Raw genomic sequence first — 55133 nt, 5'->3', positions numbered from 1 at the left:
CGCGGCCGCGCCGTGGTGGTCAAGCGCCTCAAGCCGATCCTGGTGGAAGCGGTGGCCCGCGGCTACCTGATCGGTTCCGGCTGGAAGGACTACCAGGCCACCGGCGCCGTCTGCGGCATCAAGCTGCCCGCCGGCCTGCAGCAGGCCAGCCAACTGCCCGAGCCGATCTTCACGCCGGCCGCCAAGGCCGAGTTCGGCATGCACGACGAAAACGTCGATTTTGCCCACGTGGTCAAGGAAGTCGGCCAGGAAATGGCCGAGCGCATCCGCGACGTCACGCTCAAGCTGTATGCCGAGGCGGCCAAATTCGCCGCCACCAAGGGCATCATCATCGCCGACACCAAGTTCGAGTTCGGCCTGGACGACGACGGCACGCTGTACCTGATGGACGAAGTGCTGACGCCGGATTCCTCGCGCTTCTGGCCGGCCGACGGTTACCGCGTGGGCATCAGCCCGCCTTCCTTCGACAAGCAGTTCGTGCGCGACTGGCTCGAGACCCAGACCTGGGACAAGACCCCGCCCGCGCCGCGCCTGCCGCAGGACGTGCTGGAAAAGACCGCCGCCAAGTACCGCGAAGCGCTCGACCGCCTGGTCGCCTGACGCGCGCGCCGCGCCCCGAGAGCCGCCCGTGAACCGGGCGGTTTTTTTTGTCCGCGTCGGCCGGACGGTCAGGGAAATCCCTGCTTTTCCGTAAAAATTATTGCGTATTGTTACGCTATACTCGCCGGCAACCTGCATCCGGAGGCCGGCGGCGTGCTCGCGCGGCCTCCTTTCCGCCAACTTGCCGGACGCGGCCCGCAGCCGCCGCCTGGGCGCATCGCCCACCGGACGAAGAAAGGAGCTGCGCATGATCATGATGTTGCCTTTCCTGACCGGATTGGTCGCCGTGTGGTTCGGTCTGCTGGGCAAGCGCCGTCCCTGCGTCGCCTTCTGGCTGATCACCCTGGGCGTGTTCGCCGCCTGGTGCCAGTTCCACATGACCAGCCCGCTGGCGCTGTCGCTGTAGGCCCGCCGACATGATCTTTTCCCGCAATCCCGCGCGCGGCTCGCGCGTGCTCAATGCCCTGGCCCTGCTGGGCGTGACGACGATCCTGGGACTGGCCTTCGCCTGGCAATTCGCCTACGACGAGCCGCCTTGCCCGCTCTGCCTGCTGCAACGCGTGGCCTTCATGCTGGCCGGGGTGGGGTTGCTGCTGAACCTGCGGCTGGGCCCGTCACCCATGCACTACGCCATGACGATTGCCGCCTCGCTCGGCGGCATGGTGGCGGCGGGCCGCCAGGTGCTGCTGCACATCGCGCCGGGCGACCCGGGCTATGGCACGCCGTTCCTGGGCCTGCACTTCTACACCTGGGCTTTTATCGCCTTCAGCGTCCTGATCGTGTTCTGCGTGCTGATGCTGTCGGTGGATCGCAAATGGGGCGACAACATGCTCAAGCGGCCGGTGTCGGCGCTGGGCGTAATCATCATGGCCCTGTTTTTCATCATGGTGCTCGCCAACCTGGGCAGCACCACGCTGCAATGCGGTTTCGGGCCCTGCCCGGACAATCCCACCGGCTATCTCTGGCTGGGTTCGGGCAATACGCCCTAGGGGTGGCGCCGGCGCCGGGTAAAATACCGGGTTTCGCGGCACGGCCGCGGCCTTTCAACGACTCGACACCGGTTATGACAGCCAAGACTTTCGCAGCGGCGCAGGCCACCCCCGTGGTGGGCGTGATTATGGGTTCCTCCAGCGATTGGGAGGTCATGAAGCACGCCGTCACCATGCTCGAAGACTTCGGCGTGCCGTACGAGGCGCGCGTGATTTCCGCGCACCGCATGCCGCAGGACATGGCCGAGTACGGCGCCGCCGCGTTTGATCGCGGCCTGCGCGGCATCATCGCCGGCGCCGGCGGCGCGGCCCACCTGCCGGGCATGATGGCGGCCCTGACCGAAGTGCCGGTGTTCGGCGTGCCGGTGCCGTCCAAGTACCTGCGCGGCGAGGATTCGCTGCTGTCCATCGTGCAGATGCCCAAGGGCGTGCCGGTGGCCACCTTCGCCATCGGCGAGGCCGGCGCCGCCAACGCCGCGCTGCACCTGATCGCCACGCTGGCGGGCACCGACGCCGGCCTGCACAAGAAGCTGGTGGCATTCCGCGCGCGCCAGACGCAGGCCGCGCGCGACATGAAGGTTCCGCCCGAGGCCTGATCCCCATGACGCAATCGACTGCTTTCACCATTGCCCCGGGCGGCTGGCTCGGCCTGCTGGGCGGCGGCCAACTGGGCCGCATGTTCTGTCACGCGGCGCAAAGCCTGGGCTACAAGGTCGCGGTGCTGGACCCGGCCGCCGAATGCCCGGCGGGCATGGTGGCGGACCTGCACATCCAGGCCGCCTATGACGACGAAGACGGCCTCGCGCGCCTGGCGCAGACCTGTCAGGCCGTCACCACCGAATTCGAGAACGTGCCGGCCGACAGCCTGCGCGCGCTGGCGACCCGCTGTCGCGTCAGCCCGGCCGCCGACGCGGTCGCCATCGTGCAGGACCGCATCGCCGAGAAGGCCTTCATCGCCAGCCAGGGCATCCCGGTCGCGCCGCACGCCGCCATCCGCAGCGAGGCCGACCTGCGCGCCGCGCCCGACAGCCTGTTCCCCGGCATCCTCAAGGTCGCGCGCCTGGGTTACGACGGCAAGGGCCAGGCCCGCATCGATTCGCGCGAGGCCGCGCTGGCCGCGTTCGCCGAGTTCGGCGGCGTGGCCTGCGTGCTGGAAGCGCTGATGCCGCTGGACTACGAAATCTCGGTCGTGCTCGCGCGCGGTTTCGACGGTTCCAGCGTGGTGTTCCCGGTGGCGCGCAATGTGCACCGCGACGGCATCCTGGCCGTGTCGACGGCGGCGCCGGTCAAGCTCGACGCCGCCCACGCCGAACGCCAGGCGCAGGCCACCGCGGCCGCGCAGGCCATCGCGCAGGGCCTGGGCTACCACGGCGTGCTGTGCGTGGAATTCTTTGTGCTCCGGGACGGCAGCCTGATCGTCAACGAGATCGCGCCGCGTCCGCACAACAGCGGCCACTACACCATGGACGCCTGCCTCACCAGCCAGTTCGAGCAGCAGGCGCGCGCCATGGCCAGCCTGCCTCTGGGCGGCACCGACCTGCTGGCGCCCGCCGTGATGCTGAACCTGCTGGGCGACATCTGGTATCCGTCGGCCTCCGGCGACGCGCAGCGCGAGCCCGACTGGGCCGCCGCGCTGGCGGTGCCCACGGCCAAGCTGCACCTGTACGGCAAGCGCGAGGCGCGCCGCGGGCGCAAGATGGGCCACGTCACCATCGTCGCGCCGACGCTGCAGCAGGCCCAGGCCGACGCGGCGCGTGTCGCCGCCGCGCTGGGCATGCAGGCGCCCGAGTAACGCCATGTCCGCTTCGCCCGACTCCGCCAGCGCCGCGGACATCGCCGACGCCGCCCGGCGCCTGCTGGCCGGCGAGCTGGTCGCGTTCCCGACCGAGACCGTCTACGGCCTGGGCGCGGACGCCGAGAACCCGCAGGCCGTGGGCAGGATCTACGCCGCCAAGGGCCGGCCGTCGAACCACCCGGTGATCGTGCACATCGCGCCGCAGGGCGACCTGTCGTACTGGGCGGCCGAGGTGCCGCCCGAGGCGCGTCTGCTGATCGACGCCTTCTGGCCCGGTCCGCTGACGCTGATCCTCAAGCGCGCGCCGCACATCGCCGACACCGTCAGCGGCGGCCAGGACAGCATCGGCATCCGCTGCCCCTCGCATCCGGTGGCGCAGGCGCTGCTGGCGGCGTTCGCGGCCGGCAAGCCGAACGGGCAGGGCGGCGTGGCCGCGCCGTCGGCCAACAAGTTCGGCCAGGTATCTCCCACCCGCGCCGACCACGTGCGCCACGAATTTCCCGACGAGGTCGCGGCCGGCATGCCGGTGCTGGAAGGCGGCGCCGCCGAGGTCGGCATCGAATCGACCATCCTGGACCTGTCGCGGCTGGACCGCGGCGCCGGCCCGGTGCTGCTGCGCCCCGGCCACATCAGCGCCGCGCAGATCGAGGCCGTGCTGGGCGTGCAGGTGTTCGCGCCCGACGCCGCCGCGCCGCGCGCCTCGGGCACGCTGAAGGCGCACTATGCGCCGCGCACGGCGCTGGAACTGGCGTCCGACGCGCGCCTGCAAGCCGCGCTGCAAGGCCGCGGCCTGCCGCCGGGCAAGGTCGTGGTGGTGGCGTACACGCCGCCGCCGGCGGCCGTCGATGCGCGCATCCAGTGGCAACAGGTGCCGGCCGATCCGGCGCGCTACGCCCAGGCGCTGTACGCGTTGTTGCGCGACCTGGACGGCCAAGGCTTCGCGCGCATCATCGTGCAGGCGCCGCCGGACAGCGAGGCGTGGCACGCGGTCAACGACCGCATCGGCCGCGCCGCCGCCGCGTTCACGCTCGACACCACGGACTTGTAGGAGGGGGGGCGGCCGCTCAGGCCGCCAGGAATTCCCCGATCCTGGCCACCGCCTGGCGCATTGGCGCCAGGAATTCCCCCGTCAATCGCTCCAGCGGCACCCGCGCCGCCTTGACGCTGACGTTGACGGCGCCGCAGGCCTTGCCGCTGGCCGAGCGCACCGGCACCGAGATGGCGCGCACATTCAATTCGAGTTCCTGGTCGACCACCGCGTAGTCCTGCTCGCGGATACGCGCCAGCTCGGCCCGCAGCCGCGCTTCGGTGGTGATGGTGAACTCGGTGTAGGGCTGCAGTTCGATGGCGGCGAAGTAGCGCGCCAGCGCCGGCTCGGACAACTGCGCCAGCAGCACCCGGCCGATCGAGGTGCAATAGGCCGGCAGCCTGCTGCCCAGCCCCATCGAGGTGGCCAGCAGCCGGTTCACTTCCGAGCGCGCCAGGTAGAGCATTTCGTGCCCTTCCATGATGGCCAGCGCGCAGGTCTCGTTGACGCTGGCGCTCAGTTCCTCCAGCACCGGCTGCGCCAGCGAGACGAATGGCGTGGACGAGAAGTAGGCATAGCCCAGCCCCAGGATGCGCGGCGTCAGGATGTACTGGCGGCCATGCTGTTCGGCGATGCCCAACAGGATCAGCGTGTGCAGGCAGCGCTGCACCACCGCGCGCGGCAGGCCGGCGCGGCGCGCCAGTTCGGCCGCGGTCTGCGGATGGCGGCGGGTGCCGAAGGCGCGGATCACGTGCAGGCCGCGCGCCAGCGTCAGCATGTAGTCGGGATCGCCGCGCAACTGATCAGGGTGATCCTCGGGAGCGAGGGGCGCGGCGTAGCCGGGCGGGGGAAGGTGGGGCAGCATCAGCCTGCGCGCAGCGGCGCGCCGGTGCGTGCCTGTAGCGCTGTCAATGTCATGCCGTCGATCATATCCCGGACCCACAGGCCGTCGGGCGTCACGTCGATCACGGCCAGGTCGGTGTAGATGCGGTCGACCACGCCGGCGCCGGTCAGCGGATAGGCGCAGCGCTCGACGATCTTGGGCGAGCCGTCCTTGCTGTTGTGCTCCATCAGGATGTAGACGCTGCGCGCGCCCACCGCCAGGTCCATGGCGCCGCCCACGGCCGGCGCCTCGCCGGGCTTGTTGAGCGACCAGTTGGCCAGGTCGCCGTTGGCCGCGACCTGCATGCCGCCCATGACGCAGATGTCCAGGTGGCCGCCGCGCATCATGGCGAAGGAGTCGGCGTGGTGGAAGTAGGCGCCGCCTTCGAGCAGCGTCACCGGCTGCTTGCCGGCGTTGATGAGGTCCAGGTCGATGTCGTCCTCGGCCGGCGGCGGGCCCATGCCGAGAATGCCGTTTTCGCTGTGCAGCACGATCTCGCGGCCGGCGGGCAGGTGCGCGGCCACCAGCACCGGCATGCCGATGCCCAGGTTGACGTAGCTGCCGTCGGGAATGTCTTGCGCCAGGCGCCGCGCCATGGCTTCGCGGGTCAGGGGAGTGGGCATGGGGAATCCTTCAACTGGAGAACGCGGAGTGCGCCACCTGGGTGACGCGCTTGACGAAGATGCCCGGCGTCACCACGGCCTCGGGCGACAGCTCGCCCAACGCCACCTTGGCGCGCACCTGCACGATGGTGGTTTTCGCGGCCATGCACATGATGGGGCCGAAGTTGCGGGCGCTCTTGCGGTAGGTGAGATTGCCCCAGCGGTCGGCCAGGTCGGCCTTGACCAGCGCGAAGTCGCCGTGCAATGGGGTTTCGAAGACATGGCCGCGGCCGTCGATGACGCGGGTTTCCTTGCCGGCGGCCAGTTCGGTGCCATAGGCCGTGGGGGTGAAGAAGCCGCCCAGGCCGGCGCCGGCGGCGCGCAGCCGTTCGGCGATGGTGCCCTGCGGCACGCATTCCAGTTCGATGGCGCCGCGCCGGTACAGGTCGTCGAAGACCCACGAATGCGAGGCCTTGGGAAACGAGCAGATCACCTTGCGCACGCGGCCGGCCTTGATCAGCGCGGCCAGGCCGGTCTCGTGGTTGCCGGCGTTGTTGCTGACCACGGTGAGTTCGCGCGCGCCCTGGTCGATCAGGGCGTGCAGCAGTTCGGTGGGCATGCCGGCGCCGCCGAAGCCGCTGACCAGCACGGTGGCGCCGTCGTGGATGTCGGCCACGGCGGCGGCGGGGGTGTCGATGAACTTGTCGATCATGGTTGCCTTCGTATCAGGCGGGGCGCGGGTTGCCGGCGCGCCCCGCGGCCATCAGTCCACGGTGATGCGGGCCTGCTTGATGATTCCCGCATAGCGCGCCGAGTCCTGCTTCATCAGTTCGGCGAACTGCGCCGAGGTGCCGCTGGCCGGCAGGAAGCCGGCGTCCAGGAATTTCTGGCGCACGTCCGGCTCCTGCACGATCTCGCTGATCTCGCGCGCCATGCGTTCGATGATCGGCTTGGGCGTGTTGGCCGGCGCCATCAGGCCGGCCCAGGAGCCGGTGACGAAGCCCGGCATGCCGGCCTCTTCCATGGTGGGAATCGACGGCTCTGTGGGCCAGCGCTGCTTGCCGGTGAAGCCGAGCGCCTTCAGGCGGTTCTGCTTGACGTACTGCATCGGCACCAGGATGGGATCGAACACCATCGACACCCGGCCGCCCAGCAGGTCGGTGAGGATCGGCGCGCTGCCCTTGTAGGCGACGTGCGTCATGGTGATCTTGTTGCGCAGCGCGAAATCGGCGCCGGTCAGGTGCGCGCTGGAGCCGTTGCCGCTGGAGGCATAGGTGAGCTTGTCGGGGTGCTTGCGGGCGTATTCCACCAGCTCTGCCACGCTGTTCACGGGCAGGTCCTGCGCCACGAACAGGAACAGCGGCAGGTCGGCCATCTGTGCCACGGGAACCAGGTCGTCCGGCTTGTAGCCCAGTTTGTAGAGATGGAAGTTGATGATGTAGGCCGGCAGGATCGACAGGAAGGTGTAGCCGTCCGGGGCGGCCTTGGCCGCGATCGCCGAGCCCACGCTGCTGTTGGCGCCGGGGCGGTTTTCGACAATGATGGTCTGCTTCAGGCGCGGCCCGAGCTTTTCGACCACGATGCGCGTGACGATGTCGGTGGAGCCGCCCGGCGTGTAGGGCACGATGACCTTGATGGGTTTGCTGGGCCAGTCGTCCGCGTGCGCGGGGCCGGCGACCAGCCCGCCCGCGGCGAGCGCGGCGTACAAGAGGGTCTTGAGGACATGGCGGCGGTGTTCCGCCGCGAAGCTGGGGGGCTGCGGTTTCCTTGCGGGTGCCATGGATTTGTCTCCTCCATGATTCGGCCGAATGCTGGCGCGCGTCCCGGGTTTTTATAGTGGCGCGGCCGGCTTTTTCTGAGGGATGGTGATCGCGTTGCCTGTCAGCCAGGACGCGAAAAAAGTATGGCACGCAGGGTCCAGCGATCCGCCCCGCGGGCCCGTCAATAAAGTTCGATCACCGGACTTGGAGGGCATTTCGCCAACGACTTGCTACTCGGGTTTCCACTAGGCCTCCGCGCGTTGTTCACGCCGTGGACATCGCGTAATCTGGCGGCCGGCCCGCAAAGCATGGGCTTGGTTTCAGCCGCGACGGGCCTACAGGACGGCGCGGGGCATCTAATTCAGGAGAAGCAATAATGAAGCGGTTGATTTCGTTTGCTGCCGGCGCGCTTGCCCTGGCGTGCGCATCCCAGGCGGCGGTGGCCGGCCCCACGCTGGATGCGGTCAAGAAGAAGGGGTACGTGCAGTGCGGCCTGACCGACGGCGTCTCGGGCTTCTCGGCCACCAACAGCAAGGGCGAATGGGAAGGCATGGACGTGGACATCTGCCGCGCCGTCGCCGCCGCCGTGTTCGGCGACCCGACCAAATTCAAGGGCACCGCGCTGTCGACCCAGCAACGCTTTACCGCGCTGCAATCGGGCGAAGTCGACGTGCTGCTGCGCACCGTCACGCTGACGCAGACCCGCGACACCTCGCTGGGCCTGTCGGCCGTGGCCGCCAGCTTCTATGACGGCCAGGGCATCCTGGTGAACAAGAAGCTGGGCGTGAAAAGCGCCAAGGAACTGAACGGCGCCACCGTCTGCGTGCAGCCGGGCACCACCACCGAACTGAACCTGGCCGACTGGTTCCGCGCCAACAACATCGAATTCAAGCCGGTCGTGATCGACAAGGTCACCGAAGTCGTGCGCGCCTTCGAGTCGGGCCGTTGCGATGCCTTCACCGACGATGCCTCGCAGTTGGCCGCCGTGCGCGCCACGCAGGTCGCCAAGCCGGACGACTACGAGATCCTGCCGGAACGCTTCTCCAAGGAGCCGCTCGGCCCCATGGTGCGCCAGGGCGACGAGAACTGGCTGGGCATCGTCCGGTGGACGCTGTTCGCGCTGCTGGAAGCCGAGGAATACGGCATCACGCAGAAGAACGTGGACGAGATGCTCAAGAGCAACAACCCCAACATCTCGCGCATCCTGGGCGTGACGCCGGGCGCCGGCAAGAACATGGGCCTGGATGAAAAGTGGGCCTACAACGCCATCAAGGCCGTGGGCAACTACAGCGAAGTGTTCGAGCGCAACGTCGGCAAGGACAGCAAGCTGGGCCTGCAACGCGGCACCAACGCGCTGTGGAGCAAGGGCGGCGCGATGTACCCGTGGCCGATCCGCTGATTGCGGTGACCTGAGCACGAACGGCCCGCCTTGCGCGGGCCGTTTTGTTTCCGGCATGCCGCATGCCCCGCGGCGCTGGGCATCGGATCGTTGAGCGATATGGGCGAACCGTTATGCGGTACGCTATGCGCTTTTCCACCGGACGCATCCCGCGCCATGACGCAGACCCGACCCGAGGATTCCCCCTTGTTCATCGCCGCGCTGGCGCGTGGCGTTTCCGTGCTGCGGGCCTTCAGCGAAGGCCGGCCGGCGATGACGCTGCCGGAGCTGGCCGAGGCCACCGGCCTGAGCAAGAGCTCGGTGCAGCGGTTCACCCATACGCTGTGGACGTTGGGCTACCTTCGCAAGGATCCGGCCAGCAAGAAGTTCTCGCTGGGGCCGTGGTCGCTCGAACTGGGCATGAAGTACGTGCAGACCAGCCCGCTGGTGCTGGGCGGCAACCCGTTCCTGCACACGCTCAATCGCAACTGCCAGGAAACGTGCAGCCTGGCCGAGCCCGATGGGTTGGACATGGTCTACGTGGCGCGCTTTGCGACCCATAAGGAAATGTTCGTCAACATGCCGGTGGGCATGCGCCTGCCGCTGTATTGCACGGCTGCCGGCCGCGCGGTGCTGGCGCGGCTGGATCCGGCGGTGGCGCGCGGCCTGCTGGAACGCTGCGACCGCAAGGCGTACACCGCGGCCACCCTCACCGAGCTGGATGCGCTGCTGGCCGAACTGGAGTTCGCGCGCCGCCATGGCTACGCGCGTTCCAACGGTGAGTTTTATCCAGGCGACATCACCGTCAGCGCGGCGGTGCTGGATGCCGGCGGCACGCCGCTGGGCGCGGTCAATGTCTCGGTGCCGTCGAGCCGCTGGTCGTTCGAGCAGGCGCAGGCCGTGTTCGGGCCGCAGGTGGTGGAGACGGCGCACGCCATCAGCGCCTCGCGCACCTTGGGGCGCTCGCATCCGTTTTATGAGCTCGAACCGCCGGGCGGCGCGTTGCGGGGCGCGCCCTTGGGCGACGACGAGGCCTGATCGGGGCCAGGCCCCACCGCGAACGCGGATGTTCGGGGCGATGAGGACGCGGCGACATGAGAGGCCGGTTCGGAGTGCTAGCGCGACGCGTCAAATTGAAGCATCGGTGACGCACCGCCGCAGGGCGTCGTCACGTCAATTCCGTACTATTTCAATCGGATATTAATTCACCAATCAAGGGAAACTCCCTAATTGGCGGGGTGATGGCACGCGCGTTAATCTATTTATGACACGATCGTATCGTATAGCGATTTGATCGAATCTAAATATTCACTCTGCCACAAGCTTGCCGCCTGTCGCCAAGGAGCCGCGCCGTGCCGTCGTCCGCCGAAGTCCGCTTTCATCCCGTGTCGGGATTCATGGGCCTGCCGCCGGCCCGCGCCGCCGGGAGCGGCGCCGCGCGCGCCTGTGTCGTGGGCATCCCGTTCGACTGCGGCACGCATCCGTTCCGGGTCGGTTCGCGGCAGGGGCCGGACGCGATCCGCGAACAGTCGCGCCTGCTGCGGCCGGTGGACATCTTCCGCCGCCACGGCATCGACAATCCGCCCGAGTTCCTGCGCGCCATCGACGTCGGCAACGTGGCCTGCCATCCCGGCGATCCCGACGCCTCGTATCCGCTGATCGAGGCGGGCATCGGCGCCATCCTCGATGCGGGCGCCATCCCGATCTCGATGGGAGGCGACGGCGCCGTGACGCTGCCGCAGTTGCGCGCCGTGGCCCAACGTCATCCTGACTTCGTGGTGCTGCATTTCGATTCGCACACCGACACCTACCCGATCCCCGGCTACAACACGGCCACCACCTTCACCCGCGCCGCCGAGGAAGGCCTGCTGGACGTGCGCCGCAGCTTCCACGTGGGCACGCGCGGCAGTTCGTTCATGCCGGGCGTCATCGAGTTCGGCCGCGAGGTCGGCTACACCATCGTGCCCTTCGACGAGTTCGACCAGGACCAGAAGGGCGCGCTCGACGCTATCAAGCAGCAGATCGGCGAGCGGCCGGTGTACCTGTGCTTCGACATGGACATCTTCGACCCGTCCTGCGCGCCCGGCGTCTGCACGCCGGAGTGGGGCGGCCTGTCGCCCAAGGAAGGGCTGGGCCTGTTGCGCCAACTGGCGGGCCTGAATTTCGTGGCGTTCGACGTGAACACCGTTTCGCCGCCGCAGGACGTGCAGGGCGCCACGGCGTTCCTGGCCGCCACCGTCATGCAGGAGTTCTGCGCGCTGGCGGCGGTGGCGGTACGGCAGTACCCGCAAGGACGCCCGGACTGAACCGGCGCATTGCGGCATCCATTTCATACAAGGGGAATTGCATGAAACTCAAATCCATCCTGCTCGGCCTGGCTTCGGCCGCGCTCCTGGCCCAGGCCGGCGCCAGCGTGGCGCGCACGCTCGACGAGGTGCGCGCCGACAAGACCTTGAACGTGGTCACCACCGCGTCCGCGCCGCCGCACGGTTTCAAGAACCCGAAGTCGAACCGGCTCGAAGGCATCATGGTGGACGTGGCCGCCGCGGTCGGCAAGCATCTGGGCGTGGCCGACAAGCTCACCGACGTGCCGTTCTCGGGCCTGATCCCGACGCTGACCTCGGGGCGCGCCGATCTGATGTCGGCGCCGTTGTTCATCACCGAGGAGCGGGCCCGCGCCATCGACTTCTCGGCGCCCGTGTACGAATGGGGCGAGGGCATCGTGGTCAGCGACAAGGCCACCCGCCGCTACGCCAAATTCGAGGACATGCAGGGCCAGAAGGTCGGCGTGCTGGTTGACTCGGTGCAGTTCAACATGATCAAGGACATGCCGGGCACCAAGGTATCGACCTACCAGGACTATTCCACGCTGCTGGCCGATGTGCGCGCCGGCCGCGTCGATCTGGGCATCGTCGATCCGCCCAGCATCATCTACCAGATCAAGACCAAGAACATCCCCGGCGTGAAGCTGGACACGGGCTACCAGCCGCAGCGCAAGTGGCAGGTGGGCATGGCGGTGCAGAAGGGCAATACGGCGCTGCTGGAGGCCGTCAACGCCGCGCTGGCCGAGATGAAGCGCAACGGCGAACTGGCCGCGATCGGGCAGAAGTGGGGCGTATCCGACCTGCTCAGCAAGTAATGCCGCCGCCGCGCGGATAAGCAGCACGAGTTAAGGAGCAAGCATTGGATCTCGCCACGTTGCGCATGTACCTGAGTCCCCTGGCCGAGGGCACGCTCTGGACCCTGGCGCTGTTTTTCTGTTCGGCTTTCCTGGCGGTGGCGCTGGGCCTGGTGGTGTGCCTGTGCCGCCTGTCGCGGCGGCCGCTGGTCAGCCGCGCGGCCCGCGTCTACATCGACATCATCCGCGGCACGCCGCTGCTGCTGCAACTGTTCTACATCTACTACGGCCTGCCGGAGCTGGGCGTGGTGATCAACGGCTTCGTGGCCGGCGTGCTGGGGCTGACGCTGAACTTCGGCGCCTACCTGGCCGAGCTGTTCCGCAGCGGCATCCAGTCGGTGGACGCGGGCCAGTACGAAGCGGCGCGGGCGCTGGGGTTGCGGCGCACGCAGCGGCTGCAGCGCATCGTGCTGCCGCAGGCGCTGCGCACCATATTCCCCGCGCTGGGCAACTACGCGCTGGTGCTGGTCAAGGAGACCTCGCTGGTGGCGGTGATCAGCGTGTATGAGTTGATGCGCGCCGGCGAGATGCTGGCGGGCGCCACCTTCCAGGCGCTGACGGTCTACACCATGGTGGGCGTCATTTATTTCGCCCTGTGCAGCGTGCTGGCCTACCTGTTCCGCCGCTCGGAAAAGCGCCTGACCGTGCCGGGCTACTGGAGCGGCGCTGGCGACAACCATGACATTTCCAAGGCCTGACGCGATGGACGGATTGAACGACTTGGCGCCGATCATCACGATGCGGGGCGTCTCCAAATGGTATGGCGACTTCAAGGTGCTGGACGGGCTGGACCTGGAGGTGCGGCCCGGTGAAAAGCTGATCCTGTGCGGCCCGTCCGGCTCAGGCAAGTCCACCACCATCCGGTTGCTGAACCGGCTGGAGGAACACCAGCAGGGCACGATCGTGGTCGACGGCATCGAGCTGAACGACGACGTCGGCAACATCGAACGCATCCGCGCCGAGGTGGGCATGGTGTTCCAGCACTTCAACCTGTTCCCGCACCTGACGGTGCTGGAAAACTGCACGCTGGCGCCGATGCTGGTCAAGGGCGTGGCGTCGGCGGAGGCGGAAAGCCGCGCCATGCAGTATCTGGAGCGCGTCAGGATCCCGCAGCACGCCGCCAAGTATCCGGGCCAACTGTCCGGCGGCCAGAAGCAGCGCGTGGCGATTGCCCGCGCGCTGTGCATGCAGCCCAAGATCATGCTGTTCGATGAGCCGACCTCGGCGCTCGATCCGGAGATGGTCAAGGAAGTGCTGGACACCATGGTGGCGCTGGCGCGCGACGGCATGACGATGGTCTGTGTGACCCACGAGATGGGCTTTGCGCGCGAGGTGGGCGACCGGGTGGTGTTCATGGACCAGGGCGCGATCGTCGAGACCGACACGCCGGACAACTTTTTCCGGGCGCCGCGTTCGGAGCGGGCGCAGGCCTTTCTGGGACAGATCCTGGCGTAGGCGCGGCCTTCTCCTGGCGGGACAGCGTTGGGGGCGGCGGCCTGAATTCCGGTTGCCGGAACCTGGGGAATGGTTCCATGCCGAGCCGCGCAAATGGCTCTACCCGGTTTGCGCTACGCTACCTATCATGCCAAATCGGGCCGGCGCGCCGCCGCCGGCCCAAGCCTACGTAAAACAACCAGGGAAACACGATGAACGGCGCTGATAGTCTTTGCGATACCCTTCTGGCCAATGATGTGGACGTCTGCTTTGCCAACCCGGGCACGTCCGAGATGCACTTCGTCGCGGCGCTGGATCGCAAACCGAAGATGCGCTGCGTGCTGGGCCTGTTCGAGGGCGTGGTGACGGGCGCGGCCGATGGCTACGCGCGCATGGCCGACAAGCCGGCCGCCACGCTGCTGCACCTGGGGCCGGGCCTGGGCAACGGCCTGGCCAACCTGCACAACGCCAAGCGCGCGCGCACGCCGATGGTCAACATCGTCGGCGACCATGCCACCTATCATGTTCAATACGACGCGCCGCTGACCAGCGACGTCGAAGGCGTGGCGCGTCCCATGTCGCACTGGGTCAAGCGCGGCATGTCGGCCGAATCGATGTCGGCCGACGCCGCCGAGGCCATTGCCGTGGCGCGCCGCCATCCGGGCAACATCGCCACCCTGATCCTGCCGGCCAACTCCGCCTGGACCGAGCTGCCGGCCGACACCGCCGTGGCCAAGGTGGTCGACGAGGCCGTGCCGCACACCACCATCGAGGCGGTGCGCGCCGCCGCCAAGGCGATCCGCTCCGGCGAAACCACCACGCTGCTGCTGGGCAGCACCGCGCTGCGCGAACGCGCGCTCAAGGCCGCCGGCCGCATCGCCCGCGCCACCGGCGTGCGGCTGATGTCCGAAACCTCCAACCGCCGCGTCGAGCGCGGCGGCGACCGCACGCCGGTCGACCGCCTGCCGTACCCGATCGACCTGGCGGTGGCCAAGCTCAAGGACGTGCGTCACCTGGTGCTGGTCGGCGCCAAGGCCCCGGTGGGCTTTTTCGCCTATCCCGGCAAGCCCAGCCTGCTGGCGCCTGAGGATTGCGAGAAGATCGTGCTGGCCACTGTCGAGCAGGACCTGGCGCACGCGCTGGAATGGCTGGCCGACGAACTCGGCATCGCCGCCGACGCGCCGCGCCTGGCGGCGCCCGCGCCGGCCTACGAGGTGCCGGCCAGCGGCAAGCTGACCGGCGCCGCCGTCAACATCCTGGTGGCGCACCACCTGCCCGACAACGCCATCGTCTGCGACGAGTCCATCACCCAGGGCCGCGAATTCCCGATCTACAGCGCCAGCAGCGCGCCGCATGACTGGCTGATGCTGACAGGCGGCGCCATCGGCATCGGCCTGCCGCTGGCGGCCGGCGCGGCGGTGGCCTGCCCGGACCGCAAGGTCATCACCCTGCAGGCGGACGGCAGCGGCATGTACACCTTGCAGGCGCTGTGGACGCAGGCGCGCGAGAACCTGGACTGCCTGACGGTGATCCTGGCCAACCGTTCCTACGCCACGCTGCATGGGGAGATGAAGAACGTGGGCGTGCAGGAGCCGGGCCGCAACGCGCGCCGCATGCTCGACCTGGAAGAGCCCTATCTGGACTGGACCCACCTGGCGCGCGGCATGGGCGTGGAGGCGGTCAGCGTCGATACCGTGGAAGGCTTCGCCCGCGCCTTGCAGGACGGCCTGAAGCGCCGCGGCCCGTTCCTGATCGAAGCGTTGATCTGACGCTTTTGCCCCGCGCGGCAAGGAGCAGGCGCGGGGCGGTCAGACGCCCAGGTAGCGCGTCAATTGTTCCGGCGCGGCGGCCAGCGCCGCGCTGTCGCCGTCCTGCACGATCAAGCCCTTTTCCATCACCAGGCAGCGGTCGGTGTGCGCCAGCACCGCGCGGTAGTTGCGGTCGACGATCAGCGTCGACATGCCGGTGGCGCGGATCTGCCGGATGATCTTCCAGATCTCGGCCACGATCAGCGGCGCCAGGCCTTCGGTGGCTTCGTCCAGGATCAGCAGGTCGGGGTTGGTCATCAACGCCCGGCCGATCGCCAGCATCTGCTGTTCGCCTCCCGACAACTGCTGGCCGCCATGGCCCAGCCGTTCCGTCAGGCGCGGAAAGGTCTCCAGCACCCGCGCATAGGTCCAGTCGCGCCGCCCCTGTTCGCCGGCGCGCGCCGCCACCAGCAGGTTCTCGCGCACGCTCAGGTTGGGGAAGATGCCGCGGCCTTCGGGTACGTAGGCCACGCCCATTTGCGCGATGGCGTGCGGCCGGGCGCGGGTGCAGTCGGCGCCGCGCACCGCCACGCGGCCCTGTGCGCTGCGCACCTGGCCCACCAGGCTGCGGATCAGCGTGGTCTTGCCCATGCCGTTGCGGCCCACCAGTCCCACGGACTCGCCCGCCCCGATGCGCAGGCCGACGCCGCGCAGCACGTGGCTGGCGCCGTAGTACACATGCAGGCCGTCGGCTTCGATCAGTGCGCGCATGTGAAGTCTCCGTCCAGGTCTTCGCCCAGGTAGGCGGTGCGCACCTCGGCATTGGCGCGGATCCGCGCCGGGTCGCCGCTGGCGATGCTGCTGCCGTTGACCATCACGGTGATGGTGTCGGCGATGCGGAACACCGCGTCCATGTCGTGCTCCACCAGCAGGATGGCGTGGTTGGCCTTGAGCGTCCGCAGCAGCGCGAGGATGCGGTCGGTTTCCTCCGGGCCCATGCCGGCCAGCGGTTCGTCCAGCAGCAGCACCTGCGGTTCGCCGGCCAGGCACATGGCGATCTCGAGCTGCCGCTTGCGGCCATGCGGCAGCAGCCCCGCCGGCCGCGCGGCGTCGGCCGCCAGGCCGGTGCGCTCCAGCGCCTGCGCGGCCAGGTCGGCGCTGACCGCGCAGGCCGAGGCCGGCCGCCACCAGTGCCAGAAGCGCTGGCGCCGCGCCTGCGCCGCCAGCCGGCAGTTCTCGAACACGCTCAGTTCCGGGAACAGGGTCGAGCGCTGGTAGCTGCGGCCCAGCCCGGCGCGCGCGCGTTCGGGCTGGCCCCAGGCAGTGATGTCGCGCCCGCCCAGCGACACCTGGCCGCTGCTGGGCGCCAGTTCGCCGGACAGGATGTTGATCAGGGTCGATTTGCCCGCGCCATTGGTGCCGATGACGGCATGCACTTCGCCGCGTCGCAGCGCCAGCGACACGCCGTTGACGGCGGTCAGGCCGCCGAAGCGCCGGGTGACCGCGTCGGCGGTCAGCAGGGGATCAGGCATGGGGCTCTCCTTGGATCGGCAGCGGGAGGGGCTTGGCGGCGCCGGCCGACGCGGCCGAGGCGACCGCGGTGGCAGGGGCCCGGCGCGCCCGGCGCCGGCGCCATTGCGCCGGCAGGCCGGCCAGCCCGTCGGGCAGCAGCGCCACCAGCGCGATGATGGCCAGGCCCAGCGGCAGGTGCCAGTGGCGCGCGTAGTCGCCGAACAGCGCCTGCGACTGGAACAGTTCCTGCAACAGCACCAGCGTCGCCGTCCCAAGCACCGCGCCGCCCAGGCTGCCCATGCCGCCCAGGATCACCATCAGCAGCACCAGCCCCGATTGTTCCCAGGCCAGCAGCTCGGGCGTGACGAAGCCGTCCTTGAGCGCGAACAGGAAGCCGGCCAGCCCCGCCAGCGCGGCGCCGATCACATACGCCGCCAGCTTGTACGGATAGGTCGAATAGCCGGCCGCCCGCATGCGCTGTTCGTTGATGCGGATGCCGGCCAGCGCCGCGCCGAACGGCGAGCGCCGCAGCAGGGCGAGGAAGCCCCAGGTCAGCGCCAGGCAGGCCAGCACGAAGAAATAATAGGTATTGCCCTGGTCCAGGTCGAAGGGCACCCAGCCCGCGATATTGGCCTGCGGCCGGAAGTACAGGTAGATGCCGTCGCTGCCGCCGCCGACCTTGGTGTCATGGAACACGTAGTAGGCCATCTGCGCGAAGGCCAGCGTCACCATGATGAAGTACACGCCGCGCGTGCGCAGCGCCAGCGCGCCGGTCAGCGCGGCGTAGGCGGCGGCCGCCAGCAGCGCGGCCGGCAGCAGCCACCACAGGCTGGCCGCTTCCGAGGACGGCGACAGCAGCGCGGCGGCATAGGCGCCGATGCCGAAGAATGCCGCATGGCCCAGGCTGACCAGCCCGGCGCCGCCCACCAGCAATTGCAGGCTGAGCGCGAACACCGCGTAGATCATGATCTTCACGGCCAGGCCGGTGTAGTAGTCGCTGCCGCTCCAGGCGAAGGCGGCCAGCGCCAGCAGGGTCGCGACAGGCAGGAGTCGATTCACATTCATGGTCAGCCCTGTTTGAACAGCCCTTCGGGCTTGCACAGCAGAATCGCGGCCATCAGCACGTACACCAGCACGCCCGCGGCGGCGGGGAACAGCACCTGGCCGAAGGTCTCGACCACGCCCACCAGCATCGCCGCCAGGAACGCGCCGCGGATCGAACCGATGCCGCCGATCACCACCACCACGAAACAGATGATCAGCACGCCGTTGCCCATGCCGGGATATACGGACGACACCGGCGCGGCGATGCTGCCGGCCAGCGCCGCCAGCGCCACGCCGGCGGCGAACACCAGCCGGTACAGCTTGTTGACGTCGATGCCCAGCGACCCGGTCATCTCGCGGTTGCTGGCGCCCGCACGCAGCATCATGCCCAGCCGCGTGCGCGCGATGACCCAGTACAGCAGCAGCGCCACCGCGATGCCCACCGCCGAGATGAACAGCCGGTACACCGGGTAGGTCATCACATCGCCCAGCGCGATGCTGCCCTGCAGCCAGGACGGCAGCGGCACGCCGTGCACGTCGTTGCCCACCAGGATGCTGCGCAGTTCCTCGAACACCAGGATCAGGCCGTAGGTCATCAGCACCTGCTGCAGGTGGTTGCGGCGATACAGGTAGCTGAAGAACGCCGCCTCCAGCAGGTAGCCGAGCGCGGCCGCGGCCAGCACGCACACCGCCAGGGTGGCAACGAAGCCGCCGCCGAGCCAGCGGTCCACCGCCGGCCCCAGCGCGAACGCCATGTAGGCGCCGATCATGTAGAAGCTGCCGTGCGCGAGGTTGATGATCCCCATGATGCCGAAGATCAGCGTGAGGCCGCTGGCCACCAGGAACAGCAACAGGCCGTACTGGAAGGCGTTCAGGCTCTGGATGAGCAGGATGCCGAGGTCCATGGGGACTCTCCGGTCCTAGAGCTTGCAGCCGCGGGCCGGGTCGGCCAGCTTGCGCACGGCCACGTCGACCACCTTGTTCTCCAGGCCGTCGACGCGGCGCAGGTAGATGTCCTGCACCGGGTTGCCGGCCTTGGACAGCGTGAACGCGCCGCGCGGGCTATCGACCGTGGCGCCGCGCATGGCTTCGCGGAATTCGGCCTTCTTGCCGAAGTCGCCCTTGACCGCCGCCAGCCCCGACTGCATCAGCTGCGCGGCGTCGTAGCCTTGCACCGCGTAGACGTCGGGCTGCATGTTGTAGGCCTTGCCGTAGTCGGCGCGGAAGGCGTTGTCGCGCGGCGTGTTCAGGCCGTCGGCGTAGTGCAGCGTGGTCAGCAGCCCCTGCGCCGACGCGCCCTGCGCTTGCAGCGTGCCGTCGGTGAGGAAGCCCGAGCCGTACAGCGGGATGGTCTTGCCCAGGCCGGCCGCGTGATAGTCCTGCACGAACTTGACCGCGCCGCCGCCGGCGAAGAAGGTGAACACCATGTCGGGCTTGAGCGCGGCGATCTCGGTCAGGAGCGACTGGAATTCGACGTTGGGGAAGGGCAGGCTCAGTTCCTTGACCACCTTGCCGCCGGCCTGCTCGAAGCCTTCCTTGAAACCGCCGATGGCCTCGTCGCCGGCCGCGTACTTCCAGGTGATGGTCACCGCCGTCTTGTGGCCGCGCGCCTTGGCCACCGGGCCCATGGCGTAGGCCGGCTGCCAGTTGGTGAACGAGGTGCGGAAAATGCCGGGGCCGCACAGCGGGCCGGTAATGGCGTTGGCGCCGGCGTTCGTCACGATCAGGGTGGTGTCGGCGTCCTTGGCGGCCTTGGCCAGCGCCATCGCCACGCCCGAGTGCACGGTGCCGATCAGCACGTCGACCTGGTCGCGCTTGATCAGGCGGTTGGCGTTCTCGGCGGCCTTGGACGGATTGGATTCGTCGTCCACCTTGAAGTACTCGATCTCGCGCCCGCCGAGCTTGCCGCCCTGTTCCGCCACATACAGCTTGAAGCCGTTCTCGATGGCGTTGCCGAGCGCGGCGTAGGTGCCGCTGTAGGGCAGCATGAAGCCGACTTTGAGCTTGTCGGCGGCCAGGGCGCCGCTTGCGGCCAGCATCAGTGCCGCGCTCAGCGCGGCCCGGGTCAGGGCGTGGGTCATGGTGGTGTCTCCGTGCTTGTCATGGGCTGCCGCTGGGGCGGCCGGGTTGGTCCAGCGCGCCGACGAAGCCGGCGATGGCCTGGATTACGGTGGCGGGCTGGTCCTTGTGCGGCGAGTGGCGGCAGTCGGGAATCTCCAGCAGCCGTGTCTGCGGCGCGGCGCGGCGGATGCCGCGTATCTGTTCGAGCGTGCCGTACTCATCGTCCACGCCCTGCATCGCCAGGATGGGGCAACCGATGGCGGGCAGGTGATCCTCGATGTTCCAACGGCGGAAGGCGGGGTCCAGCCAGACGTCGTTCCAGCCGCGAAAGGCCGAATCGACATCCTCGTGATGGCGCGCCAGCCGCGCGCGCAGGTCGGTGTCGCGGTAGGCCTGGCGCGCCTGTTCGATATGCGCCACGGTGCGGTCCTCGACGAAGATGTGCGGCGCGGCCACCGCGACGCCCGCGACTGCGTCGGGGTGCATGGCGGCGTAGAGCAGCGCGATGGAGCCGCCATCGCTGTGGCCGAACAGGATGGGCCGATCTCGCTTGGCATCGATGCCAAGCGCGGCGAGCAGCGCGGGCAGTACGTCGGCGGCCTCGCGGTGCATGAAGTCGACCGGGCGCTTTTCGCCCGCGGCCAGCGGCGTGGAGCGGCCGTAGCCATGGCGCGAATAGACCAGCCCGCGGCAGCCGGCGGCGGCGCAGGCCTGCCGCGGCCAGTCCTTCCACATCGACACGGACCCCAACCCTTCGTGCAGGAACACCAGCAGCGGCGCGTCCCGGCGCGCGGCCGCGATCCACTGGTATTCCAGGCGCAGGTCGCGTCCCGCCGCGCGCACGTCGGCCAGGGCGGTGGGCTCGGGGGCGGGCACGGCGCTCATGGCGTGACCTGTTCCAACTGCCGCAGGCGGAATCGCTGGATCTTGCCGGTGGCGGTCTTGGGCAGTTCGTCGGTGAAGTCGATCTGGCGCGGATACTTGAAGGGCGCCAGGTGCTGCTTGACGTAGCGCTGCAGGTCGGCGCCGGTGTTCGCGTCCGGCGCGTAGCCCGGCCGCAGCACCACGTAGGCCTTGGTCTTGACCAGTCCGTCGTGGTCCGGCACGCCGATCACCGCCGCTTCCAGCACCGCCTCGTGCTGCACCAGCACGTTCTCCACTTCCACCGGCGACACGTACTGGCCGCTGACCTTGATCATGTCGTCGCTGCGGCCGGCATAGGTGTAGTAGCCGTCGGCGTCGCAGATGTACTTGTCGCCGCTCTTGAGCCAGTCCCCCAGGAAGCACTGGCGCGTCTTGTCGCGGTTGTTCCAGTACATCAGCGCCGCGCTCGGGCCCTTGATGTACAGGTCGCCAATCGCGCCAGCGGCCACCGGCGCGCCGTTGTCGTCGCGCAGTTGCACCTCGTAGCCGGGCACCGGCTTGCCGGTGGTGCCGTAGCGCAACTGGCCGGCGCGGTTCGACAGGAAGATGTGCAGCATCTCGGTCGAGCCGATGCCGTCCAGGATGTCACAGCCGAAATGGCGCTGGAAACGTTCGCCAATATCTCGCGGCAGGGCTTCGCCGGCCGAGGTGCAGATGCGCATCGCCACCTGTTCGCGCGGCGGCAGGTCGGGCGCGGCCAGCATGCTGGCGTACAGCGTCGGCACGCCGTAGAACACGGTCGGGCGGTGCCGCACCAGGCGCTGGAACACGGCCTGCGGCGTGGGCCGCTCGGCCATCAGCACGACGGTGGCGCCCACCGACAGCGGAAAGGTCAGGCCGTTGCCCAGCCCGTAGGCGAAGAACAGCTTGGCGGCCGAGAACGCAATATCGTCCTCGCGGATGCCCAGCACCGGCTTGGCGTAGAGCTCGGCGGTGTGCCACAGGTTGCCATGGGTGTGGACCACGCCCTTGGGCTTGCCGGTGGAGCCCGACGAATACAGCCAGAAGGCGATCTCATCGGACAGCGTGCGCGCGGCCGGCGCCAGCGGGGCGGCGGCCAGCAGCGCGTCGAGTTCGTGGGCGCCAGCCGGCGGCGCCGCGGCGGGGCGTGACACCACCAGGTGCTCGACCTCGCCGGGCGCCTGCGCCAGCGCGGCCTGCAAGGTCGGCAGCAGGCTCTCGGAGACGAAGGCGGCGCGCACGCGGCTGTGGTTGAGGATGTAGGCGTAATCGTCCGGCGTCAGCAGGGTGTTCACGGCCACGGGCACCACGCCGGCGTGCAGCGCGCCCAGGAACACCACCGGCCAGTCCGCCGTGTCCTGCATCAGCAGCAGGATGCGTTCCTCCCGCCGCAGCCCCAACTGGCGCAATGCGCCCGCCATGCGCGCCACGCGCTCGGCCAGTTCGCCATAGGTGAGCTGGCGGGTGTCGTCGATGTAGGCCAGCTTGGTGGCGCGCGGCGCGTTCAAGGCGGCCAGGTGGCTGGCGAAGTTCAGTTCGGCGGGGCAGGCATTCACGGTTGTCTCCTGGTGTCCTGGCGGGCGGGGCGGCCTGTCCGGCGGTCCGCAAGCGTCTGGCGGCTTGTCGTGACCGGGGGCATGGCATGGGACGCGGGGTCAGCCCGCGCCGGCAGCCGGCCGGCCACGCGGGGCGCGGCCGGGGCGCTGTGGGGAAGCGGGGCGCGGATTCATGCGCGGGTGAACTCGATGGCGCCGCCCGGCAGCAGGTACAGCACCAGCGCGCGTCCCTGCGTCACCGTGGGGCGGTGGGCGCTGCCGGGGCCATAGACCAGCCAGCCGGCGCCGTGGCCGTCGAAGCGCGCCGCGTCGGTGAGCGGCATGATCATGTCGACTTCGCCGTTGGGATGCGCGTGGTGCGGGCCGGCCAGGTCGTCCATGTCGACCACGTCCACCGAACAGCCGCCCAGGTCCTCGGCCGGCTTGATGACGCGGCCGTAGCGGATGCCACCGCCTTCGCGGTTGCACATCCAGCCGTCGGCCACGCCCTGCCTACAGGCGGCGAAGATGTCGGCGTACAACGCGCTGTCGGGGCCGGCCTGCTGGTTCAGGCGCTGCTGCAGGGCGCCGTCGAGCGCCTGGCCGGCCATCAGGTCCGTCACCTGGCGCATCAGCGCGTGGAATCGTTCTGGCGTGCTCACCCGGTCTCCTCCTATACACTGTCGGCGCTTCAGCGGCGGATGCAATCCAGTGCTGTTTTGTCGCACCTGACACGCTGTTGAAGCTGTTTGAGGAAAAATAGTGCTTCCATTGATGTGGGTCAAGCACTATAGTGCATAAATCGGGTGTTATCAGGGTTTTTGCGGAGTCAGCTACACCATGAACCAAGCGCTAGAAGACGCGGCGCCAACCGAACCCAGGCGGGAAGCTTTCCTGGTGGCATTGGGCGAACGGGTGCGCCGCCTGCGCGCCATCCGCGGCATGACGCGCAAGGGGTTGTCGCAGGTGACCGGCGTGTCCGAGCGGCATCTGGCCAATCTCGAGCACGGCGTGGGCAATGCCTCGATCCTTGTGCTGCTGCAGATCGCCAAGGCCTTCAACTGCGCGCTGGCCGAACTGGTGGGCGATGTCACCACCGAATCGCCCGACTGGCTGCTGATCCGCGAGCTGCTCAGCGGCCGCACCGAGTCCGACCTGCAGCGCGCCCGCGAGGCGCTGACCCAGTTGTTCGGCGTGGGCGCCGGCGCGCAGCGCCCCAACCGTACCCAGCGCATCGCGCTGATCGGCCTGCGCGGCGCGGGCAAGTCGACGCTGGGCCAGATGCTGGCCGATGACCTGGGCTACCCGTTCGTCGAGCTGAACCGCGAGATCGAGCGCGTGGCCGGCTGCAGCATCCTGGAAATCCACAACCTGTACGGCCCGAACGCCTATCGCCGCTACGAGCGGCGCGCGCTGGAAGAGGCGGTGCAGATCTATCCGGAAATGGTGCTGGCCACCCCCGGCGGCCTGGTGTCCGAGCCGGCCACGCTCAACCTGCTGCTGGCGCACTGCTACACGGTCTGGCTGCGCGCCACGCCCGAGGAGCACATGGGCCGGGTGATGGCGCAGGGAGACTTCCGGCCGATGTCCGGCAATAACGAGGCCATGGCCGACCTGAAGCGCATTCTGGCCGGGCGCGAGGCGTTCTACGCCAAGGCCGACCTGACCTGGGTCACCAGCCACCTGGACGTGCAGGAGAGCTTCGCCGGCCTGCGTACCCAGGTGCGCAAGGCCTGCGGCCTGCCGCTGTAGCGCCCGCGGCATTTGCCGATCGCCTGGGCCGCCCCTTTGGGCGGCCTTTTCTTTCGTGGTGCGCGGGCGTCGCCCTGTCCGTCCGGAGAGGGGGGCTTCATTGAGGGACGCTTTGACGAGCGTCTGATGACCTGCACTTTTGTGCATCTTTTGCTTGACGCTGATTTTTGCCTGCACTAATCTGCATAATAATTCATGTCGTGCAGTATTTTTCCTATCCGGCTAGGGCATCAGGAGACAAGCAATGAGCAGCGCCGCCAACAAGGTCGACTTTCGGACCGATCCCTCCCAGTACCGCCATTGGCGCCTGTCGTTCGATGGCCCCGTCGCCACGCTGGCGATGGACGTGGCCGAGGACGGCGGCCTGCGTCCGGGCTACAAGCTCAAGCTCAATTCCTACGACCTGGGCGTGGACATCGAGCTGCACGACGCGCTGCAGCGCATCCGCTTCGAGCATCCCGAGGTGCGCAGCGTGGTCGTCACCAGCATGAAAGACCGCATCTTCTGTTCGGGCGCCAACATCTTCATGCTGGGCCTGTCCTCGCACGCCTGGAAGGTGAACTTCTGCAAGTTCACCAACGAAACCCGCAACGGCATCGAGGACTCCAGCCGCCATAGCGGCCTGAAATTCATCGCCGCGCTCAACGGCGCCTGCGCCGGCGGCGGCTACGAGCTGGCCCTGGCCTGCGACGAGATCCTGCTGATCGACGACCGCTCGTCCTCGGTCGCGCTGCCCGAAGTGCCGCTGCTGGGCGTGCTGCCGGGCACCGGCGGCCTGACCCGCGTCACCGACAAGCGCCGCGTGCGCCACGATCACGCCGACATCTTCTGCACCCTGGTCGAAGGCGTGCGCGGCCAGCGCGCCAAGGACTGGCGCCTGGTCGACGACGTGGTCAAGCCCGCGCAGTTCGAGGCCGCGGTGCGCGAGCGCGCGCTGGCGCTGGCCGAGCGCAGCAGCCGCCCCGCTGGCGAGGCGGGCGTGGCGCTGACGCCGCTGGCGCGCGAGGAAGCCGCCGATGCCTTGTCCTACCGCTACGTCGACGTGCAACTGGATCGCGCCAAGCGCCAGGCCACCTGGACGGTGCGCGCGCCGCAAGGCCCGGTGGAATCGGAGCTGGCCGACATCGTGGCCGCCGGCGCGGCCTGGTGGCCGCTGCAGATGGCGCGCGAGCTTGACGACGCCATCCTGTCGCTGCGCACCAATGAACTCGACATCGGTACCTGGATCTTCAAGACCGAGGGCGACGCGCAGGCCGTGCTGGCCGCCGACGCCGCGCTGCAACGCCACGCCGATCACTGGTTCGTGCGCGAGACCGCCGGCCTGCTGCGCCGCACGCTGGCGCGCCTGGACGTGACCTCGCGCAGCCTGTTCGCGCTGGTCGAGCCGGATTCTTGCTTTGCCGGCACGCTGCTGGAACTGGCGCTGGCCGCCGACCGCAGCTACATGCTGGACAGCGAGGGCGAAGAGCACGACGCGGCCCGGCTGATCGTGGGCGAGGCCAACTTCGGCGCCTACCCGATGGTCAACGGCCAGAGCCGCCTGCAACGCCGCTTCCACGAGGAAACCGCGCCGCTTGAAGCGGTGCGGGCCCGCGCCGGCCAGCCGCTGGCCGCGCGCGACGCGCTGGCGCTGGGGCTGGTGACCTACGCGCCCGACAGCATCGACTGGGACGACGAGGTGCGCATGATGCTCGAAGAGCGCCGCGCGCTGTCGCCCGACGCGCTCACCGGCCTGGAAGCCAACCTGCGCTTCGGCGGCCGCGAAACCATGGAGACGCGCATCTTCGGCCGCCTGACCGCCTGGCAGAACTGGATCTTCAACCGGCCCAACGCGGCGGGCGAGAAGGGCGCGCTCAAACTCTACGGCAAGGGCGAGCAGGCGACATTCGACTGGAACCGCGTCTAGCGCGGCCCGCGCGGCAATTCCCCATACACGGCGCCGGCCCGCGCAGCGCGGCCGGCGCCCCAAGACCCGACGCCGCCCCGACGCGGCCGTCCATCCAGGAGCAGAGACAATGTCAGGCATCAACTACAGCGACAAGATCCCCAATAACGTCAACCTGTCCGGCGACCGCACGTTGCAGCGCGCGCTGGAACACTGGCAGCCCAATTACCTGCAATGGTGGCAGGACATGGGTCCGGACGGCTCGCATGGCTTCGACGTCTACCTGCGCACCGCCGTCAGCGTCGAGCCCGACGGCTGGGCCCACTTCAACCACGTGCGCATGCCCGACTACCGCTGGGGCATCTTCCTGGCGCCGCAGGACGGCCAGCGCAAGATCCACTTCGGCGAGAACATGGGCCGCGACGTCTGGCAGGACGTTCCCGGCGAACACCGCGCCAACCTGCGCCGCATCATCGTCACGCAGGGCGACACCGAGCCGGCGTCGATCGAGCAGCAGCGCCACCTGGGTCTGACCGCGCCGTCGCAGTACGACCTGCGCAACCTGTTCCAGATCAACGTCGAGGAAGGCCGCCACCTGTGGGCGATGGTCTACCTGCTGCACCGCTATTTCGGCCGCGACGGCCGCGAAGAGGCCGACGCGCTGCTGCAGCGCACCTCCGGCGATTCGGACAACCCGCGCATCCTCGGCGCCTTCAACGAGAAGACGCCGGACTGGCTGGCGTTCTACATGTTCACCTACTTCACCGACCGCGACGGCAAGTTCCAGTTGTGCGCGCTGGCCGAGTCCAGCTTCGACCCGCTGGCCCGCACCACCAAGTTCATGCTGACCGAAGAGGCGCACCACATGTTTGTGGGCGAATCCGGCATCTCGCGCGTGATCCAGCGCACCTGCGAAGTGATGAACCAGTTGAAGACCGACGACCCCGCCGCCGTGCGCGCCGCCGGCGTCATCGACCTGCCGACGATCCAGCGCTACCTGAACTTCCACTACAGCGTCACCATCGACCTGTTTGGCGCCGACCAGTCGTCCAACGCCGCCATCTTCTACGGCTCGGGCCTGAAAGGCCGCTACGAAGAGAGCAAGCGCAACGACGACCACCAGCTCAAGAACGACACCTACCGCGTGCTGTCGGTCGACAACGGCAGGCTGCGCGAAATCGAGGTGCCGATGCTGAACGCGCTCAACGAGGTGCTGCGCGACGACTTCATCCGCGACTCGGTGGCCGGCATCGGCCGCTGGAACAAGGTCATCGAAAAGAGCGGCATCGCCTTCCGCCTGCAGGTGCCGCACAAGGCCTTCAACCGCCAGATCGGCACGCTGGCCGGCATCCGCATGTCGCCCGAGGGCGAGATCCTGTCCGAGGCGCAATGGCAGGCGCACCGCCATCAATGGCTGCCCACCCCGGAGGACCGTGAGTTCGTCGCCTCGCTGATGGGCCGCGTGACCGAGCCCGGCAAGTTCGCCAACTGGATCGCGCCGCCGGTCATGGGCATCAACCGCCAGCCCGTGAACTTCGAGTACGTTCGTTTCAACTAAGGCCCCGCGGCGGCGCCATGCGCCGCCGCGCCGCGCATTCGGATGACCGCAATGAACGCCGCCCTGCCCATGGAAGTCCTGAAGCAACACCTGATCGATCCCGAGATCTGCATCCGCTGCAACACCTGCGAAGAAACCTGTCCGATCGACGCGATCACGCACGACAGCAACAACTACGTGGTCGACCCGGACATCTGCAACGGCTGCATGGCCTGCGTGCCGCCGTGCCCCACCGGCTCGATCGACAACTGGCGATTGGTGGTGCGCAGCGACGCCTATTCGGTGCAGGACCAACTGAGCTGGGACGAACTGCCGCGCGAACAGCCCCTGCCGGAAGCCGCGGCCATCGTGGACGAGGCGGCGAACGCGGTCGTCGAGCCGGTGTCGTCCGCCGCGGTGGCAGCCATGCCGTCCGCCACGCCCGGCGCAAGCGTGCCGCCGTGGTCCGCCGCGCACCCCTACGTCAACCTCTACACCCACAAGACGCCGGTGACCGCCACCGTGGTCGGCAACTACCGCGTCACCGGCGCCGACACCGACAGCGACATCCACCACATCGTGCTGGACTTCGGCGAGCTGCCGTTCCCGGTGCTGGAAGGCCAGTCCATCGGCATCCTGCCGCCCGGCACCGACGCCCAGGGCCGGCCGCACCACGCGCGCCAGTACTCGCTGGCCAGCCCGCGCGACGGCGAACGCGCCGGCTACAACAACCTGTCGTTGACCGTGAAACGCGTCACCGAGGACCACCAAGGCCAGTCGGTGAACGGCGTCTGTTCCAACTACCTGTGCGACCTGGCCAAGAACGACACCGTGCAGGTGATCGGTCCGTTCGGCCATACCTTCCTGATGCCGAACCACCCGCGCGCCAACCTCATCATGATCTGCACCGGCACCGGTTCGGCGCCGATGCGCGCCATGACCGAGCGCTACCGGCGCCGCATCGAAACGGGGGAGAATGGCCGCCTGATGCTGTTCTTCGGCGCCCGCACCGAACGCGAGCTGCCGTATTTCGGCCCGTTGATGAAACTGCCGCGCGACTTCATCGACATCAACCTGGCGCTGTCGCGCGAAGCCGGCCAGCCCAAGCGCTACGTGCAGGACCTGATCCGCGAACGTGCCGCCGCCGTGCGCGAACTGCTCGCCGATCGCAACACCTGCATCTACGTCTGCGGCCTGAAGGGCATGGAAGTCGGCGTGCTGGACGCCTTGCGCGAGGTGACGATGCAAGCGGGACAGGATTGGACTATCCTGCATGATGTGCTGCGCCGCGAGGGGCGGCTGCACTTCGAGACCTATTGAACGGGCGGCCGGCTTCCGGCAAGCCCTCCAAGGGTCATCCATGCGAGGGGAAGTCCACCAATGAAGTTCGCTGATTTCAAGGACGGCATGCTGATCAAGGCCGGTCCGGTCACCATCACGGAAGCCGAAATCCTCGAGTTCGCCCGCAAGTACGACCCGCAGTGGTTCCACACCGATCTCAAGCGGGCCGCCGAGGGCCGCTGGGGCGGCCTCATCGCCAGCGGCTGGCATACCTGCGCGCTGGCCATGCGCATGGCGGTGGATGCCGCGTTGCACGATTCCGAGTCCTTCGGCTCGCCCGGCCTGGGCGAAGTGCGCTGGCGCACGCCGGTGCGTCCTGGCGACCAGTTGCGCCTGGAAGCGCGGGTGCAGGGCGTGCGTACGTCTTCGTCGCGGCCGGACCTCGGCATCATCACCTGGGCCTGGACGGTGATCAACCAGCATGACGAGGGCGTGCTGGAATTGGACGCGACCAGCTTGTTCGATCTGTCGGGCGACTAGCCTGCCGCCATGCCGGGCCCGCGCCCGCCGCGGCGGGGCCAGGCGTCCGTGTCGCAGTTGCCTTGTCCGCTCCCGCGGATACCCGTAACATGACCGCGTCGTGGGCAAATTGCGTCCACCGGCATTGAAGGCCCGCCCGGGATACCAGGCGGGCCTTTTGCATGGGCCCGCCGAATGAGGCAGCCCGCAAGACGATCACTTCCTTCCGTGAACCCGGCATTCCGCCCAGGCCCGCCCGCATCCGCCGGCGGGCTTTTTTTGCGCAGCGCCGCTGCTGCGATTCGTCATCAAGGTCCCCTTCATGCAACTCCTGAAACCTATCAATGTCGGCCAGGCGCCGAACGACCAGACCGGCGACACGCTGCGCGACGCCATGGGGCTGGTGAACGAGAACTTCGCCAAGACCCGCGCGGGCGTCGAAGCCGTCGAAGTGGCCACCGCCGCCGCGCAACGCAAGGCGGATGCCGCGATTGCCTCCGCCGAAAAAGGCGCGGCTGGCGGCGTGACGCCGCTGGACGCGGCGGGCAAGGTGCCGGCCGCGCACCTGCCGCCGCCGGCCATTCCGCTATCGCAGAAATCGGCGCCCGGCGGCGTCGCTCCGTTGGATGAGGATGGGCGTGTGCCTGTCGATCACCTGCCGGTGCCGGTGGCGTCCGTGCCGCTGGCGGAAAAGGGCCAGCCGGGTGGTGTCGCGGCATTGGCCGCGGACGGCAAGGTGCCCTTCGCTCAACTCCCCGATCTGGTTCCGGCGGCGGAGAAGGCGCAGCCCAAAGGTGTTGCCACGCTGGCCGAGGATGGCCGGATCGTCGCCAATCAATTACCGCCGTTGATCCCTGCGGCCGACAAGGGGCGTCCCGGCGGCGTAGCAACCCTGGACGCTGACGGTCGCGTGCCGGCGCTTCAGCTGGCCGCCGTGCCGCCGGAAGAAAAAGGCCGACCCGGTGGCGTTGCCACGCTGGATGCGCAGGGCAAGGTGCCGGTCGGCCAGCTTCCGCCTGTCCCCAGCGGACCGCCGGTCGGTTCGGTCGCGTGGTGGCCGCTGCGCGCTTCCATTCCGGCGGGCCAGATTCCCGCTGATGGGCAGATCGTTACCCGCGCCACGTTTCCCGATCTTGCGGCTATGGTGACGGAAGGCAAGGTGCCGGTGGTGTCCGAGGCGGATTGGTTGGCGGATCCGCTCAAGCGGGGGAGCTATACCGTGGGAGACGGATCTTCGACCTTTCGGGTTCCCGATTTGAACGCCAGGGCCGCAGGGTCTCTCGCGGCGGCGGTGTTGCGAGGAGATGGGGCGAAATCCGCGGGCATGCCTGGCTCCCTGCAAGCGGACCAACTCGGTCCGATGGACTACCGTGTCGTGAGCGGATTCAATCAAGCCACTAACGTGTTGGCAGACGCTTCCCTGAATGCTGTGATGGCTTCGGGGAATTTTGCCGGCTACACATTCACCACCACGCGGCAGACCACGAACGGCAGTCGCTGGATCGTCAATACCGGCGACGAAACGCGGATGGCGAACGTTACCGGCGTTTGGACGATTCACGCTTTTGCTGCTGTGGTCAATTCCGGCAGCGTCGATATCGCACAGCTTGCTAGTGACCATGCGGCGCTCAATGCGGCGTTTCAGACTTTACGCGCGCAGGTCTTCGGCGTTGGGCAGACGCTTCAAGACATGGGCGCGTCCCGGGCATTCGGTGTGACATACACCAACAGTACCGGTCGGCCGATCTCGGTTTACATCGTTGGCTCTTCCAACAGTAGCTCCGGCGGCAACATGTATGTGATGGTGGGCGGCATCGCGGGGACGCGCTCCATCACCACAATGAACGGCGTCTCGCTGGCGCTCACCGCTGTCATTCCCCCAGGAATCACCTATCGGGTGGTGGCCGACAGCATGACGCAGAATTTCTGGACCGAGTACCGGTGAGGCTCGTGGAAAGCTCGCCGGGACGTTGGCAGCGGCATCTGTCCGCGCAATCCCATTTTTTCCCCGTCACCCGAATACGTGGGTGGCTGTTCCATTTCGTGTCGCGGCATCACGCCGTCAGGGCTTTTCTCCCATGCAAATCCTAAAACCCATCAACATCGGCCTCGCGCCGAACGACCAGACCGGCGACACGCTGCGCGACGCCATGGCGCTGGTGAACGAGAACTTCGGCAAGACTCGTGTCGGTGTGGAAACTGTCGAAGTATCCGCCGCCGCCGCGCAACGCAAGGCGGACGCCGCCGTGCCGATGTCTGAAAAAGGCGCGGCGGGTGGCGTGACACCGTTGGATGCGGCTGGCAAGGTGCCGGCTGCGCATCTGCCTCCACCTGCGATCCCTCTGTCGCAAAAATCGGCGCCGAGTGGCGTTGCCCCGCTGGGCGAGGATGGGCGTGTGCCTGTCGAACATCTGCCAATTCCGGTGCCGTCGGTGCCGTTGGCGGAGAAGGGGAAACCCAATGGCGTTGCCACGTTGGGCGGCAATGGCAAAGTCGCGCCAGCGCAATTGCCTGCCTTGATTCCCTTGGCGGAAAAAGCTCAGCCTGACGGGGTGGCGACCTTGGGCGCGGACGGATTGATCGTCGCAAATCAGTTGCCGCCCCTGGTGCCTGCTTCGGATAAGGGGCGCCCGGGCGGCGTGGCGACCTTGGGCGCCGATGGCCGCGTGCCAGCGGTGCAGCTGTCAGCGGTGCCGCCGGCGGAAAAAGGCCAGCCCGGGGGTATCGCCACATTGGACGATGGCGGCAAGGTGCCGGTCGATCAACTGCCACCGATCCCCAGCGGTCCGCCCGTAGGCTCGGTTGCATGGTGGCCGCTGCGTACGTCCATTCCCGCTGGCCAGATTCCTGCGGATGGGCAGATAATCAGCCGCGCCACTTTCAAGGATCTTGCCGCCATGGTGGCAGCGCGTTCACTACCGGTGGTGCAGGAGGCCGAATGGCTCGCCGATCCGCTCAAGCGCGGCAGCTTCACGTTGGGAGACGGCTCTACCACCATCCGAATGCCGGACTACAACGGGAAGTCCCCCGGCTCAATTGGCGCGCCGTTCATGCGCGGCGATGGCGCGCTTTTGAACGGCGTGTTGAAAGCCAGCCAGAACAAGGCGCACCAGCACGTTTTTTCGTCGCCGCAGTACCTGTACGGGGAGACTGGCGGAAGCTCTTCCTTCTACGGAACTACCGCCTCGGTCACTCCTATCTTTACCCGTAACACCACTAGCGAAGGCGGCGCAGAAGCGCATCCGACGTTCGCTTCCGGTGTCTGGACCGTGCAGGCCTTCGGGACTGTCATCAACGCGGGGAGCGTCGACGCCGCACAATTGGCGTCCGACCTGGGCGTGGCCCAATCCACTTTGCAGCAGTTGAAGGGACAAGTGTTCGGTACAGGGCAGCAGCTTCGTTCACGCACGACGGTGTTGCGCACGTGGTATCAGAACACCACAGGCCGCCCCATACTGGTCGGGTTTCATTGTGTTGGCGTCGCTGCGGGGACGATTATCGTTGCCGGATACCTCAACAATGTCTCCGGTAATGCGGGATCGGTTCCCTACCATTACGATACGACTCCTGGCGGGTATGCCGGCATGCGCTGCGGTTTCACCATGCACGTGCCACCTGGCATGTGGTGGATGGCCGACACCGTCAATGCCAATGTCGAGTCCGGTTCGGTCTGGGAATACGCGTGACCGTAAAGCCCCCGGACCCGGTGTGGACGGGGGCTACCCACTTACGGCCGCCGCATCGCCTTCAGGATATTCACCCCCTCCGGCCCCGCCGCGGCCTCCCACTGCTTCACCGAATCCACCGCCGCATTCTTCAGCGCCTGGCGCACCGGCATCGGCACGGCGGTGTCGATCGTCACGCCGTTCGTGCGCATGTTGGCGTAGTTCTGCTGCAGCCGGCCTTCGATGCGCTTCCACTGCTCGGCCTCGGTCTGCGCGGCGGCCTGGTCGATCGCCTTGCGCGATTTCGCGTCCAGCGCCTGATAGGCCTGCAGGTTCATCGTCGCCACCGAGATCGGCATCGCGTAGTTGATCTCGGCGAAGCGTGGCAGGTGTTCCCACAGCTTGCGGCCGGCGCCGCCGTCGCCCGAGGACAGCACCGCGTTGACCTCGCCCGAGGCGATGCGCGGCATGGCGTCGGCGAACGAGATGTTCTGCGCGCGCGCCCCGGCCTTCTGCATCACGTCCTGCGAGGTCGCGTCATAGGTGCGGATGCTCAGCGCCTTCAGCGCGGCGACGCTGTCCACCTTGTCCTTGGACCAGATCCCCGAGGCCGGCCAGGGCGTGGTGTAGAGCAGTTTCTGGCCGTGCGCGGCCAGCAGTTTCTCGTAGGCCGGGCGGGCCGATTTGTTCAGCGCGCGCGCCTTGGCCAGCGAGTCGGCCAGGAATGGCAGCGAGGACACGCCGAAAATCGGATACTTGGTCGCCAGCGCGCCGGCGAAGGCGTCGCCGGCATCGACCTTGCGCGCCTGGACCGCGTCGATCATGTCGCCTGACTTGATGCCCCGCGCGGCGTCGAAGCTGGCATCGATCAACACCTGGCCGCCGCTCTTGCCGCGCACCAGATCGGCGAAGGTGGACACGCCTTGTCCCGGCATCGAAGTGGCCGGATACTCGGTGGTCATGGTGAGGGTAGTGGCGGCGAATGCGCCGTGACTTGCAAAAGCGATGGCGATGCCCGCCCACAGGCGGAACGAGGGACTGCCTTGCATGCGCGACTCCTGGTCGTGACGAAAAATCCGGGGTCGGGCAGGCGGATACAGCGGGCCGGCACCAGGCCAATTGCAGGCAGCGTAAGCCATGAGCCGCGCGCGGGCTAGTTCCTGATAACCCTAAGACGCGCCGGGAGTGGGCATCGCCTGCGCAAAAAAACGCCCCTCGAAAGGGGCGCACAGTCTTCGCCACGCCGGCGAACCGCGCGTCGGGAGCAGAGCCGGGCTCCGTCCGCGCGGCGAACTGCAAATCAATAGAATGCCTGGATGCCGGTCTGCGCGCGGCCCAGGATCAGGGCGTGCACATCGTGGGTGCCTTCGTAGGTGTTGACCACTTCCAGATTCACCAGGTGGCGGGCCACGCCGAATTCGTCGGAGATGCCGTTGCCGCCCAGCATGTCGCGGGCCAGGCGGGCGATGTCCAGCGCCTTGCCGCAGGAGTTGCGCTTCATGATCGAGGTGATCTCGACCGCGGCGGTGCCTTCGTCCTTCATGCGGCCCAGGCGCAGGCAGCCTTGCAGCGCCAGCGTGATTTCGGTCTGCATGTCGGCCAGCTTCTTCTGGATCAACTGGTTGGCGGCCAGCGGGCGGCCGAACTGCTTGCGGTCCAGGGTGTACTGGCGGGCGGTGTGCCAGCAGGCTTCGGCGGCGCCGACCGCGCCCCAGGCGATGCCGTAGCGGGCCGAGTTCAGGCAGGTGAACGGACCCTTCAGGCCGGACACGCCGGGCATCATCTGGTCGGCGGACACTTCCACTTCGTCCATGACGATCTCACCGGTGATCGAGGCGCGCAGGCCGACCTTACCGTGGATGGCGGGGGCGGTCAGGCCCTTGGTGCCCTTCTCGAGGATGAAGCCGCGGATCTTGCCGTCGAACTCGCCGCCGACGCACTTTGCCCACACCACGAACACATCGGCGATGGGCGAGTTGGTGATCCACATCTTGTTGCCGGTCAGCTTGTAGCCGTCGGCGGTCTTGACCGCGCGCGTTTCCATGCCGCCGGGGTCGGAGCCGTGGTTGGGTTCGGTCAGGCCGAAGCAGCCGATCCACTCGCCGCGGGCCAGCTTGGGCAGGTACTTCTGCTTCTGCGCTTCGCTGCCGAATTCGTTGATGGGCACCATCACCAGCGACGACTGCACGCTCATCATCGAGCGGTAGCCGGAGTCGATGCGCTCGACTTCACGGGCGATCAGGCCGTAGCTGACGTAGTTCAGGCCGGCGCCGCCGTATTCGGCGGGGATGGTGGCGCCCAGCAGGCCCAGCTCGCCCATTTCCGAGAAGATTTCCGGGTCGGTCTTTTCGTTGCGGAAGGCGTTCAGCACGCGCGGGGCCAGCTTGTCCTGCGAGTAGGCGTGGGCGGCGTCGCGCACCATGCGTTCTTCTTCGGTGAGCTGCTGGTCCAGCAACAGGGGATCTTGCCAATGGAACGAGGGATTCGAGGACATGCTGGGTCTCCGCTATGGATTTCCGTTTTCGGAATCTGGAAAGTTTAAACCTAAAATAATTGGCGCGGCAACCCGGGGTTTACGCGACGCGCGCGGCGCGCGTCGCCGTGGGGTTGCCGCCGCCTCTCGGGTATCAGTGCCGGGCCTTGAGCGCCGCGTCGCGGATCTTGTCCAGCGTGGTCGACGGCGTGATGGTCTGCGGGTCGATGAAGCAGTGCAGGATGGCGGGCTTGCCGCTGGCCAGCGCGCGCTCGAACGCCGGCCCGAACTGCTCGGTGGTCTCGACGCGTTCGCCGTGGCCGCCGAAGGCGCGGGCGTAGTCGGCGAAGTCCGGGTTCTTCAGCTCGGTGGCGGAAATGCGGCCGGGGTAGTGCTTTTCCTGGTGCATGCGGATGGTGCCGTACATGCCGTTGTCGACCAGCACCACGATGATGGGCAGGTCGTACTGCACGGCGGTGGCGAATTCCTGGCCGTGCATCAGGAAGCAGCCGTCGCCGGCAAAGCAGACCACGGTCTTGTCGGGCCAGACGCGCTTGGCGCCCACGGCCGCCGGCAGGCCGTAGCCCATCGAGCCCGAGGTCGGCGCCAGTTGCGTGCCGAAGCGGGTGAAGCGGTGGAAGCGGTGCAGCCAGGTGGCGTAGTTGCCGGCGCCGTTGGTCATGATGGCGTCGGCCGGCAGGGTCTTTTCCAGGTAGGCCATGACCTGGCCCATCTGCAGCGCGCCCGGGGTGGTCACGGTGGCCGGGTCGCTCCACTTCAGGTACGACTCGCGCATCGCCTGCGTGCCGTCGGCCCAGGCCGGCTGGGCGGGGGCCTTCAGGCCGGCCAGCGCCTGGGCGAAGGCGGCGGGCGAGGTATTGATGGCCAGCGTGGGGCGATAGACGCGACCCAGTTCGGCGGCGTCCGGATGCACGTGCACCAGTTTTTGCCTGGGCACCGGGATGTCCAGCAGCGTGTAGGCCTGGCTGGGGTTTTCCGACATGCGGCCGCCGACCAGCAGCACCAGGTCGGCGTCGGCCACGCGCTTGAGCAGGGCGGGGTTGATGCCCAGGCCGACGTCGCCGATGAAGCACGGATGGTCGGCCGGGAACAGCATCTGGCGGCGGAACGACACCGCCGTGGGCAGCGCGTGGCGCTGCGCGAAATCGGCGAACTGCTGCACCGCGCGCGCGTCCCAGCGCGTGCCGCCGAGGATGGCGACGGGATTGCTGGCCTTGGCCAGCAACTGCTCCAGGTCGGCCAACTGGCCGGCGGTGGGCGCGGACTCGATGACCTCGTAGCGGGGCGCATCGGCCACCTGCGCGGCCTCCACCAGCATGTCCTCGGGCAGCGCGATCACCACCGGGCCCGGACGGCCCGAGGTGGCGATGTGGAAGGCGCGCGAGATCAGTTCGGGAATGCGTTCGACCTGGTCGATTTCCGTGACCCACTTGGCCTGCGTGCCGAACACGGCGCGGTAGTCCATTTCCTGGAAGGCCTCGCGCTCGCGCATGCCGCGCTCGATCTGGCCGACGAACAGGATCATCGGGGTCGAGTCCTGCTTGGCGATGTGCACGCCGGCCAGCGCGTTGGAGGCGCCCGGACCGCGGGTCACCATGCAGATGCCGGGTTCGCCGGTCAGCTTGCCATGGGCGTCGGCCATCATGGCCGCGCCGCCTTCCTGGCGGCAGACGGTGACCTTGATGTCGGCGTCGTGCAGGCCATCCAGCACCGCCAGGTAGCTCTCGCCGGGAACGCAGAAAACGTGTTTGACGCCCTGGGCGACGAGCTGGTCGACGAGGATGTGGCCGCCGAGGCGGGATGCTTGCTGGGACATGGTGGGTGTCAGGATGAGCCGAGATTAAGACACCCGAGCATAATGTTCCTTGATCGCACAACGCAATTGATAAAATTGCACAATCTAGTGACCCGCCGGCACGACCCGGATATTGCGCCGCGGCAGGCGCGGCGGGTGTTTCCGGCGATCTTCGGTTCCTTCCTGGCGGTTCCCGCTCTATGAGAAACGGCATTCCCAACCTCAGCGCCCTGCAGGCCTTCGAGGCCTCGGCCCGCCTGGGCAGTTTTTCCCGGGCGGCCGAAGAGCTGTCCCTGACCCACAGCGCGGTCTACCGCCAGGTCGCCAGCCTGGAGGCGCGGCTGGGCGTGCAGTTGTTCACGCGGGTGCGGCGCCGCATCGTGCTGACCGACCACGGCGCGGAATATGCGGGACGCATCCGCCATCACCTGGACCAGATCGAGAAGGACACCTTCGGCCTGGTGAGCCGTACCGGCATGGGCCGCAGCATCCACATCGCGGTGGTGCCGACGCTGGCCACCACCTGGCTGATCCCGCGGCTGGCGGATTTCCAGCGCGAGCAGCCGGACATCACCGTCAGCCTGTCGGTGCGCACGCTGCCGTTCCAATTCAAGGACCAGCCGTTCGACGGCGCGCTGTACCACGGCGACACGCTGTGGCCCGGCACCCAGGGCGTGCTGTTGTTTCCGGAGCGCGAGCTGGTGCCGGTCTGCGCGCCTGAACTGGCCGCCCGCGTCACCGAGGCAGGCGCCGGCGCGCTGGCGGGCATGACCCACCTGCACCTGAGTTCGCGCCCCGACGCCTGGCGCCAGTGGTACGGCGCCAACAATTACCTGTATGGCCCCCAGGCGGCGGGCGGTCCGCGCTACGAATTGTTCACCATGGTGATGGCGGCGGTGCAGGCCGGGCTGGGCGTGGGCCTGATGCCGCGATTCCTGGCGCAACCCGCGCTGGACCAGGGCACGCTGGCGATGCCGGTGGCGCAGTCGCTGACGGTCAGCCAGGGCTACTACTTCGGCTATCCGCAGCGCAGCGAGCGTTCCGAGGCGCTGAAGCTGTTCGAGACCTGGCTCAAGTCGGCCGCCGCGGCAGTGGCGGGGCGCTGAGGGCATGGCGCAAGCGCCGCCGTAGAATGTGGCCCATCCCCCTGGCGTGGCCGGCGCACGTCGCAACGTTGCGCGCGCCAGCGCCGGCGCTGGTTGCCGCCGGACACGTCGTCTTTTGATGCCTTGATTTCCGTTCCATGTCCGATTCCCGCCAACCGCTCGCTTCCCAGGCCGATATCGACGCCTTCATTGACGCCGTCTGGCTCGAGGACGGCCTGTCGGCCAACACGCTGGCTGCCTACCGGCGCGACCTGACCGGCTTCGCGCGTTGGCTCGAGGACCCCGAAGCCTATGCCCGCGAGATGGCCGACCGCTATGGCGACGCGGCCTCGGCCCACACGCTGCCGGCCGGCCCCGCCAAGGCGCTGGCCGAGGCCGGCAAGGCCGACATCGAGGCCTGGTTCGCCTTCCGCCACGAGGAAACCCGCGCCACCACCGCCAACCGCCGCCTGGCCGCGCTGCGCCGTTTCTACGCCTGGGCCCTGCGCGAACACCGGGCGGCGCAGGATCCCTGTCTGACGCTGGTGGCGGCCAAGCAGCCGCCGCGCCTGCCCAAGACGCTGTCCGAGCAGCAGGTGGATGCCCTGCTGCGCGCGCCCGACCTGGGCCAGCCGCGCGGCCTGCGCGACCGCGCCATGCTGGAAACGCTGTACGCCACCGGCCTGCGCGTGTCGGAACTCGTCGGGGTGCGGGCACTGGACGTCAGCCTGAACGAGGGCGTGGTGCGCGTGGTGCTGGGTAAGGGCGGCAAGGACCGCCTGGTGCCGCTGGGCGCGGAAGCGGCGCACTGGATCGACCAGTATCTGAAGACCGCGCGCCCCGAGCTGGCCGCCGGCCGCGTCAGCGACGCGCTCTTCATCACCGGCCGGGCCGAGGCCATGTCGCGCCAGGCGTTCTGGCAACTGGTCAAGAAATATGCGGTGCTGGCCGGCGTGCATGCGCCGCTGTCGCCGCACGTGCTGCGCCACGCCTTCGCCACGCATCTGCTGAACCACGGCGCCGACCTGCGCGTGGTGCAGATGCTGCTGGGCCACGCCGACATCTCCACTACGCAGATCTACACGCACGTCGCGCGCGAACGCCTGAAGGCGTTGCACGCCGCGCATCATCCGCGTGGTTGACGCCGGCGTTTGCGCGCCGCCGTCCGTCTGCCTACACTTTTGCCTTCGTCTTTCCACCGCAATGCCATGAGCAAAGCCCGCCACGTTTCCGAAACGCCCGCCACCCAGTTCCTCAAGCAGCACAAGGTGGCGTACACCGAGCACACCTACGACTACGTCGATCATGGCGGCGCCGGCGAGGCCGCGCGCCAGTTGGGGCTGGATCCGCACGCGGTGGTCAAGACGCTGGTGATGGAAGACGAATCGGCCAAGCCGCTGATCGTGGTGATGCACGGCGACCGGGAAGTCTCCACCAAGAACCTGGCGCGCCAGGCCGGGCTGAAGAAGGTCGAGCCCTGCAAGCCCGAGGTGGCGCAACGCCACTCCGGTTATCAAGTGGGCGGCACCTCGCCGTTCGGCACGCGCAAGAAGATGCCGGTGTGGGTCGAGGCCGAGGTGCTGCAATACCCGGTCGTCTACATCAACGGCGGCCGCCGCGGCTACCTGGTGGGCATCGACCCGAACGTGCTGGTGAGCCTGTTGGGCGCCAAGCCGGTGACGGTGGCGCTGGAGTAGGGCGCCTGCCGCGGGCCGGCGCGGCGCGCGGCCGCGCATGAACGTCAGGGCGGGCGCGGTCCCGCTGCGGGGCATCCATCTTGGCGTGGTATCCCGTTACCACCCTCGCCTGCGCGGGCAGGCGCACAATGGACAGCAGAACATCAAGAACCGGCCGCCCGGCCCTCGGGCGCTGTAGCCGGCGATCCCCCATCCCCAGGAGACAATCATGAGCAAGAGACTGTTGATGCTGGTCGGCGACTACGCCGAAGACTACGAAACCATGGTGCCGTTCCAGACGCTGCTGGCGGTGGGCCATACGGTGCACGCGGTCTGCCCCGGCAAGAAGTCCGGCGAGAGCATCGCCACCGCCATCCACGATTTCGAGGGCGCGCAGACCTACAGCGAGAAGCGCGGCCACAACTTTGCGCTGAACTACGATTTCGACCGCGTCGAGGCCGGTTCCTACGACGGCCTGGTGATCCCCGGCGGCCGCGCGCCGGAATACCTGCGCCTGAACGAAAAGGTGCTGGAGATCGTGCGCGCCTTCGACCGGGCCAAAAAGCCGATCGCCGCCGTCTGCCACGGCGCCCAACTGCTGGCGGCCGCCGGCATCCTGGAAGGCCGCACCTGCTCGGCCTACCCGGCTTGCGCGCCGGAAGTGCGGCTGGCCGGCGGCACCTACGCCGAGATCGGCATCGACCAGGCCTACACCGACGGCAACCTGGTGACGGCGCCGGCCTGGCCGGCGCACCCGGCGTGGCTGGCCCAGTTCCTGGCCGTGCTTGGGACCAGGATCACGCACTGAGCCAGGACCGCGCGGCGAGCGCCCGTGGGCGCTGCCACGTGCGCGCCGGCGCCGCATTCCCATGAGCGCGGGGCGTTGCCGCGCCATGCGGGCGTTCCGTGCCGCCACAAAAAAAGGCGCCTGCCGCGGCAGGCGCCTTTTTGCACGGCAAGGCGCGCGGGTCAAGCCGCCATGTCGAGCACGATGCGGCCCTCGATCTGGCCGCGACGCATGCGGTCGAACACGCTGTTGATGTTCTCCAGCTTCTCGGTGGCCACGGTCGCGTGCACCTTGCCTTCCTCCGCGAACTGCAGCGACTCCTGCAGGTCCAGGCGCGACCCCACGATCGAACCGCGCACCGTCACGCCGTTGAGCACCATGTCGAAGATCGACAGCGGGAAGTCGCCCGGCGGCAGGCCGTTGAGCGCCACCGTGCCGCCGCGGCGCACCATGCCCAGCGCCTGCTCGAAGGCCTTGGGCGAGACCGCCGTGATCAGCGCGCCGTGGGCGCCGCCGATTTCCTTTTTCAGATAGGCCGCCGGGTCGGTGGTCTTGGCATTCACGACCACTTCCGCGCCGAGGCGCTTGGCAAAGGCCAGCTTGTCGTCGTCGATGTCCACCGCCGCCACGTTCAGGCCCATGGCGCGCGCATACTGCACCGCCATGTGGCCCAGGCCGCCGATGCCGGAGATCACGACCCAGTTGCCCGGCCGCGTGTCGGTCATCTTCAGGCCCTTGTAGACCGTGACGCCGGCGCACAGCACCGGGGCGATGTCGACGAAGCCGACGTTCTTCGGCAACAGGCCGACATAGTCGGCCGCCGCCAGCGCATACTCGGCGAAGCCGCCGTTGACCGAGTAGCCGGCGTTCTGCTGCTGCTCGCACAGCGTTTCCCAGCCGCCCAGGCAATGCTCGCAGTGACCGCAGGCGGAATACAGCCACGGGATGCCGACGCGGTCGCCTTCCTTGACGTGCGTCACGCCTTCGCCCACCGCCACGACGTGGCCCACGCCCTCGTGGCCGGGGATGAAGGGCGGATTGGGCTTGACCGGCCAGTCGCCCTCGACCGCGTGCAGGTCGGTGTGGCAGACGCCGCAGGCCTCGATCTTCACCAGCAGTTCGCCGGCGCGGGGGCGCGGCACTTCGACTTCTTCGATTTCCAGGGGTTTGCCGAATGCGCGAGCCACGGCGGCCTTCATGGTCTTGTTCATTGCTACCTCCGAAGTCAGATCAGTCTTAGCATGCTCGGATGGGGACGCGTCCGAGACCTTGATTTATATCAACGGCTCTCGGACGAGCTGCGCGCAAGAAACGTATCGTTGCAGAATCGGCGGGAATGCCCCGAGGCAGAGGCGTCTTGCCGGGCTGGCGGCTATCGTCGTACAGTGGCCCGCAAGCCTCATGTCCGCCCCAGGAGCTCCCATGTGTGAAATCTTCATCCGCGCGAGCGAACAGTCCTATGCGCCCGAAACCCGCTCTCTGCGCCTGCACGGGGTGGCCACCAGCCTGCGCCTGGAGCAATTGTTCTGGCAGGTGCTGGAGGAAATCGCGGCGCGCGATGGCATGCGGGTTACGCAGTTGATTGAGCGGCTGTACGACGAGCTGGTGGAGTACCGCGGCGAGGCCGCCAACTTCACCTCGTTTCTGCGCGTTTGCTGCCTGCGCTACCAGTTGCTGCAGGCCGAGGGCCGCATTCCGGCGGATGCCGCGGTGCCGATCCGCTCGCTCAACCCCCAGGCGGTGCTGGAAGGCCTGCCATCGTCGATGTACGACCCGCAACCGCTGCGGTCCAAGCGGCCGGTGGCGGCGTAGCGCCGCGCCGGCGCGGACACGCGCGGCTTGCGCCCGTCCGCATGCAGCCCCGTCGCCAGACGTAAAAAAAGCCCGATCGACGATCGGGCTTTTTCGTGCGCGGCAATGGTGGGATCAGCCGCCCGGCTGGGCCGAGGCCATGGCCACTTCGCTTTGCACGATGCGGCGGATGCGCACGGCATCGCCGATGCGCGACAGCTTGCCCTGCGAGTCCAGCAGCACGATTGCCAGGTCGCGGCCATTGATACGCGCCAGCATCACCAGGCATTCGCCGGCTTCGTTGATGTAGCCGGTCTTGGACACCTTGATGTCCCAGTCCGGCTTGCGCACCAGCAGGTTGGTGTTGCGGAACGTCTGCGTGCGGTTGTTGATCTCCACGTCGTACTCCGTGTCGGTGGAGTAGCGGTGGATCAGCGGACGCTGCGACGCGGCGCGCAGCAGGCGGGCCAGGTCGTGCGGCGACGACACGTTGTTGCTGGACAGGCCGGTGGGCTCGATGAAATGCGTGCTGGTCATGCCCAGCGACTGCGCCTTGGCGTTCATGGCGGCCACGAAGGCCGGCAGGCCGCCCGGATAGTGGCGGCCCAGCGCGTTGGCGGCGCGGTTCTCGGACGACATCAGCGCCAGGTGCAGCATGTCGCCGCGCGACAGCTTGGTGCCCACGCGCAGGCGCGAGGTGGTGTGCTTGAGGCCGTCGATGTCTTCATCGGTGATCTCCAGCATTTCGTCCATCGGCTGGTTGGCGTCCACCACCACCACCGCGGTCATCAGCTTGGAAATCGAGGCGATGGGGCGCACCACGTTTTCGTTCTTGGCGAAGATCACGGTGGAGGTGGCCAGGTCCTGCACGTAGGCGGTGCTGGACCGCAGCGCCGCGGCTTCGGCGCGCACCGACACCGCGGGCGGCGGCATGGCGGCTGCCGCGGCGGCGGCGGCCGTGCGCTGCGCGCGCGACGGCTTGTTGGGCTTGCCGTTTTTGCCGGCCGCGCCCTTCTTGGACGAATTCTGCTGGGCGATGGCCTGCTTGCCGCCCTTGGGCGGGGCCTTCTTGCCCGCGGCCTGCTTGGGCGCGCCCTTGGCGGCGGCCTGTTTGCCGGCGGCGCCCTTGGGCGGCGTCTTGGCGGCGGCCGACTTCGGCGTGGCCTGCTTGCCAGCGGCGGCCTTGGGGGCGGTCTTGCCCGCGGCCTGCTTCGGGGCGGCGGTCTTGCCGGCGCCCGCTTTGGCGGGGGCGGGGGCCTTCTTGGCTTGTTGCGCCTTGCAAGCCGTCGACTTGGCGTTGGTCTTGCAAGGATCGGTATTTTTCGCGGCGAGCGCGGCTGAGGGCAGGAGCGCGCACACCGCCAGCGCCGCCGGCGCTATCGCGTTCGCAATTGCACGTTTCCAGGTAAATGCCATGGTTTGAGCAGGCTTGTCAGTCTGTGATGAATTATTTCCCCGGCCGGGCTTGCTACGGTTCGGGAAAAGTCCAGATGAATTAGGGGCTTACGCGTCGAATTTAAACAGTAATTTCAAGTCGGGCGCAAGGCGATTCGCTATCATCGCCCAAAAAAATATCGGGGACGTATTGACGGGCGGCTTATTCGTCGCGCGCGGCGTCCCGAGACGCTACCGGCGCGCGGCGCGTGAGCGTAGCCCGGATTAACCCTCATCCGGCTGAACGCACGGGAATTTCGTGGGAGTCGACCTGCGGAACCGCGGTCGGGAGCGTGGCCTCGCCGGGTGGAATCGAACCACCAATTGACCCTTAGGAGGGGCCGGTTATATCCATTTAACTACGGCGAGACGGGCACGCGGGCTTTGCGCTGGAATTGCGCAGGGCCCGCGGGGAGCCTAGTGCCTTGATATTCCAGGGAAAGACCAGGGGCGCAAGTGTAACACCATTGGGTCGCTGCAGAAATTTAGTGGATTTAATCAACTATATGCCCTATATTTCCTGGCATGGCCGGACGCCGCGAGCGGCTGGCCCCATACCTAGAACATCCAGGAGCAGGCATGACCCCGACTTTTCACACGATCCTGCTGGACGTGCAGGACCGTGTCGCCACGGTGACGCTGAACCGGCCCGACAGCCGCAATGCGCTCAATTCCCTCATGTGCGCCGAACTGGTGCAGGCCATGCAGCATCTGGCGGACGATCCGGACGCGCACGTGGTGCTGATCGCCGCGGCGGGCGCCGCGTTCTGCGCAGGCGCCGACCTCAAGGAACGCAAGACCATGTCGAACGCCGAGATGACGGCGCGCCGGGTGCAGGGCTTCGCCGCCTATGCCGCCATCGAGCGCATGCCGCAGCCGGTGATCGCCGTGGTGCAGGGGGCGGCGTTCGGCTCGGGTTGCGAGATCGCCGCGGCCAGCGATTTCGTGCTGGCCTCGTCCGAGGCGACGTTCTGCTATCCCGAAGTGGGTTGGGGCACCGTCGGCGCCACGCAGCGGTTGCCGCGCGTAGCCGGCGCGCGCAAGGCCAAGGAGCTGCTATTCACCGGCCGCCGCTTCGACGCGGCCGAGGCGCGCGAGATCGGCCTGGTGAACCAGGTGTACGCGCCCGAGGCGCTTGCCGCCGAAGCCGCGCAGATGGCCGCGGCCATCGCGCGCGCCGCGCCGCTGACGGTCAGGCTGACCAAGCGCAGCATCGACCAGGGGCTGGCGACGACGCGCGAAGGCGCGATGGCGATCGAGCTGCTGGCGATCGAGGAGAATTTGCGCGGCACCGACTGGAAGCAGGCCATCGCCGGCTTCGGCACGGCGGGAGACAAGGCATGATCGGCCCGACGACCCTGTCGCAGGCGCTGGCGCGCCAGGTGGCCGAACGCGGCGCCGCCGAAGCCTTCGTCGCGCCCGGCGAACGCTTCACCTGGGCCGCGCTGCAGGACGGCGCGCGAGCCATCGCCCGCAGCCTGCATGCGGCCGGCGTGCGCCGTGGCGACCATGTCGGCGTGCTGTTGGGCAATGGCGGCACCTGGGTGCAGGTGTTCTATGCCTGCGCCATGCTTGGCGCCGTGACGGTGCCGGTCAACACGCGCTTCAAGACCGACGAACTCGCGTTCTGCCTGAAGCAGGCTGACATCAAGGTGCTGCTGACGGCGGATTCGTTCCTGGGCATCGACTTCCTCGACCTGCTCACGCAGGTGGAACCGGCGCTGGACCAGGCGCTGCCGGGCGCGGCGTTGCCGCTGCTGCGGCAAGTGGTGGTGTTGGGCGAGCGCTGCCCGCGGGGCGCGGGCAGATGGACCGATTTCCTGGGGGCGGGCGAGGCCGTGGATGACGCGACGCTGCAGGACCGCATGCGCGCGGTGGCGCCGGACGATGTGCTGCTGATTCAGTACACCTCGGGCACCACGTCGTTTCCCAAGGGCGTGATGCTGACGCACGCCAACATGCTGACCAATGCCTGGGCCGCGGCGCAGCGCATCGGCGTGCGGCCGGACGACCGCTATTTCAGCATCCGTCCTTACTTCCATGTGGCCGGGACCACGCTGTCGATCCTGGTCAGCCTGATGAGCGGCTGCTGCCTGCTGACCCTGCCCAAGTTCGACGTGGCCGACGCCTTGCGCATGCTCGACGAAGAACGCTGCACCCTGACATCCGGCAACGACACCATCTTTCTCATGCTGATGGGCCATCCCGATTTCGATCGCGCGCGCATCCATCTGCGCGGCGGCTGGGCGGCGGCGGGCCCGCAGGTGATGCAGAAGATCCGCGACGTGATGGGGGTGCCGGGCATCTGCAATGCCTACGGCCAGTCCGAAGCCTCGCCCAACATCACGCTGTCGGCGCACGATGATCCCTTTGAACTGCGCGCCATGGGCTGGGCGCTGCCGCATCCCGGCATGCAGGTGCGGGTGGTGGACCCGGGAACGGGCGAGCCGCTGCCGGCTGGCATGCAGGGCGAGATCCAGGCGCGCGGCTGGAGCGTGATGAAGGGCTACTACAAGATGCCTGAGGCCACCGCCCGCGCGCTCAGCGCGGACGGCTGGCTCAGCACGGGCGACCTGGGCGAAATGGACGCGGCGGGCCGGTTGCGCATGGTGGGCCGCCTGAAGGACATGTTCCGCGTGGGCGGCGAGAACGTCGCGCCGGCGGAGGTGGAAGAGACCCTGCACGGCCACCCCGCCGTGCGCATGGCGCAGGTGGTCGGCGTGCCCGATGCGCGCCTGGGCGAAGTGCCGGCGGCGTTCGTGCTGCTCAAGGACGGCCAGGACTGCACGGCCGAGGAACTGACGGCCTGGTGCAAGGCGCGCTGCGCCAACTTCAAGGTGCCGCGCTATGTCGAGATCGTCGACAGCTTCGAGCACATCGGCATGACGGGCAGTTCCAAGGTGCAGAAGAACAAGCTGCGCGCGCACGCGTTGGCGCTGTTCGGACTGGAGCAACAGGCATGAGCGCGCGCGACGTGGTGCTGTGCGAATGCTTCGCGCGCGATGGGCTGCAGCACGAGCCCGATTTCATCGGCACGGCGGTCAAGGCCGACCTGATCGACCGTTTCGCGGCGCTGGGCTTTGAACGGATCGAGGCGACCTCGTATTCCAATCCCAAGGTCGTGCCGCAATTCGCCGACGCCACCGACCTGCTGGCGGCGCTGCCGCGGCGCGCGGGCGTCTGGTACAAGGCCACCTGCGCCAACGCGCGCGCCGTCGAGCGCGCGCTGGTTGACCTGGATGCCGGTATCGGCGCCAACGAGATCAGCCTGCTGGTCTCGGCCAGCGAATCGCATTCGACGCGCAACCTGAAGCGCGAACGCGCCGCCCAGTGGGACAACATTGCCGAGATGGCGCGGCTGGCGAACGGCCGCTTTCGCCTGATCGGCACGATTTCGGTGGCGTTCGGCTGCCCCTTCGAAGGCGCGGTCGACCCCGACGTGGTGATGGCCGACGTGCGGCGCTTCGCCGCGCTGGGCGTGCGCATCGTCACGCTGGGCGACACCACCGGCATGGCCACGCCGGCCTCGGTGCGCGGCCTGTATGGCCGGATGGCGCGCGAGGTGCCCGAGGTGACGCCGGTGGCGCATTTCCACGACACGCGCGCCACCGGCCTGGTGAACTACGTGGCCGCGCTGGAGGCGGGCGTGACGCACTTCGATTGCGCTTTCGGCGGCGTCGGCGGCCATCCGGCCAAGGTGCGCTACGGCGGCGGTCATACCGGCAATGTGGCGACGGAAGACCTGGTGAATCTGTTCGAATCCATGGGCGTGCGCACCGGCCTGGATCTGGCGGCGATGGACGCGGTGTCGCGGCATTGCGAGGCGGTGCTGGGGCGCTCGCTGCACAGCCGCGTGGCGCAAAGCGGCTTGAACCCGCTGCTCGGCATCGCGCGGGAGGCGGCCGCATGAGGACCGCCGAGCGTGTTTGTATATCATGCGGGCAGCGGCGCGCGACCCGCGCGCACGCCGTTTTTCTCCGCATCTGAAGAGTCCGCCCATGGCCACCCGAACCGCATCCAAGTCAGCCACCGCCGCGCGTCCCGCTCCCCGGGCGTTGAAGGAACTGTTCTCGTACCGCCTGAACCGGCTGGCCTACGTGTCGAGCCGCATCGCCGCCGGCCTGAACGAAAGCCGCTACGGCGTGGGCCCACGCGAGTGGCGCATCATCGCGCTGCTGGGCGCGGCGCCGGACATGTCGCTGAACGCGGTGGCGCGCGAGGCCAACATCGACAAGAGCCAGGCCAGCCGCACCGTGTCCGAACTGATCGAGCGCGGCCTGATCCAGCGCAGCGCCGACAGCCAGGACGGCCGAGGCGTGAGCCTGGACCTGACGCGCAACGGCCGCGCGCTGTACGAGGAGATATTCCCGGCCGCGATCGAGCGCAACGAGGACATGCTGTCGGTGCTGTCGGAGTCCGAGCGCGAGGCCATGGAGCGCATGCTGGACAAGCTGACGACGCACGCGCTGGAGATGCTGAATGAATGCAAGGCGGAGGTGCCGGCGCGTCGCGGCCGCGGCGTGCAGCCGCGCTGAACGCCGGGCGCGAACTCGCGCCTTTTTTTACCTATATTGTTGATTTAATCAATCACTTTGCTTGTCGCCATTGGAAGAGGATATGCGTGATGTCGGAACTGATCATTGAAGACCTGGATGCGGTGCGGTTGCTGCGCCTGAACCGTCCGGAAAAGCACAACGCGCTGAACACCGCGTTGACCACGGCGCTGCTGGACGCGCTGCGCCAGGCCGACCGCGACGACGCGGTGCGCGCGGTGGTGCTGACGGGCAATGGCAAGTCGTTCTGCGCGGGCGCCGACACCGGCGAGTTCTCGGCCCTGACGCCGGAACAGCCGGACGCGGTGCTGCGCCGCGCCGACCTGACGACCGACCTGCACCTGGTGTTCTCGCGCATGGCCAAGCCGGTGATCGGCGCGGTCCACGGCAATGCGCTCGGCGGCGGCGCCGGCCTGGCGCTGGCCTGCGACCTGACGGTGATGGCCGAGGACGTGCGCTTCGGCTATCCGGAACTGCGCCACGGCATCGTGGCCGCGGTGGTCATGGCCAACCTGGTGCGCCAGGTCGGCCGCAAGCATGCCTTCGAGCTGGTGGCGATGGCCGAGCCGATCGATGGCGCGCGCGCATTGCAACTGGGCATCGCCAATCGCGTCGCGCCCGCCGCGCAGGTGCTGGACCAGGCGTTGGCGATGGCGCAGCGCCTGGCCGGCTGGGAACCGGCCGCGATGGGGCTGACCAAGCGCGCCTTCCACCGCGCGGCCGACCTGGGGCTCGGCGAGGCGCTGGGCGTGGGCCGCGACGCCAACGTCATCATGCGTGGTTTTCGCCAGGGAGCGGCGCGATGAGGCCGCTTGAAGGCGTCACCATCCTGGACCTGTCGCGCGTGCTGGCGTGCCCGTTCGCCTCGATGATCCTGGCCGAGCTGGGCGCCGAGGTCATCAAGGTCGAGCAGCCCGGCGGCGGCGACGAGACGCGCGGCTTCGAACCCAAGGTGCAAGGCGAGGGCGGCACCGAGTCGGCCTACTACCTGGCCTTCAACCGCAGCAAGCAGTCGGTCACGGTGAACTTCCGCCACCCCGAGGGGCAGGCGCTGATCCGGCGGCTGGCGCAGACCTGCGACGTGGTGGTCGAGAACTTCCCGGTCGGCACGCTCGCCAAGTACGGCCTGGACCGCGAGCACATCGCGCCGGACAACCCCGGCCTGATCTATTTCTCGTGCACCGGGTTCGGCATGACCGGACCGTACGCGCCGCGCAAGGGCTATGACACCGTATTCCAGGCCATGGGCGGGATCATGAGCCTGACAGGCGAGCGGGGCGGCGGTCCGGTCAAGCCGGGCCTGCCGGTGAGCGACCTGACCTCGGGCCTGTGGGCCGCCATCGGCATTCTGTCGGCGCTGGTGGGACGGGCGCGTTCGGGACAGGGCTGCCATATCGACTTTTCGATGCTGGACGGGCAGGTGGGCCTGCTGTCGCTGGCGGCGGCGCGCTATTTCGCGTTGGGCGAAGTGCCGCCGCGGCTGGGCACGGAACACCCCGGCCGGGTGCCGTCCGCCGCGTTCGAGTGTGGCGACGGCCGCTGGGTGCAGATCACCGGCAGCGACCAGCACTGGAAGCCGCTGTGCGAGGCGCTCGACCTGCCGCAGTGGGCCGACGATCCGGAGCTGGCGCGCAACGCCGTGCGCGTGGCGCGCCGCGACGAAGTCATGGCCGGCCTGTCGGCGGCCGCCGCGCGGCTGACGCGCGACGAACTGTGCCGCCGCTGCGATGCGCGCGGCGTGCCGGCCGGCCCGATCCTGGATGTGGAGGAGATCCTGCACAACGAGCACGTGCTCGCGCGCGGCATGGTGGCCAGCTACGAGCATCCGTCCATCGGCCGCTTCGGCGCGGTGCCGGTGCCATTCAAGTTCGACGGTTTCGACGATCCGAGGCTGGAGCGCCCGCCCTTGCTGGGCGAGCACACCGACAGCGTGCTGGCCGGCCGGCTCGGCCTGTCGCCTGCGCAGATCGAGGCGTTACGCGCGCAGGGCGCGATCTAGCCATCGGGGCCATGAGCCCCGGGGCCTTTCCCCGCACCACACATAAAACACAATATCCCAGGAGACAAACCATGAAGACTCTGAAGCGCCTGCTGTGCGGCGCGGCGGTGGCCGGCGCGTTGTGCGCCCCTGCCGTCGCCGCCGATTCCTATCCCTCGCAGCCGATCACGCTGGTCAACCCGTATGCCGCCGGCGGTCCCGCCGACGTGCTGGGGCGGGCGCTGGCGCGCGAGCTGGAAAAGCAGTTGGGCAAGACCATCATCGTCGAAAACAAGGCCGGCGGCGGCGCGGCCATTGGCGCCAACTTCGTGGCGCGCGCCAAGCCGGACGGCTACACGCTGCTGCTCGGCACGTCGGCCGCCCACGTGGTGACGCCGCTGATGCAGCAGACGCCGTACGACGGCATCAAGGACTTCGCCTTCGTCTCGATCGTCGCCAATCAGCCCAACATGCTGGTGGTGCGGCCCACGCTCAAGGCCGACAGCGTCGAGCAGTTGATCGCGATGGCGCGCAAGGAACCAGGGCGCATCAACTATGCCTCGGCCGGGCCCGGCAGCTCGCCGCACCTGGGCGCCGAGCTGTTCCGGGAACGCGCCGGCGTGGACATCGTCCACATCCCCTACAGCGGCGCGGCGCCCGCCATCAACGATCTGGTCGGCGGGCAGGTGGACATGGCGGTGCTGAACCTGGCCGCCAGCCTGCAGTTCATCCGCAGCGGCCGGCTCAAGGCGCTGGCCTACGCCAACGACCACCGCTCGCCGCTGCTGCCCGACGTGCCGACGCTGGCCGAATCCGGCGTGAAGGGCGCGGAGTCCGCCTCCTGGTACAGCCTGGCCGCGCCCAAGGGCACGCCGCCGGAGGTCCTGCAGCGCCTGAACGACGCGGTGGCCAAGGTCAACGCCAATCCGGAATACAGCAAGCTGATGCAGGCGCAGGGCGTGGACCTGTGGAACATGACGCCACAGGAAGCGACGGCCTTCGTGGAAAAGGACCAGGCGGCCATGCGCAAGCTGGTGCAGGCTGCGGGGTTGATGAAGAAATAGGACGATTCTGGCTGGGTGCGAGGGCGCTTGGTCGCCCTTGGTTGATCCTGACGCGCGGGAGAATTCCTGGGCGGCCTCGGCTACCGGGGGTTGTCCCGCCACTGTTAATGTAGTAACGTTACTACACATTAAGCAAGGATCAAAGGATGCGCGATGTCCATCACCACACTTTCCAGCCGCGAACTCAATCAGGACGTGACCAAGGCGAAGAAGGCGGCCCTCAAGGGGCCCGTGTTCATCACGGATCGAGGCAAGCCGTCCCATGTCCTGCTCGCCATCGAGGACTACTGGCGCCTGGTCGGCAAAAAGCGAAGTATCGTCAGCGCGCTGTCGATGCCCGGCCTTGCCGACATCGAACTCGATGCTCCCCGCTCACGCGAGCTGCCTCGCCCGGCGGACGTCGCGTGATGTTCCTGCTGGATACCAACGTGCTTTCCGAACTGCGCAAGGTGGGCGACGGCAAGGCCGACAAGAACGTGACCGCCTGGCTCTCGGATGAGGATGCGGCGAATTTCTACGTTTCCGCGATAACGCTCATGGAGCTGGAGATCGGCATTCTGCGCATGGAACGACGCGATGTCGGGCAAGGCGCGCGGTTGCGCGAGTGGATGCGTGATCGCGTCCTGCCGGAGTTCTCCGACAGGACGTTGCCGCTCGATGGGGCGGTGGCATTGCGCTGCGCCAGGTTGCACGTGCCGGATATGCGTCCCGAGCGGGATGCGTTCATTGCCGCCACCGCCCTGGTGCACGGCATGACGCTGGTCACCCGGAACGTGTCTGATTTTTCGGGTTGTGGCGTGGTCATCGTCAATCCCTGGGAAGCCGGCGCGTGAATCGCGCCGCCGCCCGGGCGATACCGGGGCAGGGCTGAACCGCGGCGACCTTCGTGCGGATGTGGGGCTCGATCCGCGCTTCACTCCGCCAGCAGCGCCGCGCGCCTGAGCGCTTCGCGCGTTTGCGCCACCAGTTGCTCGACCACCGCGCCCGCCGGCTGCAGGCTGTCGATCAGGCCCGCGCTCTGGCCGGCCTCGACCTTGCCGCCCTGCACGTCGCCGTCGAAGGCGGCCTGCTTCAAGGAACTGCCGGCGAACAGGGTCTCCAGCATGGCCTGATCGCCGCCATGTTCGGCCGCGAGATAGTCGCGGGCGAAGGCGTTGCGCAACATTCTCACCGGCGAACGGCCGCGTCCCACCAGCGTGGTGTCGGCCACGCCCGCCGCCAGCACCGCGTCCTTGTAGGCGTCGCATACGCCCGCCTCGGTCGTCAGCAGGAAGCGCGTGCCCAGTTGCGCGCCGGCCGCGCCCAGGCATAGCGCGGCCGCGATGCCGGCGCCGTCGGCAATGCCGCCGGCCGCCACCACCGGCACCGACACGCGTCGCACCACCGCGCGCAGCAACACCTGCAAGCCGACCTCGTCGGGGCCTGGGTGGCCACCGGCTTCCAGGCCGACCGCGATCACCGCGTCCACGCCGGCCGCTTCGGCCTTGGCGGCATGCTCCGGACTGGCGATCACCTGCAGCCATTTTGCGCCAGCGTCGCACGCGCGCCCAATGTGTTTCTGCGGTCCGCCCTGCGAGGCGATGATGACCGGCACGCCTTCGGCCAGGGCGATGTCCATGTGTTCCTGCGCCCGCTTGTTGTAGAGCGGGATGTTGACGGCGTAAGGCGCCTCGGTGCCGGCGCGAACCGCGCGGATGGCGGCCCGCAGCGCCTCGGGATACATGGGGCCGGCGGCGATCACGCCGAGCCCGCCGGCGCGCGATACGGCCAGCGCCAGCGCCGCGTTCGACGAGGCCCAGCTCATGCCGCCCTGGATGATCGGATAGCGCGTGCCCAGCAGGCGGGTCAGCGGAGTTTGCAGAGTCATGGCTGATCAGGATGGGGAAAATCCCATTCTGAAATAAATGGTTGATAAAATCAACTATATTGTTGAGCGCGGCGCGCGCCGTGGCGACATATGCGATGTGGCGACACGGGTATTGCCGGTGGCTCCGGGTTATTTGTTTATGATGTGCGCGTCTGGCCCACGGCCAGGCCGTCCCGAGGAGGGGGCGCCTTTCTCCATCAATAAGAACAATCATGTCGAGCACTACCGATACGCGTTACGTGCGCACCGTCATCCTGGGTACCCTGGTGGTGCTGCTGGCCATGGGCGTGCGCGCCACCTTCGGCCTGTTCATGCAGCCGATGGGCCTGGCGCACGGCTGGAGCCGCGAAGTGTTTTCCATGGCCTTCGCGCTGCAGAACCTGGTCTGGGGCGTGGCCTGCATTTTCATGGGCATCCTGGCCGACCGCTATGGCTCCGGCCGCACCATCGCGCTGGGCGCGGCGCTGTACATGCTGGGCATGATCGGCACCCGCTTCGCCACCGACGAAACCACGCTCTACCTGAGCGCCGGCCTGCTGGTCGGCCTGGGCCAGGCCGGCACCACGTTCCCGGTGATCCTGCCGGTGGTGGCGCGTGCCGTGCCGCCCGCCTATCGCAGCACCGCCATGGGCATCGCCAGCGCCGGCGGCTCGCTCGGCCAGTTCGCGGTGGTGCCGACCGGGCAGGCGCTGATTACCGGCCTGGACTGGCCGGGCGCGTTGTGGGTGCTGTCGCTGTTCGTCGCTTGCGCGGCGCCGCTGGCCTATTTCCTGCGCGGCCGTCCGCAGGCCCACGGCGGGCCGCAGCAATCGCTGACGGCGGCGGTGCGGCAGGCGGTGCGGCATCCGTCGTTCCATTTCCTGTTCTGGAGCTATTTCGTCTGCGGCTTCCACACCGCGTTCATTACCCTGCACCTGCCGGCCTACGTCACCGACGGCGGCCTGACGCCGGGGCAGGGCGCCACCGCGATCGCGCTGATCGGGCTGTTCAACGTGCTGGGGTCCTTCTACGCCGGCAAGCTTGGCGGCCAGTACAGCAAGAAGCGCTTGCTGGCGGTGGTCTACGGCATGCGCGCCTTCGGCATCCTGCTGCTGTTATGGATGCCGCTGTCGCCGTGGGTGCTGTATGCGTTCGCGGCCTGGATGGGCCTGTTCTGGCTGGGCACGGTGCCGCTGACGCAGGGGCTGATCGGCCAGATCTATGGCCTGCGTTATGCCGCGACCCTGTCGGGCATCGTCTTTTTGGGACACCAGGTTGGCAGTTTCATCGGCGTGTGGCTGGGCGGTTATGCCTATGCCAAGACCGGCAACTACGACCTGGTCTGGTGGCTGGGCGTGGCGCTGGCGGTGGCCGCCGCGCTGCTGTGCCTGCCGGTGCGCGAGCAGCCGCTGGCGCAGCCGGCGACCGCCTGATACGCGGGTGGCCCTGATGACCGACTCGCCCTCCGCATCGCCCGCCCGCCGCCATCGCGTCTGGCGCCTGGCGGGCTGGGGGGCGCTGGCCCTGGTGCTGGGCCTGGCCTTCTGGGGCTATACCCAG

The 55133-nt window shown here is 68.3% G+C and carries 54 protein-coding genes and 1 tRNA gene (2 of these 55 cut by a window edge); 36 read left to right on the top strand and 19 right to left on the bottom strand.

The features are described 5' to 3' along the window. The 6 genes from ACUDCK_RS22130 to ACUDCK_RS22105 form a co-directional block, all read left to right on the top strand. Positions 1–600 carry the 3' portion of a phosphoribosylaminoimidazolesuccinocarboxamide synthase gene (locus ACUDCK_RS22130; RefSeq protein WP_049075485.1) on the top strand. It extends 282 nt beyond the left edge of the window, so only the last 600 of its 882 coding nucleotides appear in the window; its start codon lies off the left edge, out of view; it ends in the stop codon at positions 598–600. A gap of 247 nt (positions 601–847) precedes the next feature. Next, on the top strand, positions 848–1006 hold the full coding sequence (locus ACUDCK_RS22125; protein WP_006390808.1) for a DUF5993 family protein: 159 nt from the start codon (positions 848–850) through the stop codon (positions 1004–1006). Between the two features lie 10 nt (positions 1007–1016). Beyond that, positions 1017–1589 (top strand): disulfide bond formation protein B, encoded by a 573-nt coding sequence (locus ACUDCK_RS22120; protein WP_054501046.1) that lies wholly within the window; start codon positions 1017–1019, stop codon positions 1587–1589. A 74-nt stretch (positions 1590–1663) separates the two neighbouring features. Continuing rightward, positions 1664–2185 (top strand): 5-(carboxyamino)imidazole ribonucleotide mutase, encoded by a 522-nt coding sequence (gene purE / locus ACUDCK_RS22115; protein WP_175167526.1) that lies wholly within the window; start codon positions 1664–1666, stop codon positions 2183–2185. Between the two features lie 5 nt (positions 2186–2190). After that, positions 2191–3381 (top strand): 5-(carboxyamino)imidazole ribonucleotide synthase, encoded by a 1191-nt coding sequence (locus tag ACUDCK_RS22110; RefSeq protein WP_175167527.1) that lies wholly within the window; start codon positions 2191–2193, stop codon positions 3379–3381. A 4-nt stretch (positions 3382–3385) separates the two neighbouring features. Then, positions 3386–4432 carry an L-threonylcarbamoyladenylate synthase gene (locus tag ACUDCK_RS22105; protein ID WP_175167528.1) on the top strand — a complete coding sequence of 349 codons (1047 nt, stop codon included), beginning with the start codon at positions 3386–3388 and terminating at the stop codon, positions 4430–4432. A gap of 16 nt (positions 4433–4448) precedes the next feature. Here the strand turns inward: ACUDCK_RS22105 and ACUDCK_RS22100 are convergent, their stop codons facing one another. The 4 genes from ACUDCK_RS22100 to ACUDCK_RS22085 are packed head-to-tail and all read right to left on the bottom strand — an operon-like array spanning position 4449 to position 7676. Beyond that, positions 4449–5276 carry an IclR family transcriptional regulator domain-containing protein gene (locus ACUDCK_RS22100; protein WP_049075473.1) on the bottom strand — a complete coding sequence of 276 codons (828 nt, stop codon included), beginning with the start codon at positions 5274–5276 and terminating at the stop codon, positions 4449–4451. Then, positions 5276–5917, bottom strand: coding sequence for a 3-oxoacid CoA-transferase subunit B (locus ACUDCK_RS22095; RefSeq protein WP_049075471.1), 642 nt, complete (start codon positions 5915–5917; stop codon positions 5276–5278). Before ACUDCK_RS22095 ends, ACUDCK_RS22100 begins: the two co-directional genes overlap by 1 nt. A 10-nt stretch (positions 5918–5927) precedes the next feature. Continuing rightward, on the bottom strand, positions 5928–6608 hold the full coding sequence (locus ACUDCK_RS22090; protein ID WP_175167529.1) for a 3-oxoacid CoA-transferase subunit A: 681 nt from the start codon (positions 6606–6608) through the stop codon (positions 5928–5930). Between the two features lie 51 nt (positions 6609–6659). After that, the gene (locus ACUDCK_RS22085) at positions 6660–7676 is read right to left on the bottom strand and encodes a Bug family tripartite tricarboxylate transporter substrate binding protein (protein WP_175167530.1); all 1017 of its coding nucleotides are present in this window, start codon (positions 7674–7676) and stop codon (positions 6660–6662) included. A 356-nt stretch (positions 7677–8032) separates the two neighbouring features. Here ACUDCK_RS22085 and ACUDCK_RS22080 point away from each other — a divergent pair, with 356 nt between their 5' ends. From ACUDCK_RS22080 to ACUDCK_RS22050, 7 genes are all read left to right on the top strand, one after another. Then, the gene (locus ACUDCK_RS22080) at positions 8033–9055 is read left to right on the top strand and encodes an amino acid ABC transporter substrate-binding protein (protein WP_006385546.1); all 1023 of its coding nucleotides are present in this window, start codon (positions 8033–8035) and stop codon (positions 9053–9055) included. Positions 9056–9211: 156 nt separating this feature from the next. After that, complete coding sequence (locus ACUDCK_RS22075) at positions 9212–10072, top strand: IclR family transcriptional regulator (RefSeq protein WP_049075467.1); 861 nt, start codon at positions 9212–9214, stop codon at positions 10070–10072. 359 nt (positions 10073–10431) lie between these two features. Beyond that, the gene (locus ACUDCK_RS22070) at positions 10432–11340 is read left to right on the top strand and encodes an arginase family protein (RefSeq protein WP_064528353.1); all 909 of its coding nucleotides are present in this window, start codon (positions 10432–10434) and stop codon (positions 11338–11340) included. Between the two features lie 41 nt (positions 11341–11381). Beyond that, positions 11382–12173: an ABC transporter substrate-binding protein gene (locus ACUDCK_RS22065; RefSeq protein WP_064528307.1), complete on the top strand. Its 792-nt coding sequence runs from the start codon at positions 11382–11384 to the stop codon at positions 12171–12173. A gap of 44 nt (positions 12174–12217) precedes the next feature. Next, positions 12218–12910: an amino acid ABC transporter permease gene (locus ACUDCK_RS22060; protein ID WP_049075464.1), complete on the top strand. Its 693-nt coding sequence runs from the start codon at positions 12218–12220 to the stop codon at positions 12908–12910. A gap of 4 nt (positions 12911–12914) precedes the next feature. Beyond that, positions 12915–13667 carry an amino acid ABC transporter ATP-binding protein gene (locus ACUDCK_RS22055; protein WP_081273656.1) on the top strand — a complete coding sequence of 251 codons (753 nt, stop codon included), beginning with the start codon at positions 12915–12917 and terminating at the stop codon, positions 13665–13667. A 191-nt stretch (positions 13668–13858) separates the two neighbouring features. Next, the gene (locus ACUDCK_RS22050; RefSeq protein WP_064528312.1) at positions 13859–15415 is read left to right on the top strand and encodes an acetolactate synthase large subunit; all 1557 of its coding nucleotides are present in this window, start codon (positions 13859–13861) and stop codon (positions 15413–15415) included. Positions 15416–15454: 39 nt separating this feature from the next. On the opposite strand, the gene ACUDCK_RS22045 is transcribed toward ACUDCK_RS22050, so the two are convergent. The 8 genes from ACUDCK_RS22045 to ACUDCK_RS22010 form a co-directional block, all read right to left on the bottom strand. Next, positions 15455–16165, bottom strand: a complete 711-nt coding sequence (locus tag ACUDCK_RS22045; RefSeq protein WP_144655322.1) for an ABC transporter ATP-binding protein — start codon at positions 16163–16165, stop codon at positions 15455–15457. Next, a complete protein-coding gene (locus ACUDCK_RS22040; RefSeq protein ID WP_054501058.1) occupies positions 16153–16926 on the bottom strand; it encodes an ABC transporter ATP-binding protein in 774 nt (257 codons plus the stop codon). The genes ACUDCK_RS22045 and ACUDCK_RS22040 overlap by 13 nt, the downstream gene beginning before the upstream one ends. Continuing rightward, positions 16919–17971, bottom strand: a complete 1053-nt coding sequence (locus ACUDCK_RS22035; protein WP_054501059.1) for a branched-chain amino acid ABC transporter permease — start codon at positions 17969–17971, stop codon at positions 16919–16921. The genes ACUDCK_RS22040 and ACUDCK_RS22035 overlap by 8 nt, the downstream gene beginning before the upstream one ends. Before the next feature lie 2 nt (positions 17972–17973). After that, complete coding sequence (locus ACUDCK_RS22030) at positions 17974–18855, bottom strand: branched-chain amino acid ABC transporter permease (RefSeq protein ID WP_006385541.1); 882 nt, start codon at positions 18853–18855, stop codon at positions 17974–17976. Positions 18856–18870: 15 nt separating this feature from the next. Then, positions 18871–20031 carry an ABC transporter substrate-binding protein gene (locus tag ACUDCK_RS22025; protein ID WP_064528315.1) on the bottom strand — a complete coding sequence of 387 codons (1161 nt, stop codon included), beginning with the start codon at positions 20029–20031 and terminating at the stop codon, positions 18871–18873. 19 nt (positions 20032–20050) lie between these two features. Further along, positions 20051–20896 (bottom strand): alpha/beta fold hydrolase, encoded by an 846-nt coding sequence (locus ACUDCK_RS22020; RefSeq protein WP_064528319.1) that lies wholly within the window; start codon positions 20894–20896, stop codon positions 20051–20053. Further along, a complete protein-coding gene (locus ACUDCK_RS22015) occupies positions 20893–22452 on the bottom strand; it encodes a benzoate-CoA ligase family protein (protein WP_175167531.1) in 1560 nt (519 codons plus the stop codon). The genes ACUDCK_RS22020 and ACUDCK_RS22015 overlap by 4 nt, the downstream gene beginning before the upstream one ends. A gap of 170 nt (positions 22453–22622) precedes the next feature. Beyond that, the gene (locus ACUDCK_RS22010; RefSeq protein WP_020926744.1) at positions 22623–23093 is read right to left on the bottom strand and encodes a DUF4863 family protein; all 471 of its coding nucleotides are present in this window, start codon (positions 23091–23093) and stop codon (positions 22623–22625) included. 178 nt (positions 23094–23271) lie between these two features. On the opposite strand from ACUDCK_RS22010, the gene ACUDCK_RS22005 reads away from it, so the two are divergent. From ACUDCK_RS22005 to ACUDCK_RS21975, 7 genes are all read left to right on the top strand, one after another. Beyond that, positions 23272–24183 carry a helix-turn-helix transcriptional regulator gene (locus tag ACUDCK_RS22005; RefSeq protein WP_054501062.1) on the top strand — a complete coding sequence of 304 codons (912 nt, stop codon included), beginning with the start codon at positions 23272–23274 and terminating at the stop codon, positions 24181–24183. A 244-nt stretch (positions 24184–24427) separates the two neighbouring features. Then, complete coding sequence (gene boxC / locus ACUDCK_RS22000; RefSeq protein ID WP_175167532.1) at positions 24428–26089, top strand: 2,3-epoxybenzoyl-CoA dihydrolase; 1662 nt, start codon at positions 24428–24430, stop codon at positions 26087–26089. Positions 26090–26198: 109 nt separating this feature from the next. Next, the gene (gene boxB, locus ACUDCK_RS21995; protein ID WP_049075447.1) at positions 26199–27626 is read left to right on the top strand and encodes a benzoyl-CoA 2,3-epoxidase subunit BoxB; all 1428 of its coding nucleotides are present in this window, start codon (positions 26199–26201) and stop codon (positions 27624–27626) included. Between the two features lie 51 nt (positions 27627–27677). Continuing rightward, the gene (boxA, locus tag ACUDCK_RS21990) at positions 27678–28925 is read left to right on the top strand and encodes a benzoyl-CoA 2,3-epoxidase subunit BoxA (RefSeq protein ID WP_175167533.1); all 1248 of its coding nucleotides are present in this window, start codon (positions 27678–27680) and stop codon (positions 28923–28925) included. 60 nt (positions 28926–28985) lie between these two features. Further along, complete coding sequence (locus tag ACUDCK_RS21985; RefSeq protein ID WP_054417183.1) at positions 28986–29426, top strand: MaoC family dehydratase; 441 nt, start codon at positions 28986–28988, stop codon at positions 29424–29426. Between the two features lie 301 nt (positions 29427–29727). Beyond that, positions 29728–31350: a phage tail protein gene (locus ACUDCK_RS21980; RefSeq protein WP_054499219.1), complete on the top strand. Its 1623-nt coding sequence runs from the start codon at positions 29728–29730 to the stop codon at positions 31348–31350. Positions 31351–31483: 133 nt separating this feature from the next. Next, entirely contained in the window at positions 31484–33091 is a 1608-nt protein-coding gene (locus ACUDCK_RS21975; protein ID WP_175142530.1) for a phage tail protein, read from the top strand. A 41-nt stretch (positions 33092–33132) separates the two neighbouring features. Here the strand turns inward: ACUDCK_RS21975 and ACUDCK_RS21970 are convergent, their stop codons facing one another. From ACUDCK_RS21970 to ACUDCK_RS21960, 3 genes are all read right to left on the bottom strand, one after another. Continuing rightward, positions 33133–34119, bottom strand: a complete 987-nt coding sequence (locus ACUDCK_RS21970; protein WP_175167534.1) for a TRAP transporter substrate-binding protein — start codon at positions 34117–34119, stop codon at positions 33133–33135. Positions 34120–34370: 251 nt separating this feature from the next. Beyond that, positions 34371–35564 (bottom strand): acyl-CoA dehydrogenase, encoded by a 1194-nt coding sequence (locus ACUDCK_RS21965; protein ID WP_020926750.1) that lies wholly within the window; start codon positions 35562–35564, stop codon positions 34371–34373. 133 nt (positions 35565–35697) lie between these two features. Further along, positions 35698–37380: a thiamine pyrophosphate-binding protein gene (locus tag ACUDCK_RS21960; RefSeq protein ID WP_054501066.1), complete on the bottom strand. Its 1683-nt coding sequence runs from the start codon at positions 37378–37380 to the stop codon at positions 35698–35700. A gap of 179 nt (positions 37381–37559) precedes the next feature. Between ACUDCK_RS21960 and ACUDCK_RS21955 the strand changes: the two genes are divergently transcribed. The 4 genes from ACUDCK_RS21955 (at position 37560) to ACUDCK_RS21940 (ending at position 40928) form a co-directional block, all read left to right on the top strand. After that, positions 37560–38465 carry a LysR substrate-binding domain-containing protein gene (locus tag ACUDCK_RS21955; protein WP_064528340.1) on the top strand — a complete coding sequence of 302 codons (906 nt, stop codon included), beginning with the start codon at positions 37560–37562 and terminating at the stop codon, positions 38463–38465. 137 nt (positions 38466–38602) lie between these two features. Further along, the gene (gene xerD, locus ACUDCK_RS21950; protein ID WP_064528343.1) at positions 38603–39586 is read left to right on the top strand and encodes a site-specific tyrosine recombinase XerD; all 984 of its coding nucleotides are present in this window, start codon (positions 38603–38605) and stop codon (positions 39584–39586) included. 66 nt (positions 39587–39652) lie between these two features. Then, positions 39653–40141: a Cys-tRNA(Pro) deacylase gene (gene ybaK / locus ACUDCK_RS21945; RefSeq protein ID WP_054501069.1), complete on the top strand. Its 489-nt coding sequence runs from the start codon at positions 39653–39655 to the stop codon at positions 40139–40141. Between the two features lie 208 nt (positions 40142–40349). Then, on the top strand, positions 40350–40928 hold the full coding sequence (locus tag ACUDCK_RS21940) for a DJ-1/PfpI family protein (protein WP_175167535.1): 579 nt from the start codon (positions 40350–40352) through the stop codon (positions 40926–40928). 161 nt (positions 40929–41089) lie between these two features. Here the strand turns inward: ACUDCK_RS21940 and adhP are convergent, their stop codons facing one another. Continuing rightward, positions 41090–42118, bottom strand: coding sequence for an alcohol dehydrogenase AdhP (adhP, locus tag ACUDCK_RS21935; protein ID WP_064528350.1), 1029 nt, complete (start codon positions 42116–42118; stop codon positions 41090–41092). A gap of 211 nt (positions 42119–42329) precedes the next feature. Here adhP and ACUDCK_RS21930 point away from each other — a divergent pair, with 211 nt between their 5' ends. After that, entirely contained in the window at positions 42330–42719 is a 390-nt protein-coding gene (locus tag ACUDCK_RS21930) for a ribbon-helix-helix domain-containing protein (RefSeq protein WP_054501072.1), read from the top strand. A gap of 114 nt (positions 42720–42833) precedes the next feature. On the opposite strand, the gene pbpG is transcribed toward ACUDCK_RS21930, so the two are convergent. Further along, positions 42834–44114, bottom strand: coding sequence for a D-alanyl-D-alanine endopeptidase (pbpG, locus tag ACUDCK_RS21925; RefSeq protein WP_244976900.1), 1281 nt, complete (start codon positions 44112–44114; stop codon positions 42834–42836). Between the two features lie 312 nt (positions 44115–44426). Further along, a tRNA-Arg gene (locus ACUDCK_RS21920) sits at positions 44427–44501 on the bottom strand. 210 nt (positions 44502–44711) lie between these two features. Here ACUDCK_RS21920 and ACUDCK_RS21915 point away from each other — a divergent pair. From ACUDCK_RS21915 to ACUDCK_RS21875, 9 genes are all read left to right on the top strand, one after another. Then, the gene (locus ACUDCK_RS21915) at positions 44712–45476 is read left to right on the top strand and encodes an enoyl-CoA hydratase/isomerase family protein (RefSeq protein ID WP_054501074.1); all 765 of its coding nucleotides are present in this window, start codon (positions 44712–44714) and stop codon (positions 45474–45476) included. Beyond that, the gene (locus tag ACUDCK_RS21910; RefSeq protein ID WP_175167536.1) at positions 45473–47095 is read left to right on the top strand and encodes an AMP-binding protein; all 1623 of its coding nucleotides are present in this window, start codon (positions 45473–45475) and stop codon (positions 47093–47095) included. The genes ACUDCK_RS21915 and ACUDCK_RS21910 overlap by 4 nt, the downstream gene beginning before the upstream one ends. Beyond that, positions 47092–48042 carry a hydroxymethylglutaryl-CoA lyase gene (locus tag ACUDCK_RS21905; protein WP_175167537.1) on the top strand — a complete coding sequence of 317 codons (951 nt, stop codon included), beginning with the start codon at positions 47092–47094 and terminating at the stop codon, positions 48040–48042. The genes ACUDCK_RS21910 and ACUDCK_RS21905 overlap by 4 nt, the downstream gene beginning before the upstream one ends. Before the next feature lie 88 nt (positions 48043–48130). Then, positions 48131–48667, top strand: a complete 537-nt coding sequence (locus ACUDCK_RS21900) for a MarR family winged helix-turn-helix transcriptional regulator (RefSeq protein ID WP_054501077.1) — start codon at positions 48131–48133, stop codon at positions 48665–48667. 89 nt (positions 48668–48756) lie between these two features. Beyond that, a complete protein-coding gene (locus ACUDCK_RS21895; RefSeq protein WP_116792860.1) occupies positions 48757–49491 on the top strand; it encodes an enoyl-CoA hydratase/isomerase family protein in 735 nt (244 codons plus the stop codon). After that, the gene (locus ACUDCK_RS21890; protein WP_054501079.1) at positions 49488–50684 is read left to right on the top strand and encodes a CaiB/BaiF CoA transferase family protein; all 1197 of its coding nucleotides are present in this window, start codon (positions 49488–49490) and stop codon (positions 50682–50684) included. The genes ACUDCK_RS21895 and ACUDCK_RS21890 overlap by 4 nt, the downstream gene beginning before the upstream one ends. 71 nt (positions 50685–50755) lie before the next feature. Beyond that, on the top strand, positions 50756–51727 hold the full coding sequence (locus ACUDCK_RS21885) for a Bug family tripartite tricarboxylate transporter substrate binding protein (RefSeq protein WP_054501080.1): 972 nt from the start codon (positions 50756–50758) through the stop codon (positions 51725–51727). 153 nt (positions 51728–51880) lie between these two features. Next, the gene (locus ACUDCK_RS21880; RefSeq protein ID WP_049075417.1) at positions 51881–52135 is read left to right on the top strand and encodes a type II toxin-antitoxin system Phd/YefM family antitoxin; all 255 of its coding nucleotides are present in this window, start codon (positions 51881–51883) and stop codon (positions 52133–52135) included. Continuing rightward, positions 52132–52560, top strand: a complete 429-nt coding sequence (locus ACUDCK_RS21875) for a type II toxin-antitoxin system VapC family toxin (RefSeq protein WP_205760188.1) — start codon at positions 52132–52134, stop codon at positions 52558–52560. Before ACUDCK_RS21880 ends, ACUDCK_RS21875 begins: the two co-directional genes overlap by 4 nt. 80 nt (positions 52561–52640) lie before the next feature. Here ACUDCK_RS21875 and ACUDCK_RS21870 read toward each other — a convergent pair whose 3' ends face one another. Beyond that, positions 52641–53594: an NAD(P)H-dependent flavin oxidoreductase gene (locus tag ACUDCK_RS21870; protein ID WP_175167538.1), complete on the bottom strand. Its 954-nt coding sequence runs from the start codon at positions 53592–53594 to the stop codon at positions 52641–52643. A gap of 212 nt (positions 53595–53806) precedes the next feature. On the opposite strand from ACUDCK_RS21870, the gene ACUDCK_RS21865 reads away from it, so the two are divergent. Continuing rightward, positions 53807–55006, top strand: a complete 1200-nt coding sequence (locus tag ACUDCK_RS21865) for an MFS transporter (protein ID WP_175167539.1) — start codon at positions 53807–53809, stop codon at positions 55004–55006. A gap of 16 nt (positions 55007–55022) precedes the next feature. Then, a protein-coding gene (locus tag ACUDCK_RS21860) for a hypothetical protein (protein WP_167385865.1) crosses the window boundary here: on the top strand, positions 55023–55133 show its 5' portion. The gene runs 51 nt beyond the window's last position; 111 of the gene's 162 nt are visible here — the first part of the coding sequence; its start codon is at positions 55023–55025; its stop codon lies beyond the right edge, outside the window.

Source organism: Achromobacter sp. CF-sbj1-Ac2-l (assembly GCF_052698165.1).
Note: the sequence above shows the minus strand (reverse complement) of the source record. Positions and strands in the feature narration are given on the sequence as shown.

Bases quoted from the DNA above. Each gene is read 5' to 3' on its own strand.
- ACUDCK_RS22125 (WP_006390808.1), top strand. From the start codon at position 848: ATGATCATGATGTTGCCTTTCCTGACCGGATTGGTCGCCGTGTGGTTC.
- ACUDCK_RS22120 (WP_054501046.1), top strand. From the start codon at position 1,017: ATGATCTTTTCCCGCAATCCCGCGCGCGGCTCGCGCGTGCTCAATGCC.
- purE (WP_175167526.1), top strand. From the start codon at position 1,664: ATGACAGCCAAGACTTTCGCAGCGGCGCAGGCCACCCCCGTGGTGGGC.
- ACUDCK_RS22110 (WP_175167527.1), top strand. From the start codon at position 2,191: ATGACGCAATCGACTGCTTTCACCATTGCCCCGGGCGGCTGGCTCGGC.
- ACUDCK_RS22105 (WP_175167528.1), top strand. From the start codon at position 3,386: ATGTCCGCTTCGCCCGACTCCGCCAGCGCCGCGGACATCGCCGACGCC.
- ACUDCK_RS22100 (WP_049075473.1), bottom strand. From the start codon at position 5,276: ATGCTGCCCCACCTTCCCCCGCCCGGCTACGCCGCGCCCCTCGCTCCC.
- ACUDCK_RS22095 (WP_049075471.1), bottom strand. From the start codon at position 5,917: ATGCCCACTCCCCTGACCCGCGAAGCCATGGCGCGGCGCCTGGCGCAA.
- ACUDCK_RS22090 (WP_175167529.1), bottom strand. From the start codon at position 6,608: ATGATCGACAAGTTCATCGACACCCCCGCCGCCGCCGTGGCCGACATC.
- ACUDCK_RS22085 (WP_175167530.1), bottom strand. From the start codon at position 7,676: ATGGCACCCGCAAGGAAACCGCAGCCCCCCAGCTTCGCGGCGGAACAC.
- ACUDCK_RS22080 (WP_006385546.1), top strand. From the start codon at position 8,033: ATGAAGCGGTTGATTTCGTTTGCTGCCGGCGCGCTTGCCCTGGCGTGC.
- ACUDCK_RS22075 (WP_049075467.1), top strand. From the start codon at position 9,212: ATGACGCAGACCCGACCCGAGGATTCCCCCTTGTTCATCGCCGCGCTG.
- ACUDCK_RS22070 (WP_064528353.1), top strand. From the start codon at position 10,432: ATGGGCCTGCCGCCGGCCCGCGCCGCCGGGAGCGGCGCCGCGCGCGCC.
- ACUDCK_RS22065 (WP_064528307.1), top strand. From the start codon at position 11,382: ATGAAACTCAAATCCATCCTGCTCGGCCTGGCTTCGGCCGCGCTCCTG.
- ACUDCK_RS22055 (WP_081273656.1), top strand. From the start codon at position 12,915: ATGGACGGATTGAACGACTTGGCGCCGATCATCACGATGCGGGGCGTC.
- ACUDCK_RS22050 (WP_064528312.1), top strand. From the start codon at position 13,859: ATGAACGGCGCTGATAGTCTTTGCGATACCCTTCTGGCCAATGATGTG.
- ACUDCK_RS22045 (WP_144655322.1), bottom strand. From the start codon at position 16,165: ATGCGCGCACTGATCGAAGCCGACGGCCTGCATGTGTACTACGGCGCC.
- ACUDCK_RS22040 (WP_054501058.1), bottom strand. From the start codon at position 16,926: ATGCCTGATCCCCTGCTGACCGCCGACGCGGTCACCCGGCGCTTCGGC.
- ACUDCK_RS22035 (WP_054501059.1), bottom strand. From the start codon at position 17,971: ATGAATGTGAATCGACTCCTGCCTGTCGCGACCCTGCTGGCGCTGGCC.
- ACUDCK_RS22030 (WP_006385541.1), bottom strand. From the start codon at position 18,855: ATGGACCTCGGCATCCTGCTCATCCAGAGCCTGAACGCCTTCCAGTAC.
- ACUDCK_RS22025 (WP_064528315.1), bottom strand. From the start codon at position 20,031: ATGACCCACGCCCTGACCCGGGCCGCGCTGAGCGCGGCACTGATGCTG.
- ACUDCK_RS22020 (WP_064528319.1), bottom strand. From the start codon at position 20,896: ATGAGCGCCGTGCCCGCCCCCGAGCCCACCGCCCTGGCCGACGTGCGC.
- ACUDCK_RS22005 (WP_054501062.1), top strand. From the start codon at position 23,272: ATGAACCAAGCGCTAGAAGACGCGGCGCCAACCGAACCCAGGCGGGAA.
- boxC (WP_175167532.1), top strand. From the start codon at position 24,428: ATGAGCAGCGCCGCCAACAAGGTCGACTTTCGGACCGATCCCTCCCAG.
- boxB (WP_049075447.1), top strand. From the start codon at position 26,199: ATGTCAGGCATCAACTACAGCGACAAGATCCCCAATAACGTCAACCTG.
- boxA (WP_175167533.1), top strand. From the start codon at position 27,678: ATGAACGCCGCCCTGCCCATGGAAGTCCTGAAGCAACACCTGATCGAT.
- ACUDCK_RS21985 (WP_054417183.1), top strand. From the start codon at position 28,986: ATGAAGTTCGCTGATTTCAAGGACGGCATGCTGATCAAGGCCGGTCCG.
- ACUDCK_RS21980 (WP_054499219.1), top strand. From the start codon at position 29,728: ATGCAACTCCTGAAACCTATCAATGTCGGCCAGGCGCCGAACGACCAG.
- ACUDCK_RS21975 (WP_175142530.1), top strand. From the start codon at position 31,484: ATGCAAATCCTAAAACCCATCAACATCGGCCTCGCGCCGAACGACCAG.
- ACUDCK_RS21970 (WP_175167534.1), bottom strand. From the start codon at position 34,119: ATGCAAGGCAGTCCCTCGTTCCGCCTGTGGGCGGGCATCGCCATCGCT.
- ACUDCK_RS21965 (WP_020926750.1), bottom strand. From the start codon at position 35,564: ATGTCCTCGAATCCCTCGTTCCATTGGCAAGATCCCCTGTTGCTGGAC.
- ACUDCK_RS21960 (WP_054501066.1), bottom strand. From the start codon at position 37,380: ATGTCCCAGCAAGCATCCCGCCTCGGCGGCCACATCCTCGTCGACCAG.
- ACUDCK_RS21955 (WP_064528340.1), top strand. From the start codon at position 37,560: ATGAGAAACGGCATTCCCAACCTCAGCGCCCTGCAGGCCTTCGAGGCC.
- xerD (WP_064528343.1), top strand. From the start codon at position 38,603: ATGTCCGATTCCCGCCAACCGCTCGCTTCCCAGGCCGATATCGACGCC.
- ybaK (WP_054501069.1), top strand. From the start codon at position 39,653: ATGAGCAAAGCCCGCCACGTTTCCGAAACGCCCGCCACCCAGTTCCTC.
- ACUDCK_RS21940 (WP_175167535.1), top strand. From the start codon at position 40,350: ATGAGCAAGAGACTGTTGATGCTGGTCGGCGACTACGCCGAAGACTAC.
- adhP (WP_064528350.1), bottom strand. From the start codon at position 42,118: ATGAACAAGACCATGAAGGCCGCCGTGGCTCGCGCATTCGGCAAACCC.
- ACUDCK_RS21930 (WP_054501072.1), top strand. From the start codon at position 42,330: ATGTGTGAAATCTTCATCCGCGCGAGCGAACAGTCCTATGCGCCCGAA.
- pbpG (WP_244976900.1), bottom strand. From the start codon at position 44,114: ATGGCATTTACCTGGAAACGTGCAATTGCGAACGCGATAGCGCCGGCG.
- ACUDCK_RS21915 (WP_054501074.1), top strand. From the start codon at position 44,712: ATGACCCCGACTTTTCACACGATCCTGCTGGACGTGCAGGACCGTGTC.
- ACUDCK_RS21910 (WP_175167536.1), top strand. From the start codon at position 45,473: ATGATCGGCCCGACGACCCTGTCGCAGGCGCTGGCGCGCCAGGTGGCC.
- ACUDCK_RS21905 (WP_175167537.1), top strand. From the start codon at position 47,092: ATGAGCGCGCGCGACGTGGTGCTGTGCGAATGCTTCGCGCGCGATGGG.
- ACUDCK_RS21900 (WP_054501077.1), top strand. From the start codon at position 48,131: ATGGCCACCCGAACCGCATCCAAGTCAGCCACCGCCGCGCGTCCCGCT.
- ACUDCK_RS21895 (WP_116792860.1), top strand. From the start codon at position 48,757: ATGTCGGAACTGATCATTGAAGACCTGGATGCGGTGCGGTTGCTGCGC.
- ACUDCK_RS21890 (WP_054501079.1), top strand. From the start codon at position 49,488: ATGAGGCCGCTTGAAGGCGTCACCATCCTGGACCTGTCGCGCGTGCTG.
- ACUDCK_RS21885 (WP_054501080.1), top strand. From the start codon at position 50,756: ATGAAGACTCTGAAGCGCCTGCTGTGCGGCGCGGCGGTGGCCGGCGCG.
- ACUDCK_RS21880 (WP_049075417.1), top strand. From the start codon at position 51,881: ATGTCCATCACCACACTTTCCAGCCGCGAACTCAATCAGGACGTGACC.
- ACUDCK_RS21870 (WP_175167538.1), bottom strand. From the start codon at position 53,594: ATGACTCTGCAAACTCCGCTGACCCGCCTGCTGGGCACGCGCTATCCG.
- ACUDCK_RS21865 (WP_175167539.1), top strand. From the start codon at position 53,807: ATGTCGAGCACTACCGATACGCGTTACGTGCGCACCGTCATCCTGGGT.